The following is a 56,525-nucleotide window of genomic DNA, read 5'->3' as shown; positions in this document are numbered from 1 at the left end:
GTCGGTGCCGTCAACGGCCCCGGGATCTCCGGCGGAGCCTCGGACTCGACGGGCATGCCGACGACCGGGAGGCCGAAGGACAGGGCGATGTCCAGATCCCGACGCCCGTCGATGACCACGACCGACCGGATCTCGTCGGGGACGACGATGGCCCCCAGGCTGGTGTCGACCGTGCGGCCCGTGGCGTCGTCGGCCGAGACGTCCGCACTGCAGGCGGTCAGCACTGCGACGGCACCGGCAACTGCGAAGACTTTGGTAAAGGATTGGTAATGCACGCCTCACCGTAACGAGGTGGCCGACAGCATTGTGGTGCCAGCTCGGGCCCGAGCATGTGTGAACGGTCACGATGCGTCAACGACACCGCAACGCCGACCGGACTCGCGCTCACCCACCATCCTGGTCCCTTTCGTCCCGTATCGTGCCACTCGTGTCTTCCTCGTGGTTCAGACGTCTGGCCGTCACAGGTTCCGCAGTCGTCGGCGTACTCGCGACATCACCCGGCCTCGCATCGGCCCACCACCAGGAGTTCACACCCTTCCCGTACAACATCTCACTGGGCCGGGGAATGTCGTTGCCGTGCGCCGGCGAGGTGGGTGGCGACGTGTACACACCCCACGACAGGCCCGGCATCGCTGTAGTCACTCTGACCTGGAGGACGTTCGTCACCGACGCGTGCCCACTGGCCGTCTACGTGAACATGAACAACACCGACGCACCTCGCGTGGATCCCTTCAGCGGCGCGAAGCCGACAGGCGGGACCTGGATGGTCCATCTCGAGTCGGCCGCCATCGGCACGGTCCCACCCGCGGACAGGAAGTGGACCGAGCAGATCGCGATCGACATCGGTTCCGGCAGAGCGGGACTGACCCTCACCACGGACGCTCCACTCAACACCACCCTGCTCGACCCCGCGGGCAACACGGTTCGCTTCACGGTGGCCTAGCCACCGAGTTCACGCCCGCGCACCGGAAGCCTCCGCCGCCGAGGAACGGACCCGGGCCGCCACGCCGTCCACGATCGCCCGCGCTTCCCGGGCGAGGGAGTCACGTGAGCGCGTCTCCGCGTCGTGGACGATTCCCGTGTGCCCGGTTCGCGCGCCGGTGTATCCGAGAATGCCGGTGATGATCTGGGTGGACAGGGCGGTGTCGTAGCCGCGCTTAGCGAATCCCTCGGCGTCCTCCCCCGCGACCATGGCCAGATGCACGGTCAGGTTGTCGAGCCTGCGTCCGGTCGGCGTGACTCCGGTGTCGAATGCCCACCCGTCGGTGAAGACGCGATCGACCCACCCCTTGAGGAGCGCGGGCATCGACCACCAGTAGACCGGAAAGACCAGAACCAGGTCGTCGACACCGTCCAGGCGACGCTGCTCGGCGAGCACATCCGCAGGAGGAGTCCCACCCGCCGGATATCCGGCGCGGTCCTCGAGCGAGAACCGTGGATCGAAGCCCTCGGCATGAAGGTCGGCGACAGCGGTGGACACGGCGTCCTCGGTGAGTCGGTCGGCGACGGAGCGAGCGAGACGCTGGGTGAAGGACGTGGTGTCGGGGTGGGCGACGACGACGAGCGCGGTCATGATGATCCTCTCGGTCGGGATGTACCATCAGTAGGTTACCGGTGGTAGGTTACCAACGGTACATAAGAGACGAGGCGGTGTCGATGACACGGGTGCGAATGACGAGAGAGGATCGCCACGGGCAACTGGTGACCCTCGCCTGGACGATCGTGCGCGAGGAAGGCGCCGACGCGCTGACGCTGGGTCGACTCGCGCACGCGGCCGGTATCACCAAACCTGTTGTGTACAGTCACTTCCCCTCACGCGCAGCCTTGCTGGTGGCCTTGTTCGAGGCGTACGACGCGACGCAGACGTTCGCACTGGAGCAGGCGCTCGACGCGGTCGAGCACTCACTCGCCGAGCGAGCGCGCGCCATCGCCACGGCGCACGTCGACTGCGTGGTCACCCACGGGCGCGAACTGGCGGGCGTCGCCGCGGCCCTGGAAGGCGCACCCGAGTTGGCCGACTACAAGCGCCGGTCGGACGCCGCCTACTCGGATCGGTGTCGATCATTCCTCGAACCGTTCGCCGAGGGAGTGCTTCCGGCGTCGACCATGACCGCCGTTCTCGGTGCAGCGGAGGCACTCTCGGCAGAAGCAGCTGCGGGAAACTTGGACACCCGGGAGGCGTACGACGAACTGACGGCGACCATCGTCGACGGAGTGGAACGCAGCCGTCGACGCGTCGCCGACTGACCGAGACGAGGTCGCAAAATACTCTTCATGGTGAAGTTACTTCACAGTGAAGTTATAGTGGTGGCGGGTCGGCCTCGACCCCCCATCGAAAGGCTCGACCGTGACCGCCTCACAGCAGCACCCCGTCCGCGTCCTCGTCACCGGCGCGAGTGTTGCCGGCCCGACCCTCGCATGGGGGCTTGCACGCACCGGTTTCGACGTCACCCTTCTCGAACGGTCGGCGTCGCCGCGTGAGACGGGACAGAACATCGACATTCGCGGCCTCGGCCGAGAGATCGTCCGACGCATGGGTGTCGATCACTCGATCATGGAGCACCTCACCGGGGAAGAAGGCACCCGCTTCGTCGACGAGCGCGGAGAACCCTCCGCAGTCTTCCCTCGCGAGGAGGGTCGCGACGGCCCCACCGCGGAGATCGAGATCCTGCGGGGCCGACTGGCGCAGATCCTCGTCGACGCGGTCCCCGACAGTGTCGAACGCCGCTTCGGTGACTTCATCTCCGCCGTCGAGCAGGATGCCTCCGGTGTCGACGTGACCTTCGACAGCGGATCCACCGAGCGCTTCGACCTGGTGCTCGTCGCCGAAGGACGCAGTTCTCGCACACGGCGCCTGATGTTCGGAGCCGAGACCGAGCTGCGCGACTTCGGTGTGAGCATCACCTACGGCACCCTCGATCGGCGTCCCGAGGACGTGAACACGTGGGACTGGTACACGGCGACCCGCGGACGCGTCGCGTCCGTCAGGCCGGACAACGAGGGCACCATCAGAGCGAGCATGTCCTTCCGGTCCGAGCCGTTCGGCTTCGAGAAACTGCCCGTGGCAACCCAAGTGGAGATTCTGCGTGAACGGTTCCGCGGTGCCGGATGGCAGACGGACCGCATCGTGGCGGGGTTCGCGGCCCGTCCGGACGAGTTCTACACCCAGCGCATGGAACAGGTACTCGTCTCCACCTGGAGCAAGGGCAGGGTGGCGCTCGTCGGGGATGCCGCGTGGGGCTCGGGTCCGACCGGAATGGGCACCACACTCTCCCTGGTCGGAGCGCACATCCTCACCGGCGAGTTGGCCGCGCACCCCGATCGACCGGATCTCGCCTTCGCTCGCTACGAGGAGCTCATGCGTGGCTACGCCGACAGCGCGCAAGGACTCCCCCGCGGCGGCGCGAAGCTGCTGCATCCGATGTCTCCCACGGGAGTGCGGGCACTCCGCGTCGGCCACCGCGTGGCGGCTTCGGCGCCCGTGCGCAGACTGTTCCAGTCGACCCTCCTGACGAGCGAGAAGCATGTTCCCCGCCTCGCGGAATACCCTCGTCTCCGTGCCTGACATCGCCCACGCGGGAAAGACCACCCACCGATGACCTCACCCCAGACGCGCGTTCTCCAGGCCCTCCGGCTGTACGCGGTGAGGTACCAGGAATCGGCGCATCTCCTCGCCCGCTGGATGGACCTGCCGACCACGGACGGAACCGCACTGGGAGAGGTGATCTGGGCCGAACGCGAAGGCAGCCCGCTGACTCCCGCGGCGCTGTCGAGGCGGGTGGGCCTCACCTCCGGTGCCACCACGGCGTTGATCAACCGGCTGGAAGAGAGGGGGTTCGTTTCCCGCAACCGCGAGAGCAGAGACCGCAGATCCGTGACGCTGCGGGCCACCGAGGCCGCCCACGAGCGGATCGACCCCTTTCTTCGACGGTCCTCGGCGGCGCTCGACACTGCACTCGGGGACTACGACGCCGACACCGTGGACGCGATCAGCGAATTCCTCGTTCGATTCGCCGATGTGCTGCCGGGGGTCTCCGACGCGGAAGGTCACGTCGAGGACGCGTGAGGATCATCCGCGAGACGGCAGCACGCGCCTCATCAGCGACCGTGCCGCCGACACGACCAGACGACGGTCGTGCGTGAGGATGAACTCGAATCGCCGATCGGCGTCGGGAACGTCTACATCGCCGAGGTCGCGAGCGATCAGCGCCGCGAAGTAGTGCCGGCCCACCGCCGTCACCGTCCACTCGCCCGAGAATCGTTCTGTTGCATCCAGTGCGGCACCGTGCACTCCGGGGGCCGGCTCGTCCGGCAGGCCCACCCCCAGCGCGGCGATGAACGGGTGCAGGGCCGCGAGATCGGCGTACCGGTCGACCACGTTCGGCGCGAACCACCGGGCACGTTGGAATGCCGAGAGCACGATGAGTGGGTCCACAGCGCCGCGGGCGTGGTCCTCGATCTCACGAGCCATGCTCAGCACGAACGTTTTTCGCCCCACCAGGGGTGGGATCTCCCCGAACAGGTCGGACGGCACCTCCGGCACTGCGGAACCGGCCGACGACCGTCTGCGTGACACCACCGACGGCGTCCGGTCGAGAACGTCGCGGCGTCGCGACGTGTCGGACGGCAACGCCGCGGGTCGGCCGAACAACCAGCCCTGCCCCAGGGTGGCACCGAGCGCTCTGGCACGGGCCAGATGCTCCTCGTTCTCCACACCCTCGGCGAGAATCGTCGCGCCGGTGAACTCGGCGTGCGCACGCACCGCAGCGATGACACGCGCTTGTGCCGGACTCGGATCGGACTGCACCAGCGTGCAGTCCAGCTTGATGATGTCCGGTGCCACGAACTCCAGCATGGTGACCGTGGCCTCGTTGGCCCCGACGTCGTCGAGGGCCACCGAGCACCCGAGTCGTCGAGCAGCGTCGACCACCGCCAGCAACGTGGCGGGATCGGACAGCAGCGACCTCTCGGTCAGTTCGATCACGACGTTGATCGGCCGGTCGAAGCTGTCGAGCATTCTCCGTGCGAAGTCGGGTATGACGGGCCCGTTGTGCGGTTCGACGTTGATGAAGACGCTGTACTCGGTACTCAGACCGGCCTCCGCGGCACCGGAGAGTGCGGCCAGTCGGCATGCCCAGTCGAGCTCACGCACCACACCTCGATCCGCCGCCTCGTCGAACACCCGTCCGACATCCACACCGGGTACCGCGGGCCACCGAGCCAACGCCTCGTAACCGACCACCACCCCAGAGTCCAGGTCGACGATCGGCTGATACACCGATCGCGCTCCCCACACGTCCGCCAGGACGGCCTCGACCGCGCGGGATTCGGGATCGACGATGCGCTGCACGCCACCCTCTCCGACGGACTTCCGGGGTTGGTCCGCCGCCGCTCGACTACGGAGCGACTGTGATCACCCCCAGCCTACGGGTCCCGCGCGTGTCGGGACGCTGATCGGGGTTCGAGTAACCGAGCATCCGCTCTGCTACGGTCCGAGGAGTCCGCGGTACTCACCGTTCACCGCGACATCGACGAAGGACGGATGCCTCATGACTTTCTCGGGTAAGACCGTGTTCATCTCCGGGGCCAGCCGCGGCATCGGGCTGGCCATCGCGAAGCGCCTCGCAGCGGACGGCGCCACCATCGCGCTGCTGGCCAAGACTGCCGAACCCCACCCCAAGCTCGACGGGACCGTGTACACCGCGGCCGCGGAGATCGAGGAGGCGGGCGGGCAGGCGCTGCCCATCGTCGGAGACGTTCGTGACGGCGAGGCGGTGCAGGCCGCCGTCGGCGCCGCCGTGGAGCAGTTCGGTGGCATCGACATCTGCATCAACAACGCCTCGGCGATCAACCTCGGATCCATCGACGAGGTTGCTCTCAAACAGTTCGATCTGATGAACGGCATCCAGGTGCGCGGGACGTACGCCGTGTCGCAGGCGTGCCTGCCCCACATGAAGGGCCGCGACAACCCGCACGTCCTCACGCTCTCACCGCCCTTGCGCCTCGAACAACGGTGGCTCGTGCCGACCCCCTACATGATGGCCAAGTTCGGGATGACGTTGTGCGCCCTGGGAATCGCGGAGGAGATGCGGGAGATCGGCATCGCATCGAACACGCTGTGGCCTCGCACGTTCATCGCGACCGCCGCGGTGCAGAACCTGCTCGGCGGCGACAAGGCGATGAGCGAGGCACGGAAGCCCGAGATCTACGCGGACGCGGCGTATGCGGTGCTGAGCAGACCGGCCCGCGACTACACGGGACAGACTCTGCTGTGCGAGGACGTCCTGCTGGAGTCGGGCGTGACCGACCTGTCGGCATACGACTGCACCCCGGGAGGCGATCTCGCAGTCGACATCTGGGTCGACGAGCCCAATCCCCCGGGCTACCGACCACCCGCCTGAGGCAGCCCGCCGGCGACCACCGTGCCGTAACAGAGCACATGCTCTGGTATGGTTCGGTGGTGCCTCGCCCCCGCCTCCACGACCTCGACGCGCTGATGGACGCCGCCGAGTCGCTGGCGGTCGACTCCGGCGCCTCCGCCGTCACGATCCGCGCGATGTCGGAGCGCACCTCGATCTCCAACGGCGCCATCTATCACGCGTTCGGGTCACGAGCGGGCCTCCTCGGACGAGTGTGGGTCCGTGACGCACGTCGGATGCTCACTCTGCAGAACGATGCGGTGACCACGGCACTCGAGCACCGACCCGGACGTGACTCCGCCGTCCGGGCCGTCGTGGCAGCCGCAGACGCACCGGCTGCCTTCCTTGCCGAATCACCCGTCGCAGCACGGTTTCTCATGACGGTCTCGCGGCGAGAGCTGTTGGGCACCGACGACCTGCCCGACGAGGTCGCCGCAGACCTGCGCACCCTCGACGAGACACTGGCCGCACTGCTCGTCCAACTCTCCCGAGCCCTGTGGAACCGCGCCGATCGCGAGAGCGTCGCCGTCGTCAAGGACTGCGTCGTCGGGCTCCCGACAGCACTGTTGCTGCGCGGCAACACATCACCCGACATCGCCGCCCGGGAACGACTCGCCGCCGCCGTCCGCGGCATTCTCGACCTGCCCCCACCGACCACGGATCACGCCCCGCCCAGACGAAAGGCCTCCTCATGACCGCCACCCTCGACCTCCGCGACGGCATCGCCGTCCTCACCCTCGGGGACGACGAGAATCGCTTCTCCCCGGACTGGCTCGACACCGTCGGCGCCCAGCTCGACACGGTCGAAGCCGACGCCCGCGGACTCGTCACCGTCGGCACCGGAAAGTTCTACTCCAACGGACTCGACCTCGACTGGCTCACGGCCAACGGCGAGCGCGCCGACTGGTACGTCGGCCGCGTGCACGCTCTGTTCGCCCGCATCCTGACGTTCCCGCTCCCCACCGTCGCCGCCGTCAACGGCCATGCCTTCGGCGCCGGCGCGATGTTCGCTCTGGCGCACGACTTCCGCACCATGCGAGCCGACCGCGGTTACTACTGCTTCCCCGAGGTCGACATCGACATTCCTTTCACCCCGGGCATGGCGGCGCTGATCCAGGCGAAGCTGTCACCGCAGGACGCCGTCGTCGCGATGACCACGGGGCACCGTTACGGCGGCGCCGACGCACTGGCCGCGAGACTCGTCGACGCCATCGCCCCCGACGACGAGGTCGTCGGTGCCGCGATCGAGCGGATCACGCCCATTGCCGGCAAGGACCGCGGCACCCTCGGCGCGATCAAGACCACCATGTTCGCGCCGGTCGTCGCGGCTCTGCGCGCGAGCTGAGTTCGACCTCGGCGGCGATCAGCCCGCCCGTCCACCGAAGGCGTAGTCGGCCAGGGGGAATCGGCGGCTGCGCCATGCCGCCTCGGGAGTGGTCGACGCCCGGAACGGCACGTCCCCGTTCGCGGTGAAGTAGTAGCTGTTGGCGCCGGCACACGTCGGATCGGTGAAGACCTGCCACGACCGACGTGCCAGTATCGCGCTCATGTACTGCTCCTGCGCCGCCGAGGTCACCTCGGCGAAGGTGGCCCGGCGTCGACGAGCCTCGGTCAGGACACGCACGATGTGCGCGGCACTGTTCTCGACCAGGGTGAAGAACGAGGCGCCGTTGTATCCGTAGGGGCCGAAGACGGTGAAGAAGTTCGGAAAGCCCGCCGTCGTGACGCCCTGATAGGTGTGGAACCTCTCGGCGTCCCAGTGCTCCGCCAGATCGGTGCCGTCGGAGGAGGTGAGCGGATACGTCGGCAGTGCGTCCCTGTCGGTGACCTTGAATCCGGTGGCGAGGACCAACACATCGAGCTCATGCTGCACGCCGTCGCTCGTGCGGATGCCGCCGGGCGTGATCGCCTCGATGGACGTCGTCTGCAGAGAGACGTTGTCCCGGTTGAACGTCGAGAGATACGAGTTGTGGAAACTCGGCCGTTTGCACCCGAGCGCGTAGGTCGGAGTCAGGGCGTCCCGTGTGGCCGGATCGTGTACCTGTGCGGCGATGTACCGTCGCGCGGCAACCTGGAGAGCCGCGGTGGCGGGAACCCACTTGTGAAAGTGCGCCAGCACCGGGAACGTCGCCTCGACGAACGCCTGGCTCGCCAGGCGGGCGATCTGCCGGACTCCGGGGACTGTCTCGAGACTCGCGCGTCCCATTCGGCCGAGCGGGAAGTCCGGCTTCGGCAGGCACCAGATGGGCGTGCGTTGAAACACCGTCAGATGGTCCACCTCCGGTGCGATCTCCGGGACCACCTGCACCGCCGTCGCGCCGGTACCGATGATGCCGACCCGCTTACCGGCCAGCGAGACCTCGTGGTTCCACCGGCTGGTGTGCATCGTCGCGCCCTCGAAGGTGTCGATGCCCTCGATGTCGGGGAGCTTGGGCTGGCTCAGCGGCCCGCCCGCGTGGATCAACCAGCGTGCCGTCACGTCGCCGGCGCTGGTCGAGATCGACCACGTCGCGGACGGCGCATCGAACGAGGCCCCGTGTACGCGCGTGCCGAACTGCAGATGAGGCGCCAGGCCGTACTCGTCGACGATCTGCTCGGCGTAGGCACGCAACTCGCGGCCGGGGGCGTAGCTGCGCGACCAGGTGGATCGCTGAGCAAACGAGAACTGGTAGCTGAAGGACGGGATGTCGACCGCCACGCCCGGATAGGTGTTCCACTGCCACGTGCCGCCGGGGCCGTCACCGTCGTCGACGATGAGAAGATCGTCGAAACCGGCCTTGCGGAGCGCGATAGCGGTACCCAGGCCGGAGAAGCCTCCGCCGACGATGACGATCTCGTGGTGCCTGCGCGGTGACGTGTCGGGCATGAGGCCCCTTCTTCGACGGTGTGTGGCCGTCGAGGTGCATCCCTCGTGGCCTCGTGACTCTGCGACGGTACAACCGTGACCCGAATCGGACAGCGAAACGTGCAGCGCACGTACTTCCACCGTCATCACGGGGTCCGACCTCCTAGTGTCTGCACCATGACCGTCGAACGAGTACCGGTGTCGGGCGGACACATCACCGTCGAGACACTCACGGGCAGCTCCGATCCGATCCTCGTGATCCACGGGGTGTCCAGCCAGCGCATGCTGTGGAACTGGCTGCACGCGGAGGCGCCACACCTGACGCTCGTCGCGCCGGACCTCCGCGGCCGCGGTGACAGCGTCGACGTCACGGGCGCGTCGTCGCTCGCCCGTCACGCGGACGATCTGGACGCCGTTCTCGAGGCCCTGGGACTCGACTCCGTGCACGTGTGCGGCATGTCGATGGGTGCATTCGCGGCTGTCGAATTCGCAGCGCGGTTCCCATCCAGAGTGAAGAGTCTCGTTCTCGTCGACGGAGGCGTGCCGGTGGAACCGCCGGCCGGTCTCACCCGAGACACCGTCGCAACCGTGTTCGAGGACAGGATCGCGCGAACGCGGCAGCGATGGGACGACCTCGACGACTACCTCGACTTCCTGGTGTCGACGTCGTTACCGCTGCTGGACCGTGACGATCCGCTCCTCCGGGAGTACGCCGCTCATGATCTGGCCGACGGTGCGATCCGGCTGTCGACCGATGCGGTCGTCGCGGACGCCACGGACGTCTTCTTCGGCGACTCGCGGTTCCGCGACCTGACGGTGCCGATCCGATTCCTGCACGCGCAGTGGAGCGTCGGGGCAGGGTCTCCGCCGATGTACTCGCCGCAGGACATCGACGCTCTCGAGCTGACGTCCGTCAGAGCACTGGACGGCCTCGATCATGCCGGCACGATCATGACCGCCGTGGGCGCGGCTGCCGTGGGCGAGACGATCGACGACGCACTGCGGGACGGGGTCAGTGACGGGACGCGGTGAACACGTCCACTGGATGCGGCACTCGAAGGCCTCCGTCCGCGCCGGGGACCGACACCGCGTCGAGGTAGGCCCGCACCGGGCCCTGTAGATCGGGGGTCAGCCTGGCCTGCACCGCGAAGTCGAGCACCTCGTCGCTCGCGGACGCCAGATCGACCAGCGCGTGCAGAGTGGCCACGTCGTCGACGACGATCCCGGCGTCGATGAAGGCGTCTCCGACGTCACCGCTGAACCACTGTCGATGACCCTCGAGCGGAGGTGCGAGAACTCCCACCAGCGCGTTCAGCTCGGCCGACGGTGCGACGGCCACCCACAGTTCGCCGCCGGGACGTAGCAGCGCGAGAGCAGCGCGCAGGGTCGCCCCGACGTCGGCGACGTAGTACATCGAGTGCACGAACATCACGACGTCGAAGGTCTCGTCGTCCACCGGGGAGTCACCGAAGGACGCCACGTGGCCGTCGGCACTCAGCTCGTCGGCACCCAGCGCGGCCATCGTGGCGGTGAAGCGCTCGACACTGCCGATCCACGGATCGATTCCGACGTACCGCACGGGGCGCCCTGGCACCGCCAACACCAGACCGGCGGCGAGACGGACGTCCAGCACGCCGTCACCGCATCCCACGGACAGCACCGAGATCGGTCCGTCCCCCCTGGTACCCAGCCTGCCGGCAAGGTGCTCGGCGATCAGATCGCGCTGATCGGAGAGCAGTTCGAAAGCGGAATGCAGGCGGGCGTAAGAGTCGGGTTCGAGGCCTGCCAGGGCCGGAGCTCCCCGCCGCACGGCGCGCACACCGTCGAGAAGCACTGCGGCGAGCTCGGTGGGCGGTGGCGCAGCTATGTTGGACATCAGATACGAGTCAATCACGACGCCTCATCCGGTGTGTTGCGGTCGGCTCCTTTCAGGAGGAGTGACATGAGCAGCGGAGACACAGCAGAGCGCAGCCTCGCGCACTGGAGCGAAGCCGGTCGCACGGGCATGGAGGCGTTCTACGCTCTCGCGACCGAGGACTACCGGCAGCTGGCGTTGGCCGCCGACTGGCCGGCGCTCCTCGGCGACCGCGCGCACGAGGGCTGGTCGCTGCTCGACGTGGCGTGCGGCAGCGGAAAGTTCCCCACCGCGCTGCGCCGCTACACAGACCTGTCGGCGGTTCCCGAGCTGGCCTACGACCTGCTCGACCCGTCCGCGTTCTCCGTCGCCGAGGCACGCGGCGCGCTCGGTGCGCCGTTCGCGGCCCGGCATGACCTGGTGATGACCCTGCAGGACCTCCCCGCGGATCACGCCGGCTACGACGTCGTCTGGGCCACTCACGCTCTCTACGCGCTTCCACCGGACGAATTGGACGCTGCGGCAGAACGATTCGTGGCCGCACTGGCTCCCGGAGGCCTGGGCCTGGTCGCACAGGCCACGGCGGCCTCGCACTACCTCGCGTTCTACGACGCCTTCCGCGCCGGGGTGCGCGAGGCGACGCCGTACACGACCGCCGAGCAGGTGCGCGACGCACTGACACGAGCCGGCGCGGACGTACGCGATCAGCGCGTCACCTACACGACCGGTACCTCCGACCGTGGCATCGCCGAAGGTTTTCTCCAGCGCTGCGCGTTCGACGACTCGGTGTCGCTGGAGGAGATGGAAGCCGCTCCGGTGCTGGGCGAGTACCTGGCCTCATGCCGCGACGCGTCCGGTTCCTACACGTTCTCGCACGAGGCGGCCCTGCTGTGGCTCTGAACGACTCGACCACCAATGATCGCCTGCCCGAACAGAACCGGGACGGCGGTATCGATCAGGACTGGGCAGGCGACGATCAGGACTGGTGGGACTGGTACGTCACCCTGGCCGCGAACGATGCGGCGCCCGCCGAACTGGTCGAGGGGCCCGGCCTGCCCGATGTCGAGGCCGCCACGGACGAGCAGATCGAGCGCGAGCTGGCCGAGCCCTACGCCCTCGATCCCGCTTCCGTCGAGGCCTTCGCACGGCAGGCTTTCGTGCGACTGCCCGCAGTGCTGTCGCCGGCGGTGGTGCGCCGCCTCGCCGAGCGACTCGAGGAGTTGCTGCGCGCGGAGCACGGTGACGACGTCGCCGGGCGATTCACTGCGCTCGAGCAGATGTGGCTCCACGACGACCTGATGCGCACCGTGGCGCTCTCGCCCCGCATCGGCGGTCTGGCCGCGGCACTGCTCGACGTGCCCGGAGTTCGCCTGTACCACGACAATGCGTTGTCCAAGGAGCCCGGCTGCGGGCGCACGCCGTGGCATCACGACGCCGAACACTTCCCCCTGCAGACCACCGACGCCGTCACCGCGTGGATGCCGATGTCGGCCATCCCGGGCCGGATGGGTCCGCTGTCCTTCGCCCGCGGCCGGGACGTGTTGGACGAGGTCGCCGATCTGGAGTTCGACAAGGTCGGCACGTCGTACGACGAGGCCGTCACCCAACGCTTCCTCCAGCGCGACGTCGCGGTGGAAGCGGAGCCGTTCGCGGTGGGAGACGTGTCGTTCCATTCCGCGCTGTGCTTCCACACTGCGGGCCCGAACCGGACGACGCAGCCGCGTCGAGCACTCGCCACCACGTACTTCGCCGACGGCACCCGTGTCGTGGAATCGCCGACCCTGATCAGCGGTACGTGGCGCGAGTTCCTCCCCGGCATCGAGCCGGGCGGACTCGCGGACTCCGAGCTCAACCCGGTGGTGGGTCGCCGGGACTGAGTCGGCCGGCGGCAGCGGCCGTCGTCAGCGGTACGTGCGCACCATTCCCTGAATCGGATCGAACGACGGCGGCACATCGAGATCGACCTGCGTCGTCTGCGTCTGCACTCCGTCGTCGGTCGGTGACACCGTCTGCGGCAGAACGCGCCAGTGGGCGCGTGGGTCGTCCGGCTGCTCGTGGTCGGTACTCATCGCTGCCTCCGTGTGTCACCGCGGTAGTTTGGTCGCCGTGCAGTGGCGACAGTACGACCCTCGGGCGAGCGCCGCCGCCGGAACGGGCGCCTTCACAGCGTGTCTCGCGGTGATGTCCACCCCGCCCACCGATCTGATGGTGGCAGAGCGCGACTCTCCTGTCAGCTCTGTGTTCCTCAGTCCCGCGTGGGCCGGCGTCGTCGCAGTCGTGGTGGTATTGACGGCTGTCCGTGTGGCGTTCACTCACTCGCGGCGGGGCTTGATCACCGGTGTCGGCGCGGCGGGCACCGCCGTCCTGGCAACGCCGGCGGCGGTCGACATCTCCACGGCGTGGTCCGTGACTGTGGCCGGTGTCGGATCCGGACTGATCCTCGTCACGGCGGTGACACTGGCCCACACCAGTCGCACCGCATTCGTCGCTCTGGCTCTCGGAGCCGCATCGGCCTACCGCTTCTCCCCACTCGTTGCGCAGCAGTATCCGGACCACTTCCGATGGTCGGTGAGTCTGCCGGGCGACGCATTCTTCCCCGAGCCGGTCGTGCCGATCCCGGTGCTCGTGGTGACCGCAGTGCTACTCGCGAGCACGATCTCGATGCCGCACGTCGTGACCCGTGGTCCCCGAACTGTGCACTGGCGCATGGCCGCTGCGGTCGGTCTGCTGTGGGTCGTGTACGCGCTCCTCGGTGACTACAGTGCGTCCGTCGGTCAGTGGACAGTGGCCGCGGCAGCGACGGTCGTCGTGATCGTCGGGGCAGCCATCGGTTCCGCGGACAGCGGTGCATTCTTGTGCGCAGGGCTTGCCGTGGCCTGCACCTTCGTCGGAGGAATGGTGTGGAACGCGTGGTGGCTCGTTCTCCTCGCGATCGCCGGCTTCACCGTCGGCGCCCTCGCAGCGCGGTGGGCACCCTCCACTCCGGTGGGCTGCTGCATCCTCGCGCTCGTCTGCGCGTCGGCTCTGTTCCCGTACAGCCTCGTGTCCACCGTCGGGTATGCCGTGGTCCTGCCTGCTGCCATCGTCTATTCGCTACTGTCGTCCCGACCGTCCGATCCGACGATCACTTCCGTGGGCCTGCTGATCCCGACCATGCTCGCCGTCGTCACACTGTCCGCTCCTCCGGACCGTCCGTACGAGTTCGGATGGACGGGTAGTGCCGACCGGATTCTCGTTCTCGACCCCGGGACCGTGGGTTCCCGCTCGGTACTCGCGGTCGTGGTGGCGATGTGCGCGGCCGTCGTCGCAGCGGGGGTTGCAGCACGTGTCGACCGTCGGAACCACAAGCAGCAGAGCCCCTCCTGAGTCGTAGCGGTCGTGGACTTCCGACCCCGGTGGACGGGGGCGACAGTCCACAATCGATGACCCGTTCGGCATCCACGGTCGATCGGTGACACTCGAACGCCCATCAGCGGACCACCCGCCCCGCCTCGAGCTTCACGACCCGATCGGCCATGTCGATCACGAGCGGATCGTGAGACACGCAGGCGACTGCCACGCCGCGCCGGGCTTCAGCCCTCATGACGTCCCGAATGCGATCCCCGCTCGTCGCGTCCAGACCCGTCGTGGGTTCGTCGAGAAGCAGAAGATCAGCGCGACGCGCAAGGCCCTGCGCGAGCAACGCCCGCTGCCTCTGACCGCCTGACAACGCGGAGAAGGGCCTGTCTGCGAGCTCGCTGATACCGAGGCGATCGAGCGCGTCGTCGACGACACGGCGAGACTCGGCATCGAGACGGCGCCACGCCCGCCTCCCGCCCCAGACGCCGACTGTCGCGACGTCCCGCACCGTCACCGGCAGTCGGTCCGGGACCGCCGCGCGCTGTGGAACGAATCCTAGTGCCCGCGTCGCGACTCGGGTGCCGGACGTCAGCGCACGCGTTCCCGCGATCATCTCCAGCAGTGTGGATTTGCCGGCACCGTTCGGACCTGCGATCGCCGTCACCTCTCCCGTGACGACATCGAGGTCGACCCCGTCGATGGCCACGTGTTTGTCGAACTCCACGCAGGCACTGCGCAGCCGAGCAGCGAGTCGGGTCGTGTCGATCTGGCTCATGGACTCACCTTAACGACTTTGAAAACCATTATCACTATCGTTACGATCCCAAGCGTGACAATTCAGGCGCTCGTCGAGCCCTTCTCGCTCGCCTTCGTGCAACGCGCCCTCGTCGGGGGCGCACTCGTGGCGGTGCTGTGCGGGGTCGTCGGTACGTGGGTCGTCATCCGAGGCATGGCTTTTCTGGGAGAAGCCCTCGCGCACGGGATGTTGCCCGGGGTCGCCCTGGCGACGGTCCTGGGGGCGCCCGCGCTGGTGGGCGGCGCGCTCAGCGCGGTCGTGATGAGCCTCGGCATCGCTGCGCTCCAGCGTCGCGGATCCCTCTCCTACGACACGAGCATCGGCATGCTGTTCGTCTCGATGCTGGCACTGGGAGTCATCATCATCTCCCATTCGGGAAGCTTCGCCACCGATGCCACGTCCATCCTGTTCGGAGACATCCTGGCCATCACGTCCGTGGACATCGCACTCCTGGCCGTCGCTGTGGTGGTCGGCATGACGGTGGCCGCGGGCTTCCACCGCTCGTTGGTGGCGCTCGCGCTCGATCCCCGCATCGCGTCGGTACTGGGCCTTGCTCCCCGCGCGGCACAGGCTGCTCTGGTCGCCCTGGTGACGCTTGCTGTCGTGGCCTCCTACCAGGCTGTCGGCTCGCTTCTGGTCGTCGGACTCCTGCTCGCACCTGCCGTCGCCGCCGGGCAGTGGACCACTCGGATACCGACTCGAATGGTGGCGGCCGCCTCGATCGGTGTGCTGTCGGTGTTCGTCGGTCTGCTCATCTCGTGGCACGCGGCCACGGCGGCCGGCGCCACGGTCGCCGCGACGGCGATCGCGCTGTCGGGCCTGTCGGTGGCGGCAAGGGCGGCGACCGCGTCGATCGGACGCACGACATCAGCGCCGGCGCTCTCCGTCTGACACCGGCCGACCCGATCCACCCGAAAGGACACTGTGCGACAACACATCACGACCACCGCTCTCGCCCTCGTCGTCGGCCTGACCGCGTGCTCCACCGAGCAGGCTCCGACGATCCCCGCCGACGAGGTACCCGCCGAAGGCCACGGAGCGATCGCCGACGCCGCGGAACTCGCCGAGCCACGACTCGGCCTCACGACCATCGATCCCACCGGCTCGATCTCGCACCTGGACCTACTGGACGAATCGGTGTCCGACCTCGGCAACATCGGTGCACCCGAGGCGATGAGCACCGACGGACGCTACCTGTTCGCCGGGACGGACGCGGGAATCGAGATCGTGGACAGTGGCGTCTGGACCTGGGACCACGTCGACCACTTCCACTACTACCGCGCCGAACCCCGGCTCCTCGGCACCGTCGAGGGCGCCGGCGACGCGACCGTGGCCACGTCGAATCAATCCACCTCGGGCGGAACCGGGCTCTACTTCCCCGACTCCGGCGACGCCGTCCTGCTCGACACCGCGGCGTTGTCGAAGGGCGAGATCTCCGAGTCGTTCCGGCTGCAGAACCCGCCGGGAGACGGCATGGTCGTGCCCGTCGGATCGTTCGCCCTCGTCACCGACGGGGTCGGCCCCTCACGGACAGTCGTCGGACACACCTCGGACGGAAAGCGCACCGGTCTCGTCGAGTCGTGCCCCGACGCCGCCGGCACCATCACCACGCGTGTCGGCACCGTGATCGGCTGCTCCGACGGCGCGCTGCTCGCGTCCGCCACCGGAGACGAACTCACAGTGGAAAAGATCCCGTACCCGACTGACGTGTCCGCCCCTCCCGCAACGTCGTTCGACAATCGCGAGGGCCGCCCCACCGTCGCCGGCCTCGCCGGCGATCAGGGCATCTGGTTACTCGACACCCGCCAGAGGTCGTGGACGCTCCTTCCCGCTCCCACTCGCTTGACGCATGTGTCGGCGGTCGACGACAGCGACGACCATCTTCTCGGCCTCTCGGCCGACGGCCGCGTGCTCGTGCTGGACGGAGCCGACGGTTCGGTCGTTGCCGAGACGGGCGCGCTCGTCGCCGCATCACAGGCCGCCGGTGAGACACCCACTCTGATCGCCGACCAGCAGCGCGCCTACCTCAGCGCGCCCACCGAACGGAAGCTGTACGAGATCGACTACGCCGACGACGCCCGCGTCTCCCGCACGTTCGAGACCGCGTCCGAACCGGCCTTCACGGCCGAGACGGGACGCTGATGATGCGAGGACACCGGACGGGCAGTCTCCTGGCCGCGGCGGCAGTGGCTGTGGTGGCCCTTCTCGCTGGATGTTCGGCGACAGCCGACGACCGTCCGGTGGTCATGGTCTCCACGAACATCCTCGGCGACGTCGTCGAGGAACTCGTCGGCGACGAGGCAGAGGTCGTGACGCTGATGAAGCCGAACGCCGACCCACACTCGTTCGAGATCTCCGCGCAGGAGGGCGCGCGTCTGCGCTCGGCGGACCTCGTCGTCTCGAACGGGCTGGGATTGGAGGAGGGACTACAGCAGCATCTCGACGCCGCAGCCGCAGAGAAGGTTCCGACGTTCGTCGCCGGGGACGTCATCGACGTGCTCGACTACCGGGAGGGCGACGCGGCGGGCAGCCCCGACTCCCACTTCTGGACCGATCCTGCCCGCATGATCGCCGTCGTCGATGCCTTGGAACCGGTGCTCGGCGATCTCGACGGAGTGGATCCGGCCACCATGTCGACACGAGCGGCCGAGTACCGCGGACAGCTGCAGAGTCTCGACGAGGAGATGTCCGCCTCGTTCGCCGCGATCCCCGACGAACGGCGTGCGCTCGTCACCAACCACCATGTCTTCGGTTACCTCGCTCACCGTTTCGACTTCGAGGTCGTCGGGGCGGTCATTCCCGGCGGCACCACCCTCGCCGCACCGTCGGCGTCCGACCTGTCCGATCTCGTCGATGCCATCGACTCCACCGGTGTCCGCACCGTCTTCGCAGAATCGTCCTCGCCCGACCGACTCGTTCAGGCACTCGCCAGTGAAGCCGACATCAGCGTGGACGTCGTGCAGTTGTTCACCGAGTCGCTCACCGGTCCCGACGGCGGCGCCCCCGACTATCTGACGATGATGCGCGTCAACACCGAACGCATCGCCGCCGGCCTCTCCCCCTGATCGGTATCGTTCCCACACAGAAAAGGATTCACATGCGTCTCAATCACTTCCGGCGGGCAGGCTCCACTGTGCTCGCGCTCGGCGCGGTCGTCACTCTCGCGGCGTGCTCCTCCGGAACCACGACCGCCGCCGACTCCACCACGAGCACCACCGCAGCGATGCAGGCCGGCCCTCGTGTCGCGGTCTCCTACGACGGCGGCGTACAGGTGCTGGACGCCGCCACCCTCGAGACCGTCGCGGACTTCGACTCCGAGGACTACACACGCCTCAACCTCGCCGGCGACGGGCGCAACGTCATGGTGACCACGAGCAAGGGCTTCCAAGTACTCGACACCGCCGCGGGCACCACGGACGCACCACAGCTCACGGACACGGTCTTCGAGGCGGAGAAGGCGGGCCATGTCGTCCGGCACGGCGGCAAGACAATCTTGTACGCCGACGGTACCAGCGACACCACGATCTTCGACACGGCAGCACTGGAGTCGAGCGACGGTCTCCCCGAGGTGGAGAGCATTCCCGGTGTGGAGGCGCATCACGGAGTCTCGGTCGTTCTCGAGGACGGCACGTTCCTCACCACCGTTGGTAATGCCAACGGACGCACCGGTATCGAGGTGCGCGATGCCGCCGGTGCGGTCATCGCGCGCAACGATCAGTGCCCCGGCGTCCACGGCGAGGGAACGGCACAGAACGAGATCGTCGTATTCGGCTGCGAGAACGGTGTCCTGGTCTACGACAAGGGCGAGATCACCAAGCTCGACGCTCCGGACCAGCCCTACGGGCGTACGGGCAACGCGTACGTCAGCGAGACCAGCCCCTTGGTCGTCGGCGACTACAAGAACGACGCAGACGCGGAAGGCTCACTGCTGCAGGCGGTCACCGTCATCGACACCGTGGCGAAGACGCTGGACGTCGTCCAGATGCCCGACGGTGCCGAGTACACCTGGCGCGGGGTCTCCCGTGGACCCGACGACAAGGCCTACATCATCGGAACCGACGGCGCCCTGCACGTCTTCGATCCCGAGACGCGCGAGTTCACCGCTTCCTACCCTGTCATCGGTGAGTGGGAAGGCCCCAGCGAGTACCAGGACGCACACCCCGGCATCTCCATCACCGGCGACACCGCCTACGTCACCGAACCGGACACCGACAGCATCCACGCCGTGGATCTGACCACCGGTGACGTCACCGTCAGCAGCGAACTCGACGTCACTCCGAACGAGTTCGTGGCCGTCACCGACTGATCCTGTCGTCACCAGGGGCGCGGTGTCAGCCGCGCCCCTGGCTGGTCGCGTGCGTCAATCCGCGACCAACCGCGCTGATCGGAAGTGTCGACCCACTCCACGCTCGCGTTGCCTGCTGATGACGTAGGAGCCCGGCGCAATTCCTGTCGCACCGTGTTCGGGATGAATCAAGTACGCCGTGACCTCGGTGTCGAGGATGCCCAACGCAAGGCCGTTCGGATCGAACACCGGAGTGGACCACATGCAGTGGCCTTTCTCGCAGACGAGACTGTGAGGGTTGCCGCCGGCAGCGCTGCGAAGCAGTTCGACGCCGGTGAGGGGCACGTCGTCGGACCGCGTGCCCCGAAAAGCCTGTACGTGGAGGATCATCGGACGCGGCACGACGATCAGGTCACCCTGAGCTTGAAGCCCGTCGACGACAGGTATCGACACGTCTCGATCGAGATAGTCGAAGACGTCGAGGCCGGTCAGGGCCGTGAGTGTGGACAAAGTCATGGTCGTGGTCATCGAAGTCACCTCGGGTCGTCGGAATGTGGTCACGTGCGGCGCACGAGACAGGAGTAGTCGTCGCCGGTGATGCCGTAGGTCCATCCGGCGGCGTCGAGCGCGGACGTCATGCCGTTCGGAACCGGCAACCCGTAGCGTCGCCGCCGACCGTCCCGCTCGACAGAACCGTTGACCACGAGCAGGATTCGGCCGTCGTCCACCCAGCTGGTCGGCGTGGCGTAGAGCGACAGCGGGGCGCCGGCATTCCCCGGATCGTCCGTCCGGTCGACGAGCTCGAGTCCGGCCTCGTCGATGTAGACGTCCCACCCGATGCGCTCTATGGCGCACCGTCGTACCTCGATGTTCCGTTCGCGTGCGATGCGCTCGACGGTGGGTTCGGTGATCACCCACTCGGGAACGATGGTCCCGTGATCGACATGAACGGATCGTCCGTCGGCGAACTGGACGGCGGGCTCGTTCTGTCCGTGCAGTCGCCGTTCGTTGTGCACCGCTCCCGGAAGAGGTTCGGTCTGAAGAATTCCAGGTCGCTCGGACATGACGCAGACACTGTCGAATGCCCACCACCAGCCGGTCGCCCCCGCGAGGGCTGTCTGAGTATCGAGGATGGCGTGATCCGTACCGCGGAAGGCAGAGATGCCCAGTGTGCGATGGATGTCGTAGTACGCGAGCCGGTGCGCTTCCTGCTGCCCGTACCACGCCACGCTTCCCGTCGGTCGCTGAACGAGTGACCGCACAGCGGCCGCCACTCCATCGAACAGGCTCGTGCGCAACGAATCCCACACCGCGATTCGCAGCAACTCGTCGGGCGCGATCCCCTGCCGCGCGGACTCCGCCAGTGGCTGCGTGCGTGCAGCCCAGAGGGAGCGACTGTCGGAAGGCCATCGTCGCGACACCCCGCCCGTGCGGTTGTCCATACGTTCGCGTGACCGTGAGACGGTCGACGCGATTCGAGCGGCAGCACCGGACGTCAGAGAGTTCGTACCCGACAACTGTTCGGAGACAATCAGTTCGGCGCCAGCCGGTGGGGACGGTACCCACACGAACTCGGGACAACGGAACCCTGCATGCCTGTACAGATCCGCTACGGCGGCCTCGGCGGTCGGCCTGTCGGACGGCAGAGTGGACACACCCAGCGCGAGCCACGTGTCCCGCAACGTGGGTACGGATGCCATCTGATGAATCGATGACGATGCGGTTCTTGCCCTGACCGCGAAGGGTGTTGCTGCGGCGCTCACGCGAGGGTGGCGGTGTCCGCCTTTCCGGTTGTCATGCGTCCGAGAATGACACGTCCCGCGACGCAGCGCAAGAGTCTGTGCCGATACCCGCAGCAGGATCGGCACATTCGGCCGAAAGTTCTCCAGAGGGGCAGCGCACCGGACCTGTCATTGTCGAGCGATAGACCATTCGTGCGCTGCCACTCATTCGCCTTCGGCGTTGATGCGGCGTCGATACAGGCATACGGTGCCGTCATGGGAAATCCACGCACCGCCGCGATCGGCCTCTACCTGCTCGCGGTGATCGTGCGCGTGGCGACGTGGGGAGGCACGTCGGCGGCCGATCGCAGCGACGACGTGGTGCTCCTCCTGCTGGTCGGAGCCCTGGTCGCAGCGATTCTCTCGGTCAGGTCTCGCACGGACACGCCGTGACCCGCCCGTGCGCGGCAGCGGCGAGCACGATCTAGACCGATCAGTTGGTTACAGTGGTGCGATGTCGTGGACGTCGTCGCCCAAGGATTCGGTGCTGGGCCTCGCCGTCCTCCTGTACATCGGAACGGCATTGGTGGTGCCCATCTCGGTCGCCGCAATGTCCGCCCTCGGCGACGCTCCCTACGACGTTGTCCCCGGGTGGTTCGCGATGGGTGTGTTCGCGTTCTGCGTCGGTGCGTACACCACGGTCTATGCCGCCTACGGGTTGTACCTGAAGGCGGTGTCGGCGCACAGACGGAGAACAGGGCCAGTCCTGGCGGCGCGCCTGGAGACCGGCGCAGTGGTCCTCGCATGGGTGTCACTCGTTGCGGGATTGACCTCCCTCGCACCGGGCGTCGCCGTCGCGAGCGGCCTTGTCTGCGCTGTGGTGTGTAGTGTCGCCGGCGCCGTCGTTCGTCGACGTGTGTTCGGACAGAGCGAACGCCGTACGTGACGCATCGGTGCGTCCGGGCACTCCGGCTCTACTGTCCTTCCGACACGGTGGCATTGTCCAGGGCCGCGGCGAAAGCGTTGATCGTTTTCGTGTAGCGCTGAAAGCTCCTGTTGGTGCCGTAGTCAGAAAGAAAACGATCCTGCGAGCATTCGCCGCCGATACGGGACTGACCTACGGATGCTGGCGGACACGCGCTCGAATGATCGTTGCGGCCTACCTACTCGAGCGGGGACAAACCTCGCCGACACGGCAGCAGTGGGTTACAGCACCAGCAGCGGGTTCATCGCTGCCTTCGCCCACGAGTTCGGCGTGACACCGTGGTCGGGCACCTGCGCGAGGACGACCAAACGGGTGGCGCGGAAATGCTCCTCGCTACCGCCGTCTCCCCGCTGTCTCGTCTGCTCGCCGCTGCCGCCACGGCGACAGTCACGGCAACCCTCGTGTTGCTTCTGGCAGGTGTCGGGCTCGTCACCGGGGCTGCTGCCGTCGGCGGAGACGGCCCCGGTGGCGTCGACGTGCTCGTCGGAGCGGTGTCGCAGCTGCCGGCAACCCTTGCTGTCGCCGCGATCGCCTGGGCCGCATACGGATTCGGAAGCCGGTGGATCGCAGTCGGGTGGGCCGCAGTCGTCCTCGACCTGCTGCTGGGGCCGCTCGGTACCCTCATCGGCGCTCCCCAGTAGTTGCGCGACACAGCACCGCACACGCATCTTCCCGCCGACGTCGGCGCGCCGGTTCCACTCACCGCCGCGTTCATCCTCGTCATCGTGGCCACAGCACTTCTGGCCACCGCATCGTGGGCTCTGCGCCGCCGCGACCTCGTGTGAACGCCGGACAGGGCGTCGGCGAGTGCACACCAGCGACACTCCCGATGCCTGACCTCACTGCGCCCCACGGACACGTCGGCACCCCACGACCTGCCCGAGCACGTCGACCACGGCGGCCGCAGCGATCGCCACGAGCAATACCCACACCAACAGAGCCACGTCCGGCGCCCACCTGCCTGCCACCGACAACCCCGCGCCGGTCGAAGAAGAGAGTCCGAACAGGACGGCGACAGCGGCCGCTGTCCCTACCCCGACCGCCACGACCCCGCGCACGACGGCGACTCCTCTGGTCCGCTGGGGCATCCTGCCCGAGACGATGCGGACCGCGTGAACGCCGATGCCGACCACCAGCGTCGCGATGATCGCAGCGAGCGCTCCGAGCACGGTGGACGCCGAGGACTCGGGTAGCTCGCTCGTCCGTCCACCCGTCACCGACGTCGTCAGGTTCCGGCCGACGGCCGCGAGTCGATCGGCCTCGATCTCACCGTATCGGTTCGCCGCCAACACGATTGCTGTGTCCAGCGACGGAATCACAGAGACGTAAGTGTAGTAGCCGGGCACCGCACCCGCATGCCACCAGACATCGTGGCCATCGATCCTCTCGTGGAACAGGCCGTCACCGTAGGTCGAACCCTGAGCTGTCGGCACCTCGCGATACCGGACTTCGTCGTCGTGACGTTCCCGCAGTCGCCACGACGCATAGCGTCCCAGGTCGCCGATGGAGCCGGCGAGGTAGCCGTATCCCAACCCCGCCGAATCGACGCCGACGTCGACCGGGCGGGAGAAACCGAAGAACGGAACGTGTCCCCGCGGAAAACTGTCGACGAACAGCTGCGGGTCGGTGATGGCGTCACTACCGGCGGGATCGAGTACGACGCGGCGCACGGCGTCCGCGTAGGAGGACCCTCCCGCCTGCTCGATCACAGCCTGCAGGAGCAGGTAGTTCAGACTCGAGTACCGGAACTCACCACGAGGACCAGCCCCCTTCGGCGCGTCGAGGGCGGTGACGGCGTCTGTCGCGGAACCCCTTCGGGTCCACTCGTCCGTGACGGTGATGTCGTGCGGCAGCCCGCTGGTGTGATGAACGAGGTCGTCGACGGTCACTGCGGGGTCGGAGAGCACTCGGCGAGCCTGCGGGACCACCTCGACGACAGGGCTTGTGGCGTCGAGAACGCCCTCGCGCTCGAGGCCCCTCGCTGTCGCTGCCGCGAACTGCTTCGACACCGACCCCCAGACGAACGGGGTCGACCCGTCGATGTCGTGTCCGTCCCCGTCGACTCCCACGAATGCCGCAGACCGTGCACCGTCGCTGTCGACGATCCGTGCGGCCATTCCTGGTGCGCCGATCTCCGAGGCCCACCGGGTGACGAGGCCCTGCAACGACTCCTCGTCGTGCCCTAGACCGGCCGCTGGGCAGATCGACAGTGCGAGCAGTGTCAGGGCGCCCAGAAACACAGCAACCACTCGTCGTGCCGCGGTCATTGTCGTACTCCCGTCAGCGCTGTGGCCCGGTGCGTGGTGGACCACAACCCGGTCAGCAGCGCTGCGCCCCAGACCGTGAACAGCGGATCCCAGACCACGGCATGCCCGATCATCGCGGTCCGGTCGTACCCGCCGTCGGGCACGATGACGCCGGCGAGCACCCCTGCCGCGGACACCGTCGACACTGCGCCCCACACGGAAAGCACACCGCCCGCGCACCACCCGCACATGCGGACCTGCCGATGACCGTGGCCTCGGACCCGCTCGTTCACCCACGGGAGGACAGCAGCGCCGGCCTTCACGACAGCGACGACACCGAGCGCGAGACCGCTCACCACCGGTCGGTCGTCGGCCAGGGTCACCGCCCAGTCCCCCACCGAGGCGAGCTGCCATCGACCACCCACCGCCCAGTACGCGCTCGCGGCCGCATGCAGCAGCCCGGCTGCCGCAGCGAGGAGAAAGGCCACCGCCGCAGGCATTCTCATGCGTGTCGTTCCCGAGGGTGTCTGCACACGATCGACACTAGGAACGTTCCGCTCGCCCGAACATCCGGGAACACCCCGACCCCACCCTGAGACAGACGAGGTCTCGACCGACGAGGGACACCAGGAACGCCGTCTCGGAACCATCCCACCCGCACCAGTCGATCAGCTCAGCACCACGAGTTGCCGGGTCGCCCGCGTCATCGCCACGTAGCGGTCGACGGCGCTGTCCACACCCGGCCCCTCGACGAGGACGACGAGATCGAACTCGAGCCCCTTGACCGACCGTGCGCTCAGAGAACGGATCCGCTCGGTGTCCGGCCGAGCCGACATACCGATGACGCATGCCACGCCCTCACCGGCCGCGGCCCACTCGTCGAGAATCGCGTCCAGGTCGTCCACTCCGGCCTGGCGAACGCCCACCCCGGTGCTGCGGACCGAACGGGGCACGTTCGCGTCGGGGAGGACCGCTCTGATGACCGGTTCGGCCGCGGCCATGATCTCGGCCGGTGTGCGGTAGTTGACGTCGAGCGTGGACACCGCCACGTCGGTGAATCCGACACGCGCCAGCCGCGCCTCCCAGGATTCCGGGAAACCGCTGTGGGCCTGCGCGCGGTCACCCACCACCGTGAGACTGCCCGACGGGCAGCGGGCACGGACCATCTGCCACTGCGCATCCGTCAGTTCCTGGGCCTCGTCGACGACGATGTGGGAGAACGGACCAGCAAGCCGATCCGGTTCGCCCGTCGAGAACTCGGTCTCGTCCAGCACGTTCTGCAGGTCGTCGCCGCGGAGCATCGACATGACACGAAGCTCCGAATCGTCGGACTCGACGAGATCGTCGACCACCGCGCGTCGGCGCGCACGCTCGGAGGCGATCGTCCGGGCACGGCGCACGCGCATCGTCGTCGCCCGTGGGTCTCCGAGGCGGCGACGAGCGACGTCGAGAAGAGGAAGATCCGCAGTCGTCCAGGGCGCACCGAGGTCTCTGCGGACCGCGGCCCTGTCGTCCTCGTCCAACCAGGGCGCGCACTGGCGTAGGTATGCCGGCACGGCCCAGAGGTCGGCGACGAGATCGGGAGCATCGATCACCGTCCACGACGACTCGACGCTGTCGCGAAGCTCGTCGATCGCCCGCAGCGACGACGTCAGCTCGGCGGCCGACACGTCGCCGGCGAGGCGGTCGACGACGATGTCGCTCAGCGCCGCCCAGATCTCCTCTCTCGCATCGTTGTGCGGAGTCTCCGCGTCGGGTGCCGTGAAGGCTTCCGCCCAGTCGGCTGCCCGGAGCAGCACTGCACCCCACTCGGTCTCGACGACCATGTCGTTCGCGGGCGGAGTCTCGTAGAAGCGGATCGCGCGATCGATCATCTCCGTCATCGACGCGGAGCCTTTCACCGCGGCGGCGCGTGGTGAGGCCTCCGCTACTGCATTCCGGCCCTCGGGAACCATCTCGTCGAGCAGGCACACCCGGACGCCGTCCTCTCCGAGATCAGGAAGCACGTCGGCGACGTACGACAGGTAGGGCCCGTGCGGTCCGATCACCAAGGCCCCGCCGCGGTGGTGCCCGACCTGCGGATCCGCATACAGAAGGTAGGCCGCACGGTGCAGCGCGACCACGCTCTTTCCCGTTCCGGGGCCGCCGTCCACCACACGCACTCCTCTGGACGGGGCGCGGACGATCGCATCCTGGTCCGCTGCGATGGTGCCCAGCACGTCGCGCATGCGGGACGACCGCGCCGCCCCGAGATCGGCGACGAAGGCCGACCGATCGTCCAATGCCACGGCGCCGTCGGTTATCTCAGCGGTGAACACCTCGTCCCAGTAATCGCTCACTCGTCCTCCGGTCCACCGGTAACGACGCCGCCAGGCAACACCCATCGGACGTGCCGGGGTCGCGGCGAAGAACGGTGCTGCTGCTGGTGAGCGCCAGTCGACGAGCAGAGGATGACCGGCCTCGTCGAGGAGTCCGCGCCGCCCGACGTACACCGGCTCCGTTCCGTCCGCCGGCACGAGTCGCCCGAGACACATGTCCCGCCCGACACGACGCACTGCGCGGATCTCGGCGGTGAGTCGATGTGTCTCCAGGTCGCGTTCCATCGCGTCCTGGCCGGATCGGCCAGGGGCGGCGCGAGTCCGGGCGAGGCGTCGTTCGAGATCCGCGAGGGACCGACGCAGGGCCGCGTCGATTCTGGCGAGATGTCGATCATCCGCCGCGATCGAGGCGGGGTCGGCCTTGGCTCGGCGGTGCGGGGGCAGGGCGAACACGGTGTCCACAGGTCGGCTCCGATCGGGGAAACGTGCAGGTCATGGCATCGAGCGAGCCATTCTGCGCCGACCGCGGGGGCTTGCCGCAAGCCCCACCGTGCGCTATACCTTGGAGGTGGAAGGGATCGTTCCCGTCAACGCCGATCGTCGCGCACCTCGGCCAACCGCCTGATCGCCGACGGCCCCACTCCGTGCAGCGCGGACAACACCGCGAGGTCCGCCGGAAGGTCGAGCACCGTGTGATACCCGGCGTCGATCAACGTGCCCGTCGCAGGCCTACCGATGCGGACACCGTCGAACACGGGCCCACGATCGCTCGGCGCGTCGTTGGTCATGCTGCTCACCGCCTTCCGCTCCTCGTCTTTCTCTGCATGGATCCATTCTGACGCTCCCCATGACGACATAGGCCCGGCTGTCCCCAGAACTCGCCCGGGCACCTGCTGCAGTATTCGCCCAGAGCGCTTTCGCCGGTCCTCACCGATCTCCACGAGCGTCCGAGCCAGGACGGTCGGTTACCCGTTCCACGACGCTTCCGGTGCGAATCCGGCGCATACTGTTCGCCATGGCGACCGTGGCAGACCATTTCGTGCAGACCCTGACCGAGAGCGGCGTGACCCACGTCTACGGTCTCCCGGGCGATTCGCTGAACGGCTTCACCGACGCGATCCGCCGGAACGACGGCATGACGTGGCAGCACGTCCGCAACGAGGAGACTGCCGCCTTCGCCGCAGCCGGTGACGCGGCGATCACCGGCGAACTCGCGGTGTGCGCCGGCAGTTGTGGTCCCGGCAACCTCCACCTGATCAACGGGCTGTTCGACGCGCACCGCAGCCGTGTCCCCGTGCTCGCGATCGCGGCACACATTCCGCGCAGCGAGATCGGATCGCAGTACTTCCAGGAAACTCACCCGCAGAACCTCTTTCAGGAGTGCAGTGTCTTCTGCGAGCTGGTCAGTGACCCGGAGATGGCGGAACACGTGTTCGCGATGGCGATGCGGGCCGCGATCGAGGAACGCGGTGTCGCAGTGGTCGTCGTCCCCGGCGAAGTGCTGCTGGCGCATGCCGAACAGAGAAAGGCCACCCCGGCCATCCGCGCGACCACGTCCCACGTGCGTCCCGACGATGCCTCGCTCGACGAGGCGGCGTCGATCCTGAACTCGTCCGACAACATCACCATTCTGGCCGGCGCCGGTGTGGCGGGTGCGCATCGACAACTGCTCGAGATCGCCGGCGCGCTGCAGGCTCCTGTCGTGCACGCACTGCGCGGCAAGGAGCACGTCGAATACGACAATCCCTACGACGTGGGGATGACGGGGCTGCTCGGCTTCGCCTCGGGGTACCGCGCGATCTCGCATGCCGATGTTCTTCTCATGCTGGGCACCGACTTTCCGTACCGCAACTTCTATCCCGACGACGCGAAGATCATCCAGGTGGACATCCGTGGCCAGAACCTGGGCCGCAGAGCGACCCTGGACCTCGGGTTGGTGGGTACCGTCGCCGATACCGTGGACGCTCTGCTCCCCCGTATCCACGCGAAGACGGACAGCAAGCATCTGGACACATCGGTCAAGCACTACCGCAAGACACGCAAGAATCTCGATTCGTTCGCCGTGGACGACCGGCACCGCACACCCATCCGGCCGGAGTACCTGGCACGCATGGCGAACGAGCTGGCCGACGATGACGCCGTCTTCACCGTCGACGTGGGATCGCCCGTCGTATGGGCCGCCCGGTACCTCACGATGAACGGCAAGCGCCGATTGCTCGGGTCGTTCAATCACGGATCGATGGCCTGCGCGCTCCCGTTGGCGATCGGTGCGCAGACCGCTCAGCCCGGAAGGCAGGTGGTGGCCTTCGCCGGCGACGGCGGGTTGACGATGGGCTTCGGTGAGCTGATCACGTTGATGCAGAGCGGTCTGCCGGTCAAGGTCATCATCTTCGACAATTCGTCGTTGAACTTCGTCGAACTCGAGATGAAGGCTGCCGGCATCGTCAACTACGGCACCGACCTGAAGAACCCCGACTTCGCTGCTGTGGCACAGGCTCTGGGGATGTTCGGCCGACGAGTGGAGAACCCGCAGGATCTGGAGGCGGCTCTGACCGACGCGTTCGCGTACGACGGCCCCGCCGTCATCGACGTCGTCACCGCGGCACAGGAGCTCTCCATTCCCCCCAAGATCACCCTCGAGCAGGCAAAGGGGTTCACGCTGTACGGCATTCGGACGATCCTGTCCGGCCGGGCCGACGAACTCGTGGACCTCGCGGACACCAATGTCCGTCGGCGGATCTTCGACTGAGAGACGTGCTGGTCACCGGTTGGACATGGGCGTTCGGTGCGGCCATCGCGGCCGGACTGGCGTGATCCGGTGCCACGGTCGTGGTCGACGCGCAACCATGCAGGCGTCGAGTGGTGAAACGTGCGCCCCAACCACGTCCTGCTCTGTGAACGGCGATCAACGGAAACCACGGCCGTCAGGTCACGACGCTGCGCTGACGATCGAGTCGACGACAGAGGCGGGCGCCGACAACGGAGTGAAGCCGTCGGCCAGGATGCGCCGGCACCCGTCGAGTTCGATGTGGACGTCGATCATGACCAACTCGTCCCCGATCGTGGACTGCGTCGAGGTGGTCGCCAGCGATGTCCCGCGTTCACCGCAGGGACCGGCGGGCTCGACGTCGATGAGGGCAGCGTTCCAGTCGAGGTACGGCTCGGATTCGTACCGATCCGCTCCGGTGAACATCAGATCGGGTCCGGCGGTGTCGAAGCGGCAGAACCCGGACGGTGTCAACGTCAGGTCGCGTAGCGACCGAGACCCCGGCACCGGTGTCGAGACGATCGGCGAGCACGAGTAGAAGTAGGTGATCCCGGCAGCATCGAGGCGGACGCTGTGTTCGGTGGCCTCTACCTTCGGGAGCTCGAGAATCTCGGCGAGTCCCAGGGTGTTGTCCAGGCCGCAGTCACCACGCGGGTACGACGGTTGTACGGCGCGGCCGTCCACGTCGACGAGCCACATGTCGACCGGCGCCGCAGCGAGCACGGACGCCAGACATTCGGCGTCGAAGATCGAGCGACGTGTGGGCGGCCCGTTCAGCTCCCGCACAGCGCTGCCGAAGTCCCCGGCGTAGCGGCGTTCGACGTAGGTCACGGTCCCGTCGGCCTCGACGTGGTCTCCGATACCGATGTCGCACACCACGGCTGGCACCGGCTCGAACCCCTCGGGCACCGTGCCCCGCGCCGGACGGGGAGCGACGCTCTGCTGCGGCGGCGGGGCCGCCAGATAGCCGCCGACGTCCTGTGGCAACGCGCAGACGAAGTGATCGGCCGAACCGATCTCGGCGACCGACCTCGGCTCAGGAGTGGTCAGGACGCCGTAGGACGCGAGAGCAACCGTCACCAACAGAAACGACGCGAGTCCCACATGTCGACCGGTCACGGCCGGAAGCATCCCACCTCGCGCAGTCGCGGTGAGTCTCGTCGAGGACGACTCAGCGGCAGCTGACGAGGCGTTTCGAGGACCAGTGGGTCACTGCCAGGCGGGGACGTTGTGGCGATGCAGCGAGCGAGTACGGCACAGCAGGCGCAGCGCCGCGATCTCGGGCGCCGACAACGCCTGCGCCACCGTCGGGTCTCCGCTGTCGAGGACACGAGCGAGCCGCTCGTGGAACTGATACCCGGGGACACCGAACGTCACGAGGATCTCCTCGTCAGGACCGCCGCCGTAGGGCAACCACCGACGCGCGAATTCGATCATCCCGCGAAGGCCCTCTGCCTGACTCGTGCTCATCGCACCATCATCGCGGCCGACGAGCCGTCCCACCCGGCGGTGAGCCGAGTCGACACCCGCTGTTCACCGCACCGCCACTCCGGCTACCCGCGGAGCGGGCACCCCTCACTCGGCGCAGCCCCACCACGACCCGACCCGAGGAGTCCCCCGATGTCCTACATCCTCTTCGACACCCTGCTCCCCTACCTCGGTGAGCACACCGCCGCGTACTGGGCTCAGCTGCTGGTGATCACCCCGGTCTGATCGGAACCGTTCACGGCGGCAACCCCATTGGGACAACCGATGATCCACCGTTCGTTCACCAATGCTCGGTACCAATGAACAGGCATTCCTGCCACCACCACTCGACCACGGGAGCTCCCATGATCACCGACCTCGCAAGCTTCGTCGACTTCCTCGGCGCCCTGTCCGACATCTTCGGCGGCAGCGGCGACTTCCTCGACGGACTCAGCTTCTTCAGCTGACACACCCCGAGCCGATCTGATCGCGCCGCAGCAAGCGCGATCCGATCGGTGAATGGCAGCACCGTGCATGGGCGCCCGCGTTCTGGGCGGCCGTGTACTGCTGTGCGACAGGTGGTGTCAGTGCGGCGCGACGGAGCGCAGTGCCTCTCGTGCGTTGCGCTCGACGAACAGCGGCACGAAGTCGCGCACCGAGCGTCCCTCGAAGCGGGCATACTCGGTCGCCACGGTCTGTTCGATGTCGTGTCGGCTCACCCCGGGCAGGGCGGCGGTGAGCCGGTCCTGCACCGCCGCGAGATGCTCCGATTCGTTGGTGGTTGTCATCTACTCAGAATCGACCCCTTCTCGGGACCGAGTCAACGTTTCGACAATATTGTTCGCAGCAGTAACGATTACATGCACGCTGACGTCATTGGCGGCACATTCGTTCTGGCGTGGAACGGCCGACCCGTCGCACTGACCGGTCCACATGGTCAGAGCCTGGATTGGCCGAGCTGAGCACCACTGCCGAACGCGCCTCCCTGCGTACGAACGGGACCGGGTCTTGATACGAAGGAAATATTGCGCAAATTATCTTTCACACATATGGTGGGGCCCATGCCATCCGCTCCCCGCCCGGTGTCGAGCGTCTCCCAGCTCAAAGCGCTCACTCACCCGCTCCGCGTCCGCATTTTGTACGCCGTTCAGGCCGAGGGCGCGGCGACCGCCAGCCGGATCGGACAGCTGGTCGATGAATCGCCTGCGTCCGTGAGCTACCACCTCCGCAAGCTCGCCGACGCCGGGTTCGTCCAGGAGGCGCCCGATCGCGGTACCGACGGGAGAGAGCGCTGGTGGCGCGTTCCGGACGGCGGATTCACCTGGTCCTCCAGCGATTTCGACGCCACCCCCGAGGGCCGGACAACCGATCGCGCAGCGCGACGACTTCTGGTGGACAACCAGTTTCGGCGTCGCCAGGAGTTCGACTCCGATCCGGACCGATGGGGTGCCGACTGGGTACAGGGTGCGTTCAGCACCGACTACGTACTGAGAATGACCGCTGAGCAGCTCGAGGGGATGTCACGCGAGATCCAGTCGGTGATCGAGAAGTGGCGTGCTCGAGCAGAGTCGGCGGCCGCGCCCGCCGACAGCAGCCACGTCATGGTGTTCGCGCACGGGTTCCCGTTCGAGCCGTGACCACGACCCGGGGGTAACGAAAGGAACCAGGATGCAACATGTTCCGCCCGAGCTGTGCCTCGAACTTCACCGCGCCGAAATGACCCAGCACGTGACCACGCAGCACCGCCGCGTCGCCACGCGACTGCAACGACAGGCTCACCGCGACCGCCGCCGTCTCCTCCGTGCGCAGCAGCGCATGACGCGAGCAGCGCAACAACTCGCGCGAGCCGACGCGGCGGCAGCCCGGTCCCGGCACCGTCTGCACGCCATCTCCGGAACCTGAGGAAGGCGCAGGCAGACGAACGTCACAGCTGCGTCGCCACGTCCTGCCGATGCTCAGAAGCCGTCATCAACACCGTCGGTCAGCAACGCGCCCGACACCTGGTTCGACTGCACACCAAGACAGCTCGGAAGCCGTAACGGCCTCGAAATGCAGCTGACACTCGGGTGTAGTTCGACCGACTTACCGTGAGCCATGAAATTTTTGGGGCATCCTGCAGGCCAGATCGGGATAGCCGCGATCGGCGGTATCGCATTCGGATTGGTGGTCGGGGACTGGGCCGCCAACCTGAAGTTCATCGGCGACTTGTTCATTCGGCTGATCCAGATGTCGATCGTCCCGCTGGTGATGGCGTCGGTGATCGTCGCGACCGGGTCGATGACGGGGACCGGGACTGGCAAGATTGCGTTCCGCACGTTCAAGTGGATGATCGGCTTCTCGTTCGTGGCCGCAGTCCTCGCGTGGGTTCTCGCCAGCGTCATCCGGCCCGGTGCCGGCATGGTCTTCACCCAGGAGCTGGACCCCAGCCTCGAGGCATCGGCCGGGGAGGCCCTGGGCTGGCAGGACACGGTACTCAACTTCGTCTCGACCAACGTCTTCGACGCCATGTCGACGGCGACGATGGTGCCCATCATCATCTTCTCGCTGCTGTTCGGGATCGCTCTACGGATCCACGTCAACAACACCGGCGACACCACGGTGCTGACGTTGCTCGATCAGATTCAGAAGATCGTGCTCACGATGATCCGGCTGGTCATGTTCATCGCCCCGGTCGGAGTCTTCTGTCTGCTCGCCGCACTCGCCGGGGATGTCGGATTCTCCGTCGTGAGCACCGCGCTGAGCTACTTGGGCACAACGTTGCTCGGCGTCCTCATCCTGTTCGCACTCTTCGTCCTCGTCGTGACCGTGCGTACTCGCCTGAACCCGTGGAAGCTGCCCACCAAGCTGACCGAGCAGACCGCGGTGGCGATCACGACCACCAGTTCGGCCGTCACTTTCCCGACCGTGTTGAGGAACACCGTCGAGAAGGTCGGTGTCAGTCAGAAGGTCGCCAACTTCACCCTCTCGATCGGGTTGACGATGGGCTCGTACGGCGCCGTCCTCAACTACATGGTCGTCGTGATGTTCCTGGCGCAGGCCGGGGACATCGACCTCAGTGTCGGGCAGATCGCGCTCGGGATGGGGCTGGCGATCCTGCTGAACATGGGCACGATCACGGTGCCGGGAGGGTTCCCTGTCGTCGCGATGTTCCTGGCCACCTCGCTCGGACTTCCGTTCGCCGCAGTGGGTCTGCTGATCGCCGTCGACTGGTTCGCAGGCATCTTCCGTACGTTCCTCAACGTCAACGGTGACACCTTCGTCGCCATGCTCGTCGCCAACGCCGACGACGAGATCGACCGCGACGTCTACAACGGCATCACGACGGTAACCGCCGACGAGATCGACCTCGACGAATACCAGGACGCGCTGGCCAGCGCCGACCGAGCCGACTGACCTAGCCGAACTCGGGCAGCCAACTCGTCGGCTCTGCCCGGCCGATCAGAGTGCGACATCAATTCACTGTCGGGTCATGTAGTCGAACGCGGACCCCGCGTGGCGGTGTCGGCAGTGCTGTGTCGCGAAGGGCCAACTTTTGCGAGGGATCACTGTGCGCTGCTGATCCAGAAGGGTGCGTTCCCCGCGGCTGTTCATGGCCCTCGGCGCGGCCCGTGGCGGACGTCCATGGCTACATGACTCTCATTCCACAAATCCAATCGTCGCTGTGTGTCTGCGTGTGGATGTGAAAACTACGAGGCCCGTGTCGGTGCCCGCACCTAGCGTGTATCTGATCCGCACCCTCGACTACGCGGGTCATGAGTTGACAATGGCCCCCCACGCGATCCCCAGCAACCAGCAAATCGGGTCGTGCGCACTCTTCGTATACCTGAGCAGAAACTCGCCACCGAAGGAACTTTCAGATCCCAGCGCAAGCATGGGTGACTTTGGTCGTCGGCGTCCTCGCCGTCGTCGGCGTTGCTCTCACCGTCCGACAGCGCACTGTGGCAGACAAGCGCGCCCAGGCTGGCAACGCATCACCTGGTGCCTCGAATGCAGTATAACGACGACGAGACCGAACTCGGCTGGGACATCTACGCCACGGTCACCGACTCGGCGCTGACCACCAGGACCGAGGAAGACGTTCTGGTCGCTGTCACCGACCGTGCAGCGGCACGGCGGGCGCTGGTGCCGCCGACCGAAACCGAGGACACTGCCAGCCAGAGCGAGCAGCAGGAGGACCCCCGATGACCGCCACCGAGGAACGCAGTGACCGACCGGCCGAGCGGCCCAGGGTGGCTGCTGCCGCTGCCCGCGCCTCCATCGCCATCCGCGAGCGAAGCGGACGAGAGGTACCGCAGTGGCTTCGCGACACTGCTGCCGGCCGCCCCACCACGCCACCGCCCGATCTGACCTGACTTTCTTGCGGCGCAGCGGCTGCGTGGAAGGTGAACACCAACTGGCGCAACGGGCGTAGAACACATGTCTTTGGTTGTGGCGTTGCTCCGGGAACCGACCGACCAGCGCGCTCAGGCCGAGAAGGGCCGTACGCGGTTCATCCGTCGCTGCGGCGTATCACCGCCGTCTCGATACCACGACCTCGAAGCTGAGAGGCTCGGTCATGGAGTCTTTCTCCCGGCTCGATAGAGGTAGCTGTGTCTGGCTGTACTGCGGAAGGCGGTGCTCGTCGAACTGGGTTGTGTTCTTGTCCCAGTTGCCGCCCCGGGTGCCAGGTTGCGGGGCGGCATAGCCGTCGAGTGTCAGTAAAGGTCCGGGTTCGAGTCCCTGTGGGCGCACCACAAAGGCCCCCTGATCAGCAGCCGTGCTGATCAGGGGCGCGGAGAGGTGGGTAGCCCTGGGAACACTTTCTCGCTCGAGATGGTTGACTTGTAAACTAAACCAGGGTCGACGTCGTGGCCCCGACCGAGAGGCTCAGCAATGCATGTAGGTGTGGACAGCTTCGTGTCCTCCGTGACCGACCCGACCGACGGCCGCGTGATCGGCGCTGCCGAGCGAATGGAGCATCTGCTCGAGGAGATCACCCTCGCTGACCGGGTGGGTCTTTACTCGTTCGGGATCGGCGAGCACCACCGCAGCGAGTACTACGATTCCGCTCCATCGATCATCCTGGCGGCCGCAGCAGCTCGGACGGAACGAATCCGGCTGGGCAGTGCGGTCAAGGTACTCAGTGCGGACGATCCGGTGCGAGTCTTCCAGGAATTCGCCACCCTGGATCTGATCTCGAAGGGGCGGACGGATCTGGTCGTGGGCCGCGGCTCGTTCACCGAGTCGTTCCCCCTCTTCGGTTTGGACCTGGCAGACTACGACTCGCTGTTCATCGAGAAGCTCGAGCTGCTGCTGCAGATCCGGGACAACGTCGAGGTGACGTGGTCGGGCAAGCACCGGCCGGCGCTGACGCGGCAGGGCATCTATCCGCGTCCCATGCAGGATCCTCTGCCGATCTGGGTGGGTGTCGGCGGCAGTCCCGAATCATTCGCTCGCGCAGGTCTGTTGGGGTTGCCGCTGATGATCGCGATCATCGGTGGTGAGCCGCGCCAGTTCGCGCCGCTCGTCGATCTGTACCGCCGCGCGGGTGCGCAGGCAGGTCATGCGCCGGAGAAGCTTAAGGTGGGCCTGCACGTGTTCGGGTTCGTCGCGGAGAGCACGCAGGCGGCGGCGGACACCATCTACCCCGGGTGGAACGAGATGTTCACGAAGATCTCGCGGGAGCGAGGGTTCGCGCGACCGACCCGAGCGCAGTTCGATGCCACGTCCGGACCGAACGGTGCCTTTTTCATGGGTGACCCGCAGACGGTGGCCGACAAGATCGCGCGAGTGGGCGAACAGCTCGGCGGTGTGGATCGGTTGTCTCTGCAGATGACCAATCCCCGCTTGGCACACAGTGATCTGCTCCGCGGCATCGAGCTACTGGGAACGGAGGTCGCACCGCTGGTGGCCGATCTCTGACCGTGGTCTTGATCATGACGAGCTGGCGGACCTACGACCGGCTCTGCGTGAATGCTCGGGCGCGTTCGACCTCGATTTCCAGCCGACGTAGATTCCGTGGATCTTCGCCCGCCGTCCAAGTTCGGACGGCGGGCTCTGGCGAGAGATTGCATTGTGCCCCGCCCGGAAAATACTCGCTTCACAGTCGCCGATCCCTCGACCGGTAGGGCCGGCCTTGTCTCAGGTGCCGGGTGAAGAATCGGTCCGCCTCGTCGCCGGCGTATTCGGGGACGCCGACGTGCCCACCCATATCGGCGTGCAACGTTCGGTGGTGGTCCACAGTGCGGTGCTGAGCTCGTCGCCCCCCCGTCGAGATCGGAGATCGGAGTTCGACGGTGTAGATGTACGGCGGGGCGCTCCCACGATGCACAGCAACTCCCACTCCGCCAGGGGGACGATGTCGCCGTCCGAATTCTCGATGTAGCGGACGGTGGCACCCCAGGCGTCGCAGTGGGCGCGACCAGCCTGCACCGCAGGTCATTGAACCCGGTACAGACAACTTTGCAGCCGCCTGAGCGGGCACAATGCGTCGTTCGATATGGCCGAGAAGACCCGAAACCTCGAGTTACGAGTTGCAGTCATGAATAAGTAGTGAGTGGCACCGAAACCAGAAGAGCCCCTGACCAGCATAACTGCTGATCAGGGGCCCTTTGTGGTGCGCCCACAGGGACTCGAACCCCGGACCCAGTGACTATGCCCGCCGAGGACCAGGAATCCCGTTGAAACCACGAAAGGCCGTGTGACCAGCGCAGATTAAGAGTCATACGACCACGCGGGACCACCAGGATCCGAATGGGTCCGGAATGAAAGTCACGAATAAGTAGTGAGTGGCCACCGGAGTGTCGAGTCGCCACCAGAAAGAGCGCAGATCGGTGAAGTGGAGGCTAGAGCGTGGCTTGGGTCGTCATCGCAGCACGCCCGCACCGGCGGCCGCTGCAACATCGACGTAATCGATGTTCGGTCATCGACACCAACTGATTCTCCCGATGCCGCGCCTCTCGTAGTGTCACAGCAACGGTCGCTTCAACCCGGTGATCGCCTCGGTGGCCCCAGCGCAGTCGAAGTTTTACGGACTCGAGAGGCAGGAACATACCCCTTGCAACTGCTCGTCGATCGTGTCGTCACCGCTAGCGACTCCGAGCTCGGACCGGGCGTGTTTTGTAGCGAGGACCGGCGGCAGTATCGAACTCGCGAGGATGGTCGAAGTCGGCCCCACCTTGCTGCTCACCTCACTGCACGACGTCGTGGTGACGAGCCAGATGCTTGGTCGTCGACCCCGGTGCATCCAGCCCATGCCTCCTCAGTGCCTTGGACATCACCTGAAAAGACGACCACCTTATTCACCCGCCGACAACCGAGGAGAGTCCGATGACGTCCGTCGTCCCCCAACCACACATCCCGACTTTTCGAAGCGGGACACCACACATCGATGAGGTCGGCGACGGCCTGTTCGCCTACATCCAGCCCGACGGCACGTGGTCCATCAACAATCCCGGATTTCTCGTCGGACCCGACGGTGTCGTCAGTGTCGACACCTGCGAGACCGCGCAGCGCACGCTGGCATACATCGATGCAGTTCGCGACTTCACAGGCCACGAAATTCGAACAGTCGTCAATACACATCACCATCCCGACCACACCGCCGGAAACGGACTGCTCCCCCGCGCGACCATCATTGCTCACGAACGAACACGAACCGAGATGATCGCGCACGCAGCGATAGAGCTGCCACCCGGAATCTTCGAGCACATAGACAACGGGAACCCTCCGTTCACCCCTCCGTTCCTGACCTACACCGACGGCATGACGCTGTGGTTGGGAGACCGGCGGTGCGAAATCCGTTACGTGGGTCGCACTGCACACACCACGAACGACTCGATCGTCTGGGTCGCCGACCAGTCCGTTCTCTACGCAGGTGACCTGTTGTTCAAGGGCGGCACCCCGTTCCTGCTGAGCGGCTCTGTCACGGGCCTCGTCGGCGTACTGGACAACGTGATTCGGCCTCTGGGTGCCACCACCATCGTTCCCGGCCACGGCCCGGTGTGCGGAAGCGAGGTGATAGACGAGACTGTCGACTACCTGCAGTTCGTCATGACCGCCGCTAGGGACGCACGCGCGGCGAGCGTATCGCCATTGGATGCCGCCCGAGAGCTCGATCTCGGCAGGTTCGGCGAGTGGACGGACACAGAGCGCATCGTCGGCAACCTTCACCGGGCAATGGCCGAGCTCGACGGACTCCCCGCCGGCGCTCCACTCGACATACCGAAGGTGTTCCAGGACATGGTTTCCTACAACGGAGGGCCCTTGCCCGTACACGCCTGAGCGGGTACATCGTCACCGTCGACCTTTCTGCAGGCCGCGGCCACGAGGCACCGGAGTCGAACGATGCGGCTCTGTGTCGGCGCGGACGGATCATCCGAACTGCGGCCGGACCGATTCGGAGAGCGATCGTTCCCGATCGCAGGAACCGGATCCTCAGGTGACAGTGGAGCACATCGTTGCTTCTAACTGCACGCAACAACAAAGCTCGACAACGAAAGTGAGTGCGGAGACGATGGAACCTCCCGTGGATTCCGATGTAGTGATCATCGGAGCCGGGCCCGCGGGCCTGATGTTGGCCAACATTCTGGGTATGTACGGGAAAAGCGTCACTGTCCTGGAAGGGCTGTCCTCGCTCATCGACTACCCCCGTGGTGTGGGCCTCGACGACGAATCCTTCCGCACGATTCAGACGGTCGGCCTTGCGAACGCCGTGCGTCCGCACACGAGCCCGCAGCACATCATGCGATTGGTCAACGGCGCGGGAAAAGTCATCCTGGTCAACAATCCTCGAACCGAAGAATTCGGCTGGGAACGGAAGCACTCCTTCATCCAGCCCGAGGTGGACCGAGCTCTGTACGAGGGTCTCACGCGGTTCGACAACGTCGAGGTGCTGTTCGGACACCGCGTCGAGGAAGTCGAGGAGGACAGCGACGGGGTCACTGCGATCGCACTCGTCGATTCCGGGAGCGGCGAAGTCACCCGACGTTCCGTCCGAGGCCGGTTCCTCGTCGGCTGCGAGGGAGGAAAGTCACCCACGCGAAAGCGCCTCGGCGTGAGCTTCGATGGCAGATCTCCCTCGACCCGTTGGCTGGTGGTGGATGTAGCCAACGACCCGCTGGGTACTCCCAACGTCTTCCTCGGTGCCGACCCGAAACGTCCGTACGTCTCGATCGGGCTGCCCCACGCGGTCCGGCGGTGGGAATTCATGTTGCACGACGACGAGACCGAAGAACAGGTCACCGATCCCACCTACGTCGGCAAGCTACTGGCCCACCATGTTCCGGACCCTGCCGGACTGGACTTCATCCGCCGACGGGTATTCACCCACCACGCCAGAGTCGCGTCCGACTTCAGGCGTGGTCGCCAGCTCATCGCAGGCGACGCAGCCCATCTCATGCCGGTCTGGTTGGGACAGGGGTGGAACTCCGGCGTACGAGACGCCACCAATCTGGGCTGGAAGCTCGCCACCGTCCTGTCCGGGCAGGCCGAGGACGATCTGCTCGACACCTATACGACCGAGCGCAGAGATCATGCAAAAGCAATGGTCGACCTGTCACTGACCTTCGGGAACATGATCAAGATCACCAACCCCGTTGCAGCTCTGGCTCGAGACGTGGTTTCCTCTGCACTGAACCGCTTTCCACAGATCAAGAGCTACTTCTCCGAGATGCGCTTCAAGCCGATGCCGCGCTACACGGCGGGAGTACTGGCGGATCCCTCCGATTGCACGTCCGGTCGCGCTGACGCAACGATCACCAGTCGTCTGGTTCCGGTACGGAGCGCGAACATCACGATCTCTCCGGTAGGAGTACAGTTCCCGCAGCCTCGCGTGACCGTTGCGAACGCGGGCATCGTTCTTCTCGACGACGCCATCGGTAACTGGTGGTCCGTCATAGTGTGGGGTAACAGCCCCAAGGATGTGCTGCCGCAGAACGCTCTTCGCCGACTCGACGCCCTGGGCGCACGACTGGTGGCTGTGTTACCGGAGACGCAGCGCGAATGGGCGCAACAACAGATGGACGCCGATGTGCTGGTCGTAGGAGATCACACCGGGCTGCTGAAGAAGTGGTTCGACGATCGACCGACACCGTTGATCTTCCTGAGGCCCGACCGCTTCGTCGCGGGCGCGTGTCTGACCCAGAACGGCCCCGCCACGCTCGATGCGATCCTTGCCTCCATGTCGTTCATCGAGCACACACCGGTCGAAACCGCCGACACTGCACCTGACGCCGTGTGATGGGGGCGGTGACACGACGCCGAACTCGATGACGCAACGGTTTCACCTCCCCGGTCGAGCGGGTCGTGCAGCCGACTGTGCGTAGCCGGCTGCACGTCGATCGCGCCCGGTGTTCGAGTCAGGTGGCGGATGCGCGTGGACCGGGACTGGCCGGGAGGCAAGCGGGATGTCCGTAAATCAGTCCCTCAGCTGGTTTCGAGTGCTGACGCGGTCACGACACCAGGAGGCCACCGTCGACGTTGAACTCGGATGCGGTGATGTTCCGAGCTTTGCTGGAGGCCAAGAATGCCACCATGTCCCCGATGTCCTCAGCGGTCTGCAATCGGCCGAGCGGAATCCTCGACGCGAAGCCGTCCCATCCCTCTTCGAAGCTGAGGCCGTTGAGACCACTGAATTCCTTCACCACCTTGTCGTGCAGGTCGGTGGCCACGATGCCGGGATGTACCGAGTTGACGGTGATGTCGTACTGAGCGAGTTCGGCTGCGAAACTCTTGGTCATTCCGACGATGGCGAACTTCGATGCGCAGTAGGCCGCGATCAAGGCGACGCCTCGTTGGCCGCAGATCGACGACATGTTGACGATGCTGCCGCCGCGCTGCTCGATCAGGGCCGGCAACAGTGCGCGCGTCACCGTAAAGGTGCCCCGGACGTTGATCGACATGAGACGGTCGAACTCCTCGTCGGTGACGTCGACCGTGTTTCGGGCACCGATGTTCATTCCCGCGTTGTTGACGAGGATGTCGACCCGTCCGAATGTGCTCATCACCGAGGACGCCAAGTCGTTCGCCGAGCCGGAATCCCGAACATCGAGGTGCGCACCGAGTGAGTCGGTCGGCAGTTCGTCGGCTTGCTTCCGGGCTGCTGCCAGATCGATGTCGGCGATCACGATCGTGGCCCCCTCGTCGCTCAGCTTCCGAGCGCAGGCCCAGCCGATGCCGTTGGCACCGCCGGTGATGACAGCAACTTTTCCGTGGAGTTCAGACACAATCGTTTCCTTCATCGAGCTGTGGGTGGAGTTGTCGAACCGCGATCAGGCAGGGCCTCAGATCGGTGAGGGGATCCAGAGTCCGACGTCGTCGCGCTGCTTGAGCATGACCGGGAGCATCACTTCAGTCATGGCGCCACCGGTGCCCCACTGATCCTGGGTGTCCGAACGGGTCGGGTCGTATACCGATGGCTCCCAGGTGCTCTCGTCGACTGTCTCGAGCTCGGTCGTGTACTCGATGACATTGTCCAGCGGGTCGAGGAAATAGGAGAACGTGTTGTCGCCGGCACCGTGCCGGCCCGGGCCCCACAGCGGCCGGTGGCCACTGCGAATCATCCGGCCGGTACCGCGCATGTACTCGTCGATACCACGCATCTCGAAGGAGATGTGATTCAGGGACGTGGAGGGCGCCTGTGAGATCGCCAGGATGTGATGCTGAGAACTGCTGCGCATGAAGCACATCAGATCGCCCAACCAGTCCGACAACCGGAATCCGAGGTGCTTTTCGTAGAACGCCTTGGTCCTCTGGACGTCCGTCGAGTTGATCACGACGTGGCTGAGCTTGCGCGGAATGGACTCCCTTTCCTCGAGCAGTCGGAACGGACGCTGCTCCACATCTGCGGACACCTCGATCAGACGACCGTCCACGTCGAAGAACCGCAAGCCGTAGCCACCGCCGGGGGTTGTCATGACGGACGGTTCGCGGGTCATCGCGACCCCGGCACGCCCCAGACGCTCAGCCAGCAGATCGACCTCACCGATGGACTCCGCCCCGAACGACACGAGGTCGAGACGCTTCTGACGATCCTCTCGGAGGCGCAGAATGTAGTGCTCGGGATCAGCGGGAGAACCGAAGAACGTCACACCCGAGTCATCGGCTATGGGCGTGAGGCCCCACACCTTCGTGTAGAACTCCACAGCCTGGTCGTAGTTCGGCACGGCAAGACCGACATGCCGCAAATGCGTGATCGGACTGAATCCGGATGCCATCGGTGAACTCCTCGACTCTCGACCGCGCCCCGGGCGGGGCGCCGATGACATCACGGTAGTGGCGCCGATCACGCGGCACCAACAATGTTTTGCGATGCTTTGCTATCGATGCGATCAATTATGGGCGTACCGTCTGATCATGGATTTTCGGCAGGTCGACCTGAACCTTCTGGTGGCGTTCGACGTCCTCATGTCCGAGCAGAACGTGACTGCGGCTGCGCGCCGACTGTCCGTGGGGCAGTCGGCCATGAGTTCGACGTTGTCGAGGTTGCGGGCATTGTTGGACGATCCGGTCCTCGAGCGCAGAGGCCGGACCATGTTCCCGACTCCTCTGGCTCAGTCGCTCGTGGGCCCCGTGCGGGAGGCGCTGACCAAGTTCAATTCGGTTCTGACCGAACCACCCTCGTTCGAGCCGGCGCGAGATAACCGAAGCTTCACAGTGATGGCGAGTGATTACGCCTCCATGGCGGTGCTCCAGCCGCTACTCGTCGCGCTACCGACCGAGGCGCCGCACGTCGAGCTACGCATCCAACCGGTTTCTGCGAGCTTCCTAGACGATCTGACCGCCGATCATGTCGATCTGACGATCGTCCCACTGGCAGCCGCCGACACGATCACCGATTTGTTCGAATTCCAGACGCTCTACACCGACCCGTATGTCATCGCCGTGGACGCGGACAACCCACTCGTCTCGGATAGCATCACACTGGAGCAGTTCTCGTCGCTGCCCTACCTCGCAAGTAACGACGGCAACGCCCCCACCCTCATCGAGACGCAGTTGGACCGACTCGGAATTCCACGGAGACTGGACGTGACCACAGGCTTCGGCATTGCGCCATTCCTGCTGCGCGACACGCCCTTCGTCTCCGTCATTCCCGCCAGTCTGGCATCGACGGTCGCCGAGGGCGCGCGGTTGAAGTTGCTCACGCCACCCATGCCGCTGGAACCGATCACCGAGGTCATGGTCTGGGCTGGTCGAAACCACGACGACCCCAGCCACCGTTGGTTGCGGGAGCGGCTGGCCGGCATTGCCTCGCAACGAACGTGGCCCGGGGCGGCAGGAACCGCACGATGAGCGAGAGAAGGGAATCCGGCACCGGCCATCTGCCCCATCACGTGCTCGAGCAGCTCAGCCGTATCGACTTGAATTTGCTGATCGCGTTCGAGGCGTTGATGTCCGAACGAAGCGTCACCGGTGCGGCTGCCCGCCTGAGGGTGGGGCAACCTGCGATGAGCTCGACCCTGGCTCGCTTACGCAAACTCCTCAAGGATCCGATCCTCGTTCGGCAGGGCCGAGTGATGATCGCGACTCCACTTGCGAACGCGTTGACCGGTCCGGTCAGCGACGCGTTGGCCGAGCTCCAGGTGACGTTGTCGTCCCTCGGATCGTTCGACCCCGAAGTCGACGAGCATTCCTTCTCGGTGATTGCGAGCGATTTCGCGGCGGCGGCGCTTCTACACCCCCTCCTGGTGGAAATATCGTCGAAGTACCCAAACATCCGGCTGGAGATGAGGACTGTCTCCTACGACATTCCCGACGAAATGCTCCGCGGGCGCGTCGACGTGATCGTGCTGCCGAGAGAGTCCATCTCGTCGTTCCCCGCATTGTGGAGGGACAACGTCCGCCGCGAGGTGCTCTACCGTGACCGCTACGTCCTGGCAGCGGACGCCGCCAACGGAGCTGTCCGTCCGGCGATGACGGTCGAGGAGTTCAGCGCAATGCCCTACCTCGCGGCGACCTTCGGCAACGGGTCACGGCCCTCTCTGGGTGACGCGAACCTCGATGTGCTCGGCATTCCGCGCAGAGTCGAAGTGAGCACCAGTGCCACAGTGGCCCCGTTCATGTTGCGCAACAGCCCATTGGTGACACTGATCCCCAGGACTCTCGCGACCCGAGTGGCGGAAGCCGCCAATCTGCAGCTCATCGATCCACCCATGCAGTTGGAGCCGATCACCGAGACGCTCATATGGCTTCGCCGGCTCGACCGGGATCCTGCTCAGGCATGGTTCCGAGGCCGCCTGCGCGCGCAGGCGGCCAAGCTCGTCGCCACCCCGACTCGCTGACCGAAGTTGTCAGGCCGGGTTACGGCCGACGAAGAACTCGCGGAGCGGGTCCATGGAAGGTTCGAAGCCGGAGTCGATGAGGCCCTTGCGGAGAGCGAGCATCTGGCCGTCGTGGATTCGCTGGGTCGGCTGACGCAGTGGGCCACCGTTGTATCCCTGCAGCCATCCCTGGAACTTCCAGGACTGGCGGTTGATGAACGCACCACCATTGAGCGCCTGCCCCAGGGCCGCCTTGGCCTTGCGCGCAGGATGCGTCTGCCAGAACAGTTCCGAAGCGTCGTCGAGCTTGCCGTCGGCGACCAGGCTCATCACCTGCGGGATGATGGGCCCGTAGAACTCGTGGTCACTGGTTGCCGAGAGCTGAATGGGCATCACCTGTGACAGGGGGATCAGATCGGCCTCGATGGGTACGGAGATGACGACTTCATCACCGAAGAGGCGGTGGCAGTCGATGATTCCCTGGATGTAGGGGAACCCGCCTTCAGCCTTGATGACGGCGATGTTCGGGCAATCGTCGAGCAGGCGACGGATCAGGCGGGTGGGAATGTCCGAAGGATGGATTCGCGGACTGAAACCCCACAGGTACATCGGGAAGACGATGACGGCGAGATCGGTGGCGTCACACACCGCCTTCGTGTACTGGTAGATCTCCTCTTCCGACTCCGGATAGAAGTTCGGCGGGTACGAACACAGCACGATATCGGCGCCCGCCTCCTCGGCCCCGCGAACGGCTTCGATGTTGTCGGCGAGTGTGCTCCAACTGCCGTGGTGTACGACGACGAAGTCCTTGCCGGCCTCATCGCGGGCAATGCGAAGGAAGTCCAAGTACTCCGGCAGGGTGATGTTGACCTCGGACACCCCGAGCGTCCCGAGAAATCCGTGTTCTTTCGCTCGACGAATGTCGTGGCGTATGCCTGCCTCATTGATGGACTTCAGATCGCCGGTGAACGACGGGATCGTGCAATTCACAGCGCCGACAAGCTTCTCACGAGCCCATTCGCGAGCCTCGGTACGGGTGTAGACAGCCATTATGTTTCCTCTCGGGAGTTGTACTCGAAATTCGGGTTTTTCATGGTGAGGCGATTGTCACGACGCGCCGGCACCCTCCCAGGCGAGATATTTCATCTCCATGTATTCGTCGATGCCGTACACCGAACCCTCTCGACCCAGACCTGACTGCTTGACGCCGCCGAAGGGCGCGATCTCGTTGGAGATCAGACCGGTGTTGATGCCGATCATTCCCGCCTCGACGGCTGCGCTGACCCGCCACGTGCGCTCCGCGTCGCGCGTGAAAAGATAAGCGGCCAGGCCGAATTCGGTATCGTTGGCCATACGGATCGCATCGCCCTCCGCTTCGAATCGGATCAACGGGGTAACGGGTCCGAACGTTTCATCGCGTGTGATGCGCATCGTGGAATCGACATCGGCGAGCACAGTGGGTTCGTAAAACAAGCCGCCGAGATCGTGACGCCGACCGCCGCAGAGCACACGGGCACCTCGACCCACTGCGTCGGACACATGCTCCTGAATTTTCGTGACCGCGTCGACGTCGATGAGCGGTCCCTGCTGGACGCCGGGGTCGAATCCGTCGCCGACGACGAGGCCCTCGACCTTCCGGGTCAGCGCTGCGGCAAAACGCTCGTAGATACCGGACTGCACATAGACCCGGTTGGCACTGATGCACGCCTGGCCCGTGTTGCGGTACTTCGTGGCGATAACGCCGTCTACTGCCTCGTCGAGATCGGCGTCGTCGAAGACCAGGACCGGCGCATTGCCACCTAGTTCCATGGAGGTCTTCTTGACCGTGAGCGCTGCTTGGGCCAGCAGTAGTCGGCCGATCTCGGTCGACCCCGTGAAGCTGACCTTGCGGACGATGGGACTACCGGTCAGCACCGGTCCGATCTCCCGCGCGTCGCCGACCACGATGTTCAGCACCCCCGCCGGAACGCCGGCTCGTTCGGCGAGCTCGGCCAGAGCCAGCGCAGTCAGTGGCGTCTGTTCGGCGGGCTTCACCACCATCGTGCACCCGGCGGCGAGTGCGGGAGCTGCCTTGCGAGTGATCATCGCGGCGGGAAAATTCCATGGCGTGATGGCTGCGCAGACGCCGATCGCCTCCCGCAACACCACGACTCGTCGAGACGATTCGGGAGCGGGGAAGATATCGCCGCGAACACGCTTGGCCTCCTCACCGAACCACTCGATGAAGGACGCTGCATAGTTCATCTCGCCGACCGCCTCGGCCAAGGGCTTGCCTTCTTCGAGAACGATGAGCCGTGCCAAGTCCTCGGTATTGTCCCGGACCAGCTCGAACCACCGACGCAAGATGTTCGCGCGTTCCTTGCCGGACAGTCCACGCCATGCGGGCAGGGCGCGGTAGGCAGCGGTGACGGCGAGCTCGGTTTCCTTCGCGCCGGACGAAGGCAGGTCGGCGATGGGTTCACCGGTGGAGGGGTTGTGCACGATCAGACGTTCGCCACCGTCTCGCGTGAGCCATTGCCCGTCTACGTAGGAGGATGACCTGGACAGTGCCTGGTCGGCGAGACCGTGGCCGGATCTGTGTTCGGCGTCGAGTGAAGTAGTCATCGGTGCACCTTCATTTCCGGACTGGCGGGATCGAGATGGGTAGTGAGACTCCGAGTCCCAGGCGGCGGGCCTCGGCCAGGCACATAGCCGCGACGGCGATGTCCTGCACCGCTGAGCCGACCGACTTGTACAACAGGATCTGGTCGTCGTCGGTTCGGCCCGGATGTCTGTTCGCCGCGAGGTCTGCCAGCGAGATGGTCTTCTTCCCGAGATCGATACCTGCTGCCGTGGCAGCGAGAGCATCTCCGGTGTCGTGCAGAACCTCGTCCACCATGTCCGCGACGATGAGATCGGCGCGATCCATCAGTTCGACATCGACCTCGTGTTGTTCGGGGAGGGTCGATCCGACGGAGACAACCGTGGTTCCGGGGCGGAGCCAGGCACCGCGAACGGTGGGTGACTCATCGCGCGAACGGGCCGCGCAAATCACCAGGTTTGCTCCCGCAACCGCACTCTCGGCATCGTCGGCGGCGGTCACGCGTACATCCGTGTCCTGGAAATTTGCGACGAACCGAAGTCGACTCTCTTCCCGGGGGCTCCACACGCTGACCGAGGACGGCGTGCTTACCGAGGCGAGAGCACTCAGGTGCTTACCCGCTTCGAAACCGGAGCCGATGACGGCGACGTCGAGATCGCCGGGGCTCGCCAGGAGCTGAGCGGCGAGCGCCGAGGTGGCGGCAGTCCGGAAACCCGTGATCGACTGGCCGTCCATCAGCGCCACGAGCTCGGCAGTGTGCTCGTCGAACAAGGGAATGAGGTAGGACACCTGACGGGCCGTCATCGATGCGGCAATATGCTTGGCGCCCATGACACCGCCGGCCGATACCCCGGTGAGGGTCCGGAGCCAGCTGGCGTCACCGCGAGCCATCGAGCGTTCCGGGTAACGGGAGTCTCCGACATCGCCGGCGTACGCGGCACGAAGTGCCTCGATTGCCTGCGTCCAGCCGAACGATTCACGGACGGTCCGGTCGTCGAGCAAGAGCGTCACGAGGCGGACACTCGGCGATCGCGCGCTTGCGCCGCAACTGCACCGCGTCTGCCACCGCCGTGCTGACTGTGTTCGAGTCGAATCATTGAGGTCACCTAGTTCGGTCCGGGTAGTCCGCGAGCAACGGATGCGCGGCAAGGACTGCGGCGCGAACATCAGGCTAGGCCGCGTCGATGAGCCGCAGAAACGATTCGTGTCGATGCAAGAGCATCGACGACATCGATAATGGGTGCATACCCTGCCAGTCTCTGCTCCCGTTTCGCCGGTCGCATCCATCGATCTCATCGATGTGTCGGCATCGAATTTTTCACCTTCCGGTGTTGTGATGGCGGTCATACTATGACTTCACCATCAGAGCTTCACCCTGATCGACTCGGTGCTTGCAAGGGAGCTACATGACAGTCATCACGCCCACCATCGCTTCGGATGTCGCGCCGATCCTCGACCGCGTCGAAACGGAACTCGAGAACAATCGAGTACCGGCGAAAATCTGGAACAACGACGCGGTTTTTCGCGCCGAAATGGACCAGGTGTTCGGTACGTGCTGGGTCTTCGTCGCGCACGAAAGCGAGATCCCCAACGCCGGCGACTTCGTGCAGCGCCGCATCGGACTCGACCCCGTGATCGTCACGCGCGATGGTTCAAGCGGCATCAACGTCTTGTCCAATTACTGCCGCCACCGCGGCACCCAGGTCTGCCAGACGGACACCGGAAACTCTCGATTCTTCAAATGCCCCTATCACGGCTGGACTTATTCCAACAACGGCGACCTGATCGGCACACCACACATGCGCGCGGCCTACGGCACGCGAATGGATCCGAAGGAGTGGGGTCTCAAGAGGGCACCACGGGTCGACGTCCGCTCGGGCTTCATCTTCGCGTCGCTGGCAGCGGAGGGTCCCTCGTTGGAGGAGTACCTGGGCGGGGCCGGCTGGATGCTGGACGTCCTGGTGAAGTTGGCACCCGGCGGTATGAAGATCGCCGGCCCACCCGAGAGATACCAGATCAACGCGGACTGGAAGGCCGGCGCCGAAAACTTTTCCGGTGACGCCTACCACGTCGACACCTTGCACTGGAGCAACGAAGAGGTGGGAATGGTCCAAGGCCTGGGTGCCAACGCCGAGATGATCAATTCGTACGTTTTCGATGGCGGCCACGGGACGCTCGGTCTGCCGTGGCCGCAAATTGGACTTCCCTTGTGGGGCTATTCACCGGAAACCGTTGCCAAGTTCGACCTTTCGGCCTTCGACGACGCTCAGCGATATGTCCTCGAGACCAACCCGCCGACGATCGGCAACATCTTTCCGAATTTCAGTTACCTGCGCGCCTTCGCCCCCACGGTTCCCGGTGGCCCTCCAGCGGTCGTCACGACCTTCCGGGTGTGGCAGCCCATCGCCCCGGGCAAGATGGAGCTGTGGAACTGGCAGTTCGTCTACGAGTGCCAGAGTGAGCAGGAGCAGCTCGATGCCTACGTGACGGGCCAGTTGCTCTTCGGATCCGCCGGCACCTTCGAAACGGACGACACCGTCGCCTGGGAGGGTTCAGCCCGCGCGGCGAAGAGCGCGTGGATGCAACGCGAAGACTTGAGCTTCAACTTCGAGCAGGCCGGGAGAACCACGGTCGACACCGCACCCGACCCCGACTATCACGGCCCGGGGATCAAGCGGCGCACAGGTTTCGGCGAATTCGCTCAGCTGGCGTTCTACAAGCACTGGCTCGCCACCATGCGTGGCAACCTGTCTTCCGAGACGATCGACGGGCGGTCCGCGTGATGACCACCGTCGACATCTCCGACCTCGCACCCACTGCTGTTCACCCGAGTCCCCTGACAGACCTCGATCTGCAGAACACTGCGACTCGGTTCCTGGCCCTCGAAGCAAAGTTGTTGGACGAGGCCGACGAGGAAGAATGGTTCTTGCTCCTCGATCCCGAACTGCTGTACACGATCCCGATCAGACAGGCGACCGAGAGGCGGTCGGACGAAGTCGATCGCTCCGCGTATCGGGTCCGCGACACCTTGGCGCACGTACGTCTGCGCATCGATCGACTGGCTACTTCTCAGGCGTACTCGGAGATCCCGCCCTCGCGCACCATGCGTCTCGTCGGGTCGGTCCTGGCTCGACCGACCGACCGTGACGGCGTCATCTCGGTCTCGAGCGCCGTGCTGCTGTACCGCCAGAGAGGAATCGATCCGCACTTCGATCTCCTCCCCTACCGGCGCAACGACGAGCTTCGCCTCACCGCGGACGGGCCGCGACTCCTGCGCAGGGAGATTCTCCTGACCGAAGTCGCGATCGCCACTCCCAACCTCGGACTGTTTCTGTGAGCAAAGGATCTTCTCGATGAGTGACCAGACCGTCGTCCGTCTGGACGCCGCCCGGTGTCGTTCCTACGGCATCTGCACGAGCATTCTGCCCGATGTCTTCGATCTTCCGGCAGACGCCCCGGCTGCGGTCCTGCTACGTCACGAGGTCGATCCTGACGATGTCGACGACCTCGCAGAGGCAGTACGGGCGTGCCCTGCACAGGCCATTCTTCAAGGTCCCGGGCCGTCGTGATGGGCGCCTTGTCGGGCACGGACAACGTCGTCGTGGTCGGGGCGTCTGCGGCGGGCCTTGCCGCAGCAGATGGGCTCCGTGAGGGCGGGTTCGAAGGTCGGATCACCGTCCTGGGTTCCGAATTGCACCATCCCTACGACCGTCCGACGCTGTCGAAAGGGTTGCTTCTCGGCCGTGGCGAACCGGAGCTTCTAGAAATCCGCTCCACGGAGAGACTCAGCGAGAACCGTATTTCGCTTATGCTCGGTCACCGAGCAGTGGGACTCGACGTGGATCGCGGGTACGTGATCACCGATCACGGTGAAACGCTGCCGTGGGACGCCGTTGTCCTGGCGTGCGGTGGTCGCCCACGGGTACTCACCACGGTCGAGGGCGAACCGCTTCCGGTCCTCCGGACCCCGGAGGATCTCGGTGCCCTCCGGCGGGCAGCCGCCCGCCACGGGGACGTGACCGTCGTCGGCGCCGGTCTGATCGGGCTCGAGATCGCTGCCGGACTCACGGCCCATGGTGTGTCGATCACAGTCCTGCACGACACAGAGCGACCTCTGGAGGCCATCGTCGGCCCCGAACTCGGCCAGGTTCTCGCCGACCTGCACACCAAGCACGGTGTGCAACTGAAGATGTCGAGCGCAGTCACGTCCGTGACGGGTGGACTGGGCGCATACACGCTGCACCTGGCAGACGGCTCGACGCATCGGACCTCCTACGTGATCGCCGGCATCGGAGTCGACCCCGACGTGGAGTGGCTTCTGGGCTCGGGTGTCGCCCTCGACAGAGGCGTACTCACCGACACAGCCGGTCGAACCAACATCCGCGGCGTGTGGGCGGCCGGCGACGTGGCCCGATCCGCTCACCCGATGTTCCGCGAGCCGATGCGCATCGAGCACTGGACACACGCCGTCGAGAAGGGCAGGCACGTCGGGCTCAACATCGCCCGCGGCTCCGGCGAGCCCTTCGGCGGCGTGCCCTACTTCTGGAGTGACCAGTTCGGGCATCGGTTCCACAGCTACGGTCGACGGGCCCCCGGTGACGAGATCGTCGTTGCAGAGGGGTCGTTGTTCACCGACGAATTCCTGGTCCTGTTCGGCCAGGGCGGTGAGTTCCACTCCGTGTTCGCCAGTGGGCTCTCTCGGTCACTGCGCGGGTACAAGAAGCTACTCGCTCGTGGCGGCACCTGGGACGAGGCCCTCGCTCTCGCACACGCGGCGAACTCCGATCAGGCACGGTCAGTTGCCCGTTGATCGGTGTCGCCACAGTCGATCCACTCCCCCATTTCACGCCAGTCACCTCTCTCGAAGGACTACAGCCATGCAACTTCTCGATGACCACGTCGTCCTCATCACCGGTTCGGGGTCCGGTCTCGGACTCGGCATCGCCCGACACTTCCGTGACGAGGGCGCGACGCTGGCATTGTTCGAATACGACGACAAGAAGGTCGCGACGCTTCGGGAAGAGTTCGGCAGCGACGCACTGGTGGTACAGGGAGACGTCCGCAGCATCACCGACCTGACCCGTTGCCGCGACGAGATCGTTGCTCGATTCGGACGGTTGACGAGCATAGTTGGCGCGCAAGGAATTTGGGACGGCAACGTTCGGCTGGCCGACACCCCGGTGGAGCGTGTCGACACTCTCCTCGACGAAGTCTTCAGCATCAACGTCAAGGGCTACGTCCTGACCGCGCGGATCTTCCTCGACCTGCTTGAGGCCGAAAGGGGTGCGGTCGTATGGACCTGTTCGCAGGCGGCGTTCGCCGCGGATGGCGGCGGAGTGGCCTACACCGCAAGCAAGGGCGCCATTCGCGCTTTGGTCAATCAGATGTCATTCGAGTTCGCGCCGCGGATCCGTGTCAACGCCGTGGCACCGACCGGTATCGCCAACAGTCAGCTGCGCGGGCCGGCAGCACTCGATCTCGAGAACTCTCTGCAGTCCGACATTCCGGCCGACGTGTATCGACAGCAGTTCGAATGGCTGGCTCCGCTTCAACACATGCCGACGCCCGAGGAGTACGGCCCGCTCTACGCATTCCTGGCGTCTCGACACAACACGGTCATGACCGGGCAGACCGTGCTGGCGGATTCGGGATCCCTGAATCGGGCATTGATCAGCATCCCCGAACTTCTCGCCACGATGCCGGGTGCCTGAGCACCCTCGTTCCACACCTTCATTTCACGCAACAGAGAGAGCCTGATGTTCGAATACTTTCCGGGCAACTACGTCTGGAACATGTCCGTGGTAGGTGCCATGAACTCCGGCGGACGCATCGACGAGGTCGATCGTGCGTGCCGCCCGCTGCTCGAGGCCGCGAAAGGCGGTAGCGATGCCGGCACGGGCGAGTTCTTGAAGGTCTGGACCGGCCTCACGGATTCGCTGGTGGAGTCGGCTCGGACCGCGGAGAAGGCGGGCCACGATCTGACCGCCGGCGGGGTCTATGCCCGTGCCACGAACTATCTGTGCACCGCTGAGCGGATGCTCTCCGCGAGCCACCCCGACCGCGCGTCCATCTACCGCCGGGTGATGGAGCTGGCCCAGAAGGGTTTCGACCTTCGCGACCACCGCATCACTCGGGTTGCCATCCCCTTCGAGGACACGACTTTGCCCGGCTATTTCTCGGCGGCACCGGCAACGGCGGACGGGCCGGCTCCGGTCATCATGCTCATCAACGGCCTGGACTCGACCAAAGAGCACATGTACATCTCGGGATTCTGGGCCGAGTTGGCAGATCGGGGCATCTCGTGTCTGATGCTCGACCAACCCGGCTCAGGGGAGGCACTTCGTCTGCAAGGTCTGACCGCACGTCGCGAATCCGAGACCTGGGCCGGCTGGGTCGTCGACTGGCTGACTGCACGAGAGGACGTCGACACCGCCCGAATGGGAGTCGTGGGCTGGTCGCTGGGTGGCTACTACTCGCCTCGGGTCGCGGCTTTCGAGAAGCGCTTCGCCCTGTGCGTCGCCTGGGGAGCGAACCACAACTGGGGTGCGGTGCAGCGTCGGCGGCTCGACCGCGAGGGCGAGCACCCGGTTCCGCACTACTGGGACCACGTCTTGTGGGTCTGGGGCCACGACGATCTCGACGAGTTCATCGACTTCGCCGACTCGATCCACCTCGATGGAGTCGTGGAAAAGATCACGGTGCCGTTCCTCATCGTGCACGGAGAGGACGATCGACAGATTCCCTTGGAGTATGCGCACCGGTCCTACGACCAAGCGGTGAATTCGCCTTCTCGCGAGCTTCGTATCTTCACCGCTGAGCAGGGTGGTGCGGAGCATATCGGGATCGATGACCTGCCCCGAGTCGGCACCGACATCGCTGATTGGATTTCCGACACCTTCGCGGCGGTGGTCTCGCAACCGACCGGCTAGCACCCCGACCGATCACAACGTCCACCGATCACTCTGCTGAGGCTCCGGACCGGCGCCGCCCGTGATTCGGTCGCCCTCATCGCAGCCACCTCATGGGGGCGGCTGAGCCCCCACCACAACGACAGGAGCTTCGCCATGCGTTTCGCCACGTGGGTTCACGATGGTCGAACCACCTCCGGCGTCGTCAGCGACGACGGACTGCACGCATTCGAACGGCAGGGATCCATCCTCGAACTCGTTCGCGCCGGACTCCCCGCCGCCCTCGAGGCCGGTTCCGAGGCACTGGGTCATCGTCCCGTCGAACTTGCCGACGTACGCCTGCTGCCACCGTTGGACCCCCCCACAGTGCGCGACTTCGCAGCATTCGAGGAACACATGGACGGGGCCGGCCGATCGATGGCAGCAGCCCACGAAGTCGAGCCCGAGTGGTACAAGAGACCGGTCTTCTACTTCAGTAATCCTTACGCGATGATCGGTGCCCACGACGACGTGGCCGTGCCACCGGCATGCCAGCTCCTGGACTACGAACTCGAGATCGCAGCCGTCGTATCCCGGGATGGAATGTCCATCGCCCCGGACAAGGCTCGCGACCACATCTTCGGATACACGATCTTCAACGACTGGTCGGCTCGTGACACCCAACTCGCAGAGATGAAAGTCGGCCTCGGGCCGACCAAGGGCAAGGACTTCGCCACCACACTCGGGCCCTTCCTCGTGACGGCCGACGAACTCGATCCTCACCTGACCGCCGACGGCCTCCTGGATGTCGACGGCACGGTCTCGGTGAACGGCACAGTCACCGGCCGGGACAACCTTCGCAACATGAGCTGGTCGTTCGACGAACTCGTGGCCCAAGCGTCGCGCGGGACATGGGTCAAGGCCGGGGACGTCCTGGGATCCGGAACTTTCGGTAACGGCGGATGTCTCGGTGAACTGTGGGGTCGCTCCGGTACTCGCACCCCTGCGCCACTCCAGCCTGGCGACGTGGTCGAGATGACGGTGGCGACCCTCGGGACGATTCGCAACACCGTCGTTCGAGGCCCGGATGTGCCGGCTGTGCGCGAGGCACGTCGGCACGATTGGAACACGCAGCGCAGCAACTGAACTCGAGTCGAGTGGACCGGTAGATCATTCGCATCGACGACACCGCCGACATGGCGGTGTCGTCGATGCGTGCATTCACGCGTCGTGGTCGCGCCGGCTCACCATCGATTCACCGAACCACTGCATCGAACGCTCCGGGGGAAATTACGTGACATCTAAATCCACCACCAGACGGCTGATCACGGAGATCTGCTGGTATCTCGCGGAAGGCGGTGCAGGTATCGCATCGACCCATGTCCCTTTCGACGGTGACTTCTGGGCAGAGAAGAGGTTGCAGCGCCAGACCGACCATGAATTCGCAGAGCTCGTGGAGGCGGCGAACATCGACCTCGCGAACGACAGAGTGTGAGTTGCACTCGCCCAGTCATTCCTCAGCGGCGTGCAGCCAGCGCTGGTCGGCGCGAGCCGCACCACAAAGTCGGGCGTCGTGTCGGCGAGCCTCTGGTCCTCTTTGCACGTCGAAGACACCGGGGAGGGTAGGTCCTGACTGCTCGGCGAACGTCACGATGAGTGGTCACGCCGTGCTGTCAAGCCACCTCCCCGCGACGACCGACAGTCAGCCTCGCACGAGGCGACGCGTGAGATACGCGCTGACGATCTGGTTGAACTCGTCGGCGCGCTCGACCTGCGA

60 protein-coding genes (2 of these 60 only partly in view) are annotated in these 56,525 nt (G+C 65.8%); 38 read left to right on the top strand and 22 right to left on the bottom strand.

Annotation, left to right across the window (positions count from 1 at the left end; translation table 11 throughout):
* Positions 1-275, bottom strand: the 5' portion of a protein-coding gene (locus tag J4E04_RS06560) for an ABC transporter substrate-binding protein (protein WP_056448699.1). It extends 673 nt beyond the left edge of the window; only the first 275 of its 948 coding nucleotides appear in the window; it begins with the start codon at positions 273-275; the stop codon falls past the left edge of the window.
* 152 nt (positions 276-427) lie between these two features.
* Here J4E04_RS06560 and J4E04_RS06555 point away from each other — a divergent pair, with 152 nt between their 5' ends.
* Complete coding sequence (locus tag J4E04_RS06555; protein WP_490150216.1) at positions 428-943, top strand: hypothetical protein; 516 nt, start codon at positions 428-430, stop codon at positions 941-943.
* Between the two features lie 9 nt (positions 944-952).
* On the opposite strand, the gene J4E04_RS06550 is transcribed toward J4E04_RS06555, so the two are convergent.
* A complete protein-coding gene (locus tag J4E04_RS06550) occupies positions 953-1,573 on the bottom strand; it encodes an NAD(P)H-dependent oxidoreductase (RefSeq protein WP_490150215.1) in 621 nt (206 codons plus the stop codon).
* Between the two features lie 98 nt (positions 1,574-1,671).
* Between J4E04_RS06550 and J4E04_RS06545 the strand changes: the two genes are divergently transcribed.
* The 3 genes from J4E04_RS06545 (at position 1,672) to J4E04_RS06535 (ending at position 4,066) form a co-directional block, all read left to right on the top strand.
* On the top strand, positions 1,672-2,247 hold the full coding sequence (locus tag J4E04_RS06545; RefSeq protein ID WP_261781351.1) for a TetR/AcrR family transcriptional regulator: 576 nt from the start codon (positions 1,672-1,674) through the stop codon (positions 2,245-2,247).
* A gap of 100 nt (positions 2,248-2,347) precedes the next feature.
* Positions 2,348-3,565 (top strand): FAD-dependent monooxygenase, encoded by a 1,218-nt coding sequence (locus J4E04_RS06540; RefSeq protein WP_222629875.1) that lies wholly within the window; start codon positions 2,348-2,350, stop codon positions 3,563-3,565.
* A 30-nt stretch (positions 3,566-3,595) separates the two neighbouring features.
* Entirely contained in the window at positions 3,596-4,066 is a 471-nt protein-coding gene (locus tag J4E04_RS06535; protein WP_027505555.1) for a MarR family winged helix-turn-helix transcriptional regulator, read from the top strand.
* 3 nt (positions 4,067-4,069) lie between these two features.
* On the opposite strand, the gene J4E04_RS06530 is transcribed toward J4E04_RS06535, so the two are convergent.
* A complete protein-coding gene (locus J4E04_RS06530) occupies positions 4,070-5,350 on the bottom strand; it encodes a sensor domain-containing phosphodiesterase (protein WP_490150214.1) in 1,281 nt (426 codons plus the stop codon).
* A 199-nt stretch (positions 5,351-5,549) separates the two neighbouring features.
* Between J4E04_RS06530 and J4E04_RS06525 the strand changes: the two genes are divergently transcribed.
* Genes J4E04_RS06525 through J4E04_RS06515 form a run of 3 tightly spaced genes read left to right on the top strand, consistent with a single transcriptional unit; the run spans position 5,550 to position 7,764 of the window.
* On the top strand, positions 5,550-6,401 hold the full coding sequence (locus J4E04_RS06525) for an SDR family oxidoreductase (protein ID WP_082544688.1): 852 nt from the start codon (positions 5,550-5,552) through the stop codon (positions 6,399-6,401).
* Between the two features lie 59 nt (positions 6,402-6,460).
* Positions 6,461-7,114 (top strand): TetR/AcrR family transcriptional regulator, encoded by a 654-nt coding sequence (locus tag J4E04_RS06520; RefSeq protein ID WP_490150213.1) that lies wholly within the window; start codon positions 6,461-6,463, stop codon positions 7,112-7,114.
* Positions 7,111-7,764: an enoyl-CoA hydratase-related protein gene (locus J4E04_RS06515; protein WP_490150212.1), complete on the top strand. Its 654-nt coding sequence runs from the start codon at positions 7,111-7,113 to the stop codon at positions 7,762-7,764. The genes J4E04_RS06520 and J4E04_RS06515 overlap by 4 nt, the downstream gene beginning before the upstream one ends.
* An 18-nt stretch (positions 7,765-7,782) precedes the next feature.
* Here the strand turns inward: J4E04_RS06515 and J4E04_RS06510 are convergent, their stop codons facing one another.
* The gene (locus tag J4E04_RS06510) at positions 7,783-9,285 is read right to left on the bottom strand and encodes a flavin-containing monooxygenase (RefSeq protein ID WP_490150211.1); all 1,503 of its coding nucleotides are present in this window, start codon (positions 9,283-9,285) and stop codon (positions 7,783-7,785) included.
* Between the two features lie 156 nt (positions 9,286-9,441).
* On the opposite strand from J4E04_RS06510, the gene J4E04_RS06505 reads away from it, so the two are divergent.
* Positions 9,442-10,296, top strand: a complete 855-nt coding sequence (locus J4E04_RS06505; RefSeq protein ID WP_490150210.1) for an alpha/beta fold hydrolase — start codon at positions 9,442-9,444, stop codon at positions 10,294-10,296.
* On the opposite strand, the gene J4E04_RS06500 is transcribed toward J4E04_RS06505, so the two are convergent.
* Positions 10,277-11,158: a class I SAM-dependent methyltransferase gene (locus J4E04_RS06500; protein WP_490150209.1), complete on the bottom strand. Its 882-nt coding sequence runs from the start codon at positions 11,156-11,158 to the stop codon at positions 10,277-10,279. The genes J4E04_RS06505 and J4E04_RS06500 overlap by 20 nt on opposite strands.
* A gap of 48 nt (positions 11,159-11,206) precedes the next feature.
* On the opposite strand from J4E04_RS06500, the gene J4E04_RS06495 reads away from it, so the two are divergent.
* Together J4E04_RS06495 and J4E04_RS06490 are read left to right on the top strand one after the other, a co-directional pair.
* A complete protein-coding gene (locus tag J4E04_RS06495) occupies positions 11,207-12,019 on the top strand; it encodes a class I SAM-dependent methyltransferase (RefSeq protein WP_490150208.1) in 813 nt (270 codons plus the stop codon).
* Positions 12,010-12,996, top strand: coding sequence for a phytanoyl-CoA dioxygenase family protein (locus J4E04_RS06490; RefSeq protein ID WP_056448728.1), 987 nt, complete (start codon positions 12,010-12,012; stop codon positions 12,994-12,996). Before J4E04_RS06495 ends, J4E04_RS06490 begins: the two co-directional genes overlap by 10 nt.
* Positions 12,997-13,020: 24 nt before the next feature.
* On the opposite strand, the gene J4E04_RS06485 is transcribed toward J4E04_RS06490, so the two are convergent.
* Entirely contained in the window at positions 13,021-13,188 is a 168-nt protein-coding gene (locus J4E04_RS06485; RefSeq protein ID WP_222638522.1) for a hypothetical protein, read from the bottom strand.
* Positions 13,189-13,225: 37 nt separating this feature from the next.
* On the opposite strand from J4E04_RS06485, the gene J4E04_RS06480 reads away from it, so the two are divergent.
* Positions 13,226-14,485 carry a hypothetical protein gene (locus tag J4E04_RS06480; protein WP_490150207.1) on the top strand — a complete coding sequence of 420 codons (1,260 nt, stop codon included), beginning with the start codon at positions 13,226-13,228 and terminating at the stop codon, positions 14,483-14,485.
* 103 nt (positions 14,486-14,588) lie between these two features.
* Here the strand turns inward: J4E04_RS06480 and aztA are convergent, their stop codons facing one another.
* Complete coding sequence (aztA, locus tag J4E04_RS06475) at positions 14,589-15,233, bottom strand: zinc ABC transporter ATP-binding protein AztA (protein WP_490150206.1); 645 nt, start codon at positions 15,231-15,233, stop codon at positions 14,589-14,591.
* Positions 15,234-15,287: 54 nt separating this feature from the next.
* Between aztA and aztB the strand changes: the two genes are divergently transcribed.
* From aztB to aztD, 4 genes are read left to right on the top strand one after another with little or no spacing between them, the layout of a single operon-like run.
* Positions 15,288-16,145 (top strand): zinc ABC transporter permease AztB, encoded by an 858-nt coding sequence (gene aztB, locus J4E04_RS06470; protein WP_231476305.1) that lies wholly within the window; start codon positions 15,288-15,290, stop codon positions 16,143-16,145.
* Positions 16,146-16,178: 33 nt separating this feature from the next.
* The gene (locus tag J4E04_RS06465) at positions 16,179-17,396 is read left to right on the top strand and encodes an ABC transporter (RefSeq protein WP_490150205.1); all 1,218 of its coding nucleotides are present in this window, start codon (positions 16,179-16,181) and stop codon (positions 17,394-17,396) included.
* On the top strand, positions 17,396-18,319 hold the full coding sequence (gene aztC, locus J4E04_RS06460; RefSeq protein ID WP_490150204.1) for a zinc ABC transporter substrate-binding protein AztC: 924 nt from the start codon (positions 17,396-17,398) through the stop codon (positions 18,317-18,319). The genes J4E04_RS06465 and aztC overlap by 1 nt, the downstream gene beginning before the upstream one ends.
* Positions 18,320-18,351: 32 nt before the next feature.
* Positions 18,352-19,560, top strand: coding sequence for a zinc metallochaperone AztD (gene aztD / locus J4E04_RS06455; RefSeq protein ID WP_222629819.1), 1,209 nt, complete (start codon positions 18,352-18,354; stop codon positions 19,558-19,560).
* Positions 19,561-19,614: 54 nt separating this feature from the next.
* On the opposite strand, the gene J4E04_RS06450 is transcribed toward aztD, so the two are convergent.
* Together J4E04_RS06450 and J4E04_RS06445 are read right to left on the bottom strand one after the other, a co-directional pair.
* The gene (locus J4E04_RS06450; protein ID WP_222629816.1) at positions 19,615-20,067 is read right to left on the bottom strand and encodes a DUF8820 family protein; all 453 of its coding nucleotides are present in this window, start codon (positions 20,065-20,067) and stop codon (positions 19,615-19,617) included.
* A gap of 29 nt (positions 20,068-20,096) precedes the next feature.
* Complete coding sequence (locus J4E04_RS06445) at positions 20,097-20,981, bottom strand: DUF6745 domain-containing protein (RefSeq protein WP_490150203.1); 885 nt, start codon at positions 20,979-20,981, stop codon at positions 20,097-20,099.
* A 555-nt stretch (positions 20,982-21,536) separates the two neighbouring features.
* On the opposite strand from J4E04_RS06445, the gene J4E04_RS06440 reads away from it, so the two are divergent.
* From J4E04_RS06440 to J4E04_RS06425, 4 genes are all read left to right on the top strand, one after another.
* A complete protein-coding gene (locus J4E04_RS06440) occupies positions 21,537-21,713 on the top strand; it encodes a hypothetical protein (protein WP_155957009.1) in 177 nt (58 codons plus the stop codon).
* A 61-nt stretch (positions 21,714-21,774) separates the two neighbouring features.
* Positions 21,775-22,206: a hypothetical protein gene (locus J4E04_RS06435; protein ID WP_222649425.1), complete on the top strand. Its 432-nt coding sequence runs from the start codon at positions 21,775-21,777 to the stop codon at positions 22,204-22,206.
* A 362-nt stretch (positions 22,207-22,568) separates the two neighbouring features.
* Entirely contained in the window at positions 22,569-22,886 is a 318-nt protein-coding gene (locus J4E04_RS06430; RefSeq protein ID WP_490150202.1) for a hypothetical protein, read from the top strand.
* Positions 22,887-23,030 carry a hypothetical protein gene (locus J4E04_RS06425; RefSeq protein WP_490150201.1) on the top strand — a complete coding sequence of 48 codons (144 nt, stop codon included), beginning with the start codon at positions 22,887-22,889 and terminating at the stop codon, positions 23,028-23,030.
* A 54-nt stretch (positions 23,031-23,084) separates the two neighbouring features.
* On the opposite strand, the gene J4E04_RS06420 is transcribed toward J4E04_RS06425, so the two are convergent.
* The 4 genes from J4E04_RS06420 to J4E04_RS06405 form a co-directional block, all read right to left on the bottom strand.
* On the bottom strand, positions 23,085-24,512 hold the full coding sequence (locus tag J4E04_RS06420; protein ID WP_490150200.1) for a serine hydrolase domain-containing protein: 1,428 nt from the start codon (positions 24,510-24,512) through the stop codon (positions 23,085-23,087).
* Complete coding sequence (locus J4E04_RS06415; RefSeq protein WP_490150199.1) at positions 24,509-24,997, bottom strand: DUF3995 domain-containing protein; 489 nt, start codon at positions 24,995-24,997, stop codon at positions 24,509-24,511. The genes J4E04_RS06420 and J4E04_RS06415 overlap by 4 nt, the downstream gene beginning before the upstream one ends.
* Before the next feature lie 162 nt (positions 24,998-25,159).
* Complete coding sequence (gene helR, locus J4E04_RS06410; protein ID WP_490150198.1) at positions 25,160-27,271, bottom strand: RNA polymerase recycling motor ATPase HelR; 2,112 nt, start codon at positions 27,269-27,271, stop codon at positions 25,160-25,162.
* Between the two features lie 125 nt (positions 27,272-27,396).
* Positions 27,397-27,597 carry a helix-hairpin-helix domain-containing protein gene (locus J4E04_RS06405; RefSeq protein ID WP_490150509.1) on the bottom strand — a complete coding sequence of 67 codons (201 nt, stop codon included), beginning with the start codon at positions 27,595-27,597 and terminating at the stop codon, positions 27,397-27,399.
* Between the two features lie 227 nt (positions 27,598-27,824).
* On the opposite strand from J4E04_RS06405, the gene poxB reads away from it, so the two are divergent.
* A complete protein-coding gene (poxB, locus tag J4E04_RS06400; RefSeq protein WP_490150197.1) occupies positions 27,825-29,558 on the top strand; it encodes a ubiquinone-dependent pyruvate dehydrogenase in 1,734 nt (577 codons plus the stop codon).
* A 180-nt stretch (positions 29,559-29,738) separates the two neighbouring features.
* Here poxB and J4E04_RS06395 read toward each other — a convergent pair whose 3' ends face one another.
* The 3 genes from J4E04_RS06395 to J4E04_RS06385 all read right to left on the bottom strand — a co-directional run bounded on the left by J4E04_RS06395 (position 29,739) and on the right by J4E04_RS06385 (position 31,831).
* Positions 29,739-30,695 (bottom strand): hypothetical protein, encoded by a 957-nt coding sequence (locus J4E04_RS06395; RefSeq protein ID WP_490150196.1) that lies wholly within the window; start codon positions 30,693-30,695, stop codon positions 29,739-29,741.
* Between the two features lie 90 nt (positions 30,696-30,785).
* Positions 30,786-31,046, bottom strand: a complete 261-nt coding sequence (locus J4E04_RS06390) for a hypothetical protein (protein ID WP_490150195.1) — start codon at positions 31,044-31,046, stop codon at positions 30,786-30,788.
* A 581-nt stretch (positions 31,047-31,627) separates the two neighbouring features.
* Entirely contained in the window at positions 31,628-31,831 is a 204-nt protein-coding gene (locus tag J4E04_RS06385; RefSeq protein WP_490150194.1) for a three-helix bundle dimerization domain-containing protein, read from the bottom strand.
* A gap of 273 nt (positions 31,832-32,104) precedes the next feature.
* On the opposite strand from J4E04_RS06385, the gene J4E04_RS06380 reads away from it, so the two are divergent.
* The 8 genes from J4E04_RS06380 to mhpA all read left to right on the top strand — a co-directional run bounded on the left by J4E04_RS06380 (position 32,105) and on the right by mhpA (position 41,262).
* Positions 32,105-32,680, top strand: coding sequence for an ArsR/SmtB family transcription factor (locus J4E04_RS06380; RefSeq protein ID WP_490150193.1), 576 nt, complete (start codon positions 32,105-32,107; stop codon positions 32,678-32,680).
* A 91-nt stretch (positions 32,681-32,771) separates the two neighbouring features.
* Complete coding sequence (locus J4E04_RS06375; protein WP_490150192.1) at positions 32,772-32,945, top strand: hypothetical protein; 174 nt, start codon at positions 32,772-32,774, stop codon at positions 32,943-32,945.
* A gap of 192 nt (positions 32,946-33,137) precedes the next feature.
* Positions 33,138-34,436 (top strand): dicarboxylate/amino acid:cation symporter, encoded by a 1,299-nt coding sequence (locus J4E04_RS06370; RefSeq protein ID WP_490150191.1) that lies wholly within the window; start codon positions 33,138-33,140, stop codon positions 34,434-34,436.
* Positions 34,437-35,030: 594 nt separating this feature from the next.
* Positions 35,031-35,228: a hypothetical protein gene (locus J4E04_RS06365; RefSeq protein WP_490150190.1), complete on the top strand. Its 198-nt coding sequence runs from the start codon at positions 35,031-35,033 to the stop codon at positions 35,226-35,228.
* Positions 35,225-35,395 (top strand): hypothetical protein, encoded by a 171-nt coding sequence (locus tag J4E04_RS06360; RefSeq protein ID WP_155957004.1) that lies wholly within the window; start codon positions 35,225-35,227, stop codon positions 35,393-35,395. Before J4E04_RS06365 ends, J4E04_RS06360 begins: the two co-directional genes overlap by 4 nt.
* 520 nt (positions 35,396-35,915) lie before the next feature.
* Positions 35,916-36,944: an LLM class flavin-dependent oxidoreductase gene (locus tag J4E04_RS06355; protein WP_490150189.1), complete on the top strand. Its 1,029-nt coding sequence runs from the start codon at positions 35,916-35,918 to the stop codon at positions 36,942-36,944.
* A gap of 1,407 nt (positions 36,945-38,351) precedes the next feature.
* Positions 38,352-39,305 (top strand): MBL fold metallo-hydrolase, encoded by a 954-nt coding sequence (locus J4E04_RS06350; RefSeq protein ID WP_490150188.1) that lies wholly within the window; start codon positions 38,352-38,354, stop codon positions 39,303-39,305.
* Positions 39,306-39,549: 244 nt separating this feature from the next.
* Entirely contained in the window at positions 39,550-41,262 is a 1,713-nt protein-coding gene (mhpA, locus tag J4E04_RS06345; RefSeq protein WP_490150187.1) for a bifunctional 3-(3-hydroxy-phenyl)propionate/3-hydroxycinnamic acid hydroxylase MhpA, read from the top strand.
* 211 nt (positions 41,263-41,473) lie between these two features.
* On the opposite strand, the gene J4E04_RS06340 is transcribed toward mhpA, so the two are convergent.
* Positions 41,474-42,247, bottom strand: coding sequence for an SDR family NAD(P)-dependent oxidoreductase (locus J4E04_RS06340; RefSeq protein ID WP_490150186.1), 774 nt, complete (start codon positions 42,245-42,247; stop codon positions 41,474-41,476).
* A 57-nt stretch (positions 42,248-42,304) separates the two neighbouring features.
* On the bottom strand, positions 42,305-43,237 hold the full coding sequence (locus tag J4E04_RS06335) for a VOC family protein (protein ID WP_490150185.1): 933 nt from the start codon (positions 43,235-43,237) through the stop codon (positions 42,305-42,307).
* On the opposite strand from J4E04_RS06335, the gene J4E04_RS06330 reads away from it, so the two are divergent.
* Both J4E04_RS06330 and J4E04_RS06325 read left to right on the top strand, forming a co-directional pair.
* The gene (locus J4E04_RS06330) at positions 43,212-44,312 is read left to right on the top strand and encodes a LysR family transcriptional regulator (protein ID WP_490150184.1); all 1,101 of its coding nucleotides are present in this window, start codon (positions 43,212-43,214) and stop codon (positions 44,310-44,312) included. The genes J4E04_RS06335 and J4E04_RS06330 overlap by 26 nt on opposite strands.
* A gap of 41 nt (positions 44,313-44,353) precedes the next feature.
* Entirely contained in the window at positions 44,354-45,301 is a 948-nt protein-coding gene (locus J4E04_RS06325) for a LysR family transcriptional regulator (RefSeq protein ID WP_490150183.1), read from the top strand.
* 9 nt (positions 45,302-45,310) lie between these two features.
* Here J4E04_RS06325 and J4E04_RS06320 read toward each other — a convergent pair whose 3' ends face one another.
* From J4E04_RS06320 to J4E04_RS06310, 3 genes are read right to left on the bottom strand one after another with little or no spacing between them, the layout of a single operon-like run.
* A complete protein-coding gene (locus J4E04_RS06320; RefSeq protein ID WP_056448827.1) occupies positions 45,311-46,330 on the bottom strand; it encodes a dihydrodipicolinate synthase family protein in 1,020 nt (339 codons plus the stop codon).
* A 57-nt stretch (positions 46,331-46,387) separates the two neighbouring features.
* Positions 46,388-47,884, bottom strand: a complete 1,497-nt coding sequence (locus J4E04_RS06315; protein WP_056448830.1) for an NAD-dependent succinate-semialdehyde dehydrogenase — start codon at positions 47,882-47,884, stop codon at positions 46,388-46,390.
* Between the two features lie 10 nt (positions 47,885-47,894).
* Entirely contained in the window at positions 47,895-48,872 is a 978-nt protein-coding gene (locus J4E04_RS06310; protein ID WP_490150182.1) for an ornithine cyclodeaminase family protein, read from the bottom strand.
* A 395-nt stretch (positions 48,873-49,267) separates the two neighbouring features.
* Between J4E04_RS06310 and J4E04_RS06305 the strand changes: the two genes are divergently transcribed.
* The 8 genes from J4E04_RS06305 (at position 49,268) to J4E04_RS06270 (ending at position 56,243) form a co-directional block, all read left to right on the top strand.
* A complete protein-coding gene (locus tag J4E04_RS06305; RefSeq protein ID WP_490150181.1) occupies positions 49,268-50,644 on the top strand; it encodes an aromatic ring-hydroxylating oxygenase subunit alpha in 1,377 nt (458 codons plus the stop codon).
* Positions 50,644-51,198: an aromatic-ring-hydroxylating dioxygenase subunit beta gene (locus J4E04_RS06300; RefSeq protein WP_082544692.1), complete on the top strand. Its 555-nt coding sequence runs from the start codon at positions 50,644-50,646 to the stop codon at positions 51,196-51,198. Before J4E04_RS06305 ends, J4E04_RS06300 begins: the two co-directional genes overlap by 1 nt.
* Before the next feature lie 16 nt (positions 51,199-51,214).
* Complete coding sequence (locus tag J4E04_RS06295) at positions 51,215-51,430, top strand: ferredoxin (protein ID WP_222638554.1); 216 nt, start codon at positions 51,215-51,217, stop codon at positions 51,428-51,430.
* Positions 51,430-52,671, top strand: coding sequence for an NAD(P)/FAD-dependent oxidoreductase (locus J4E04_RS06290; RefSeq protein WP_490150508.1), 1,242 nt, complete (start codon positions 51,430-51,432; stop codon positions 52,669-52,671). The genes J4E04_RS06295 and J4E04_RS06290 overlap by 1 nt, the downstream gene beginning before the upstream one ends.
* Positions 52,672-52,738: 67 nt before the next feature.
* Entirely contained in the window at positions 52,739-53,572 is an 834-nt protein-coding gene (locus J4E04_RS06285) for an SDR family oxidoreductase (RefSeq protein ID WP_490150180.1), read from the top strand.
* Positions 53,573-53,617: 45 nt separating this feature from the next.
* Entirely contained in the window at positions 53,618-54,790 is a 1,173-nt protein-coding gene (locus tag J4E04_RS06280; protein ID WP_490150179.1) for an alpha/beta hydrolase family protein, read from the top strand.
* Between the two features lie 135 nt (positions 54,791-54,925).
* Positions 54,926-55,894, top strand: coding sequence for a fumarylacetoacetate hydrolase family protein (locus J4E04_RS06275; protein ID WP_490150178.1), 969 nt, complete (start codon positions 54,926-54,928; stop codon positions 55,892-55,894).
* Between the two features lie 148 nt (positions 55,895-56,042).
* A complete protein-coding gene (locus J4E04_RS06270; protein ID WP_490150177.1) occupies positions 56,043-56,243 on the top strand; it encodes a hypothetical protein in 201 nt (66 codons plus the stop codon).
* Between the two features lie 207 nt (positions 56,244-56,450).
* Here the strand turns inward: J4E04_RS06270 and J4E04_RS06265 are convergent, their stop codons facing one another.
* Positions 56,451-56,525 carry the end of an alpha/beta fold hydrolase gene (locus tag J4E04_RS06265; RefSeq protein ID WP_490150176.1) on the bottom strand. Its footprint extends 792 nt past the window's final position, so the window shows 75 of its 867 coding nt (coding positions 793-867); its start codon lies beyond the right edge, outside the window — the gene reads right to left on this strand; it ends in the stop codon at positions 56,451-56,453.

The organism is Rhodococcus sp. NFXS4 (assembly GCF_058139645.1).
The sequence above is the reverse complement of the archived record's forward strand: the minus strand, read 5'-3'. Positions and strand labels throughout refer to the sequence as shown.

Excerpts from the sequence above, each read along its gene's own strand:
- J4E04_RS06550 (WP_490150215.1), bottom strand. The coding sequence starts at position 1,573 with ATGACCGCGCTCGTCGTCGTCGCCCACCCCGACACCACGTCCTTCACC.
- J4E04_RS06545 (WP_261781351.1), top strand. The coding sequence starts at position 1,672 with ATGACGAGAGAGGATCGCCACGGGCAACTGGTGACCCTCGCCTGGACG.
- J4E04_RS06535 (WP_027505555.1), top strand. The coding sequence starts at position 3,596 with ATGACCTCACCCCAGACGCGCGTTCTCCAGGCCCTCCGGCTGTACGCG.
- J4E04_RS06525 (WP_082544688.1), top strand. The coding sequence starts at position 5,550 with ATGACTTTCTCGGGTAAGACCGTGTTCATCTCCGGGGCCAGCCGCGGC.
- J4E04_RS06515 (WP_490150212.1), top strand. The coding sequence starts at position 7,111 with ATGACCGCCACCCTCGACCTCCGCGACGGCATCGCCGTCCTCACCCTC.
- J4E04_RS06510 (WP_490150211.1), bottom strand. The coding sequence starts at position 9,285 with ATGCCCGACACGTCACCGCGCAGGCACCACGAGATCGTCATCGTCGGC.
- J4E04_RS06505 (WP_490150210.1), top strand. The coding sequence starts at position 9,442 with ATGACCGTCGAACGAGTACCGGTGTCGGGCGGACACATCACCGTCGAG.
- J4E04_RS06495 (WP_490150208.1), top strand. The coding sequence starts at position 11,207 with ATGAGCAGCGGAGACACAGCAGAGCGCAGCCTCGCGCACTGGAGCGAA.
- J4E04_RS06485 (WP_222638522.1), bottom strand. The coding sequence starts at position 13,188 with ATGAGTACCGACCACGAGCAGCCGGACGACCCACGCGCCCACTGGCGC.
- aztA (WP_490150206.1), bottom strand. The coding sequence starts at position 15,233 with ATGAGCCAGATCGACACGACCCGACTCGCTGCTCGGCTGCGCAGTGCC.
- aztC (WP_490150204.1), top strand. The coding sequence starts at position 17,396 with ATGATGCGAGGACACCGGACGGGCAGTCTCCTGGCCGCGGCGGCAGTG.
- aztD (WP_222629819.1), top strand. The coding sequence starts at position 18,352 with ATGCGTCTCAATCACTTCCGGCGGGCAGGCTCCACTGTGCTCGCGCTC.
- J4E04_RS06450 (WP_222629816.1), bottom strand. The coding sequence starts at position 20,067 with ATGACCACGACCATGACTTTGTCCACACTCACGGCCCTGACCGGCCTC.
- J4E04_RS06445 (WP_490150203.1), bottom strand. The coding sequence starts at position 20,981 with ATGGACAACCGCACGGGCGGGGTGTCGCGACGATGGCCTTCCGACAGT.
- J4E04_RS06440 (WP_155957009.1), top strand. The coding sequence starts at position 21,537 with ATGGGAAATCCACGCACCGCCGCGATCGGCCTCTACCTGCTCGCGGTG.
- J4E04_RS06435 (WP_222649425.1), top strand. The coding sequence starts at position 21,775 with ATGTCGTGGACGTCGTCGCCCAAGGATTCGGTGCTGGGCCTCGCCGTC.
- J4E04_RS06430 (WP_490150202.1), top strand. The coding sequence starts at position 22,569 with ATGCTCCTCGCTACCGCCGTCTCCCCGCTGTCTCGTCTGCTCGCCGCT.
- J4E04_RS06420 (WP_490150200.1), bottom strand. The coding sequence starts at position 24,512 with ATGACCGCGGCACGACGAGTGGTTGCTGTGTTTCTGGGCGCCCTGACA.
- J4E04_RS06415 (WP_490150199.1), bottom strand. The coding sequence starts at position 24,997 with ATGAGAATGCCTGCGGCGGTGGCCTTTCTCCTCGCTGCGGCAGCCGGG.
- J4E04_RS06405 (WP_490150509.1), bottom strand. The coding sequence starts at position 27,597 with ATGACCAACGACGCGCCGAGCGATCGTGGGCCCGTGTTCGACGGTGTC.
- poxB (WP_490150197.1), top strand. The coding sequence starts at position 27,825 with ATGGCGACCGTGGCAGACCATTTCGTGCAGACCCTGACCGAGAGCGGC.
- J4E04_RS06390 (WP_490150195.1), bottom strand. The coding sequence starts at position 31,046 with ATGAGCACGAGTCAGGCAGAGGGCCTTCGCGGGATGATCGAATTCGCG.
- J4E04_RS06385 (WP_490150194.1), bottom strand. The coding sequence starts at position 31,831 with ATGACAACCACCAACGAATCGGAGCATCTCGCGGCGGTGCAGGACCGG.
- J4E04_RS06380 (WP_490150193.1), top strand. The coding sequence starts at position 32,105 with ATGCCATCCGCTCCCCGCCCGGTGTCGAGCGTCTCCCAGCTCAAAGCG.
- J4E04_RS06370 (WP_490150191.1), top strand. The coding sequence starts at position 33,138 with ATGAAATTTTTGGGGCATCCTGCAGGCCAGATCGGGATAGCCGCGATC.
- J4E04_RS06365 (WP_490150190.1), top strand. The coding sequence starts at position 35,031 with ATGCAGTATAACGACGACGAGACCGAACTCGGCTGGGACATCTACGCC.
- J4E04_RS06360 (WP_155957004.1), top strand. The coding sequence starts at position 35,225 with ATGACCGCCACCGAGGAACGCAGTGACCGACCGGCCGAGCGGCCCAGG.
- J4E04_RS06355 (WP_490150189.1), top strand. The coding sequence starts at position 35,916 with ATGCATGTAGGTGTGGACAGCTTCGTGTCCTCCGTGACCGACCCGACC.
- J4E04_RS06350 (WP_490150188.1), top strand. The coding sequence starts at position 38,352 with ATGACGTCCGTCGTCCCCCAACCACACATCCCGACTTTTCGAAGCGGG.
- J4E04_RS06335 (WP_490150185.1), bottom strand. The coding sequence starts at position 43,237 with ATGGCATCCGGATTCAGTCCGATCACGCATTTGCGGCATGTCGGTCTT.
- J4E04_RS06320 (WP_056448827.1), bottom strand. The coding sequence starts at position 46,330 with ATGGCTGTCTACACCCGTACCGAGGCTCGCGAATGGGCTCGTGAGAAG.
- J4E04_RS06315 (WP_056448830.1), bottom strand. The coding sequence starts at position 47,884 with ATGACTACTTCACTCGACGCCGAACACAGATCCGGCCACGGTCTCGCC.
- J4E04_RS06305 (WP_490150181.1), top strand. The coding sequence starts at position 49,268 with ATGACAGTCATCACGCCCACCATCGCTTCGGATGTCGCGCCGATCCTC.
- J4E04_RS06300 (WP_082544692.1), top strand. The coding sequence starts at position 50,644 with ATGACCACCGTCGACATCTCCGACCTCGCACCCACTGCTGTTCACCCG.
- J4E04_RS06295 (WP_222638554.1), top strand. The coding sequence starts at position 51,215 with ATGAGTGACCAGACCGTCGTCCGTCTGGACGCCGCCCGGTGTCGTTCC.
- J4E04_RS06290 (WP_490150508.1), top strand. The coding sequence starts at position 51,430 with ATGGGCGCCTTGTCGGGCACGGACAACGTCGTCGTGGTCGGGGCGTCT.
- J4E04_RS06285 (WP_490150180.1), top strand. The coding sequence starts at position 52,739 with ATGCAACTTCTCGATGACCACGTCGTCCTCATCACCGGTTCGGGGTCC.
- J4E04_RS06280 (WP_490150179.1), top strand. The coding sequence starts at position 53,618 with ATGTTCGAATACTTTCCGGGCAACTACGTCTGGAACATGTCCGTGGTA.
- J4E04_RS06275 (WP_490150178.1), top strand. The coding sequence starts at position 54,926 with ATGCGTTTCGCCACGTGGGTTCACGATGGTCGAACCACCTCCGGCGTC.